The organism is Pseudomonadota bacterium (assembly GCA_026388275.1).
Taxonomy (GTDB): Bacteria; Desulfobacterota; Syntrophorhabdia; order Syntrophorhabdales; family Syntrophorhabdaceae; genus JAPLKB01.
Genome location: JAPLKB010000022.1, coordinates 1 through 52,009 on the forward strand (window position 1 = coordinate 1; position 52,009 = coordinate 52,009).

Genomic DNA, 52,009 nt, shown 5'->3' on the forward strand with positions numbered 1-52,009 from the left:
TGGACTTAATGATTCCGGGGTCAGGACGTTGGCGCTGTCTCCTGTGGCCATACCGGCGTAACCGAAATGCCACGGCATTCCTACCTGTTCAATGGGTTTTCCGTCAACAACGAAGGGTTTAAGACGGGAAGTAACCAGTGCATATGCCTCAATAGAACCTCTTTCAGTGCTTACACGAACACGGTCGCCGTTTTTGACCCCCTTTGTCTGGGCCAGCGATTTACTTATCTCTACAAACATGTCCGGAACCAATTCTACAAGCCATGGCAGACTGCGTGTCATGCCGCCGGTTTGCCAGTGCTCGGTCATTCGGTAAGTAGTGCCGATAAAAGGATATTTGTTTATATCGCAAGTATCGTTGTTAGATAACACCACACAGGGATTGTTCTGTACTTTTGAGAGAAGATTCCTGGCCGGACTTTCTATCGGTTCATAGTGTTCAGGAAAAGGTCCGTCTTTCATAGTAATAGCATAGATGCGACCAACACCTTCGGGAACCATGATAAAAGGATTGGCTCCTTTTTCATCGTCCACAGGCGGGGCGCCTCCATCGGGCACATCCCCTTGCCATTTTTTTTCTGCCTCATTCCAGGCTATAACGGCACGTTTTGGATTAAAAGGACTGCCGGCCTTATTGACCGAAGCGCGGTTGTAAAGGATACGCCGGTTTACGGGCCAGGACCATGCCCACTTCGGATACATCCCAAGATTGTTGGGAAGATCTGTGGAGTCTCGTCTGGCCATCATGTTCCCGTCTTTTGTGTATGACCCGCAATATATCCAGCAGCCTGACACTGTTGACCCGTCGTCCTGGAGCTGGGCAAAGGCAGGCACCTGATCTCCGGTTTTAAACTCCAGGGTTTTGTCTTTATCTTTAATGGTTGTATCGCGTGTAAAATATCCGTTGATTTCTTTTGCTACCCGGTGCACGTCAGGCTCATGACCGTCGCCATAGTTCCAGGCCATTTTTACAATCGGATATGGAAAGACCCCACCATCTTTTTTGTAAAGGGCTTTTATCTTTTTGTGGAACTGGTCAAGGATCCAGAGGTCACTTTTAGCTTCACCGGGCGGTTCTATTGCTGCATAACGCCACTGAGCCCATCGTCCTGAGTTGCTTATACTTCCCTCTTTTTCCACAGACGAAGCTGCAGGCAGCATAAAAACTTCCGTCTTTATGTCTTTAGGATTTACTCCGGGACGTTTCCAGAAAATGGATGTTTCAGTCTCCCAGAGATCGGCAGTGACGAGCCATTTAAGCTTCCCAAGCCCTTCACGGGCTTTGAGGGAGTTCGGTCCGCCTACGGCAGGGTTCATCCCCATACAAACCAGGCCTTCAATCTCTCCTTTAAAAATTTTACGCATGGCCTGGACATAAGAATAGTTGCCGCTTCGTTTTGGCATATAATCATAACAGAAACCGTTTTCAGGAGTTGCATTCTCGCCCCACCATGCTTTGAGGAGGCTTGTAATATATTTGCCGCCGTTCTGCCACCAGTTTGTGCTTTTAGGTTCATTAGATTTTGGAAAATATCTTGTAATATATGATTCGAGAGAGGTATCGCTGAAGTCCGGCGATGCTATGTAACCCGGCAGAACATGGAAGAGAAGGCCATAGTCCGTAGAGCCCTGAACATTCGATTCGCCGCGCATTGCGTTTACACCGCCACCGGCGATGCCTACATTGCCGAGTAGCAATTGGAGCAGGGCAGTGGCGCGCACATTCTGAACCCCGTGGGTGGACTGGGTGATTCCCATAGCATAAAGTATGGTGCCAGCCTTGTCAGGTCTTCCTGTACCGCAGAAAGCCTGAGCAACTTTGAGGTAGTCTTCTTTTTTTGAGCCGGTAACTGAGCAAACCATATCGACAGTGTAGCGTGAGTAATGTTTCTTTAAGAGTTGAAAAACGCAGCGAGGGTCTGACAACGTCGGGTCGCGACGCGTCTTGCCCGATCCGTCAAGGGCATAGGCCCAGGACTTCATATCATAAGCCTTTTCACGGTCATCCCAATTTGCAAACATCCCCTCCTTAAAACCATATCCTTCGGTAACGATGAATGAGGCATTTGTGTACTCTTTCACATACTCTTTATGGATAAGGTTGTTCTGCAAAGCATAATTGATAAGTCCCCCGAGAAATGCAATATCGGTTCCAGGTCTGGTGCGGGCATAAATATCAGCCTTTGAGGAAGTCCTGGTATAGCGTGGGTCTACAGAGATGAGCGTTGCCCCTTTCTCCATGGCCGCCTCGATCCATTTAAAAGAGATCGGGTGATTTGCGGCAGGGTTACAGCCTATGGCCATAATGCAATCGCTGTTTTTCAAGTCGTTCCAATGATTTGTCATTGCGCCCCGTCCAAAAGAAGCCGCCAGACCGGCGACTGTAGACGAGTGTCAGAGGCGAGCCTGATGTTCTAAGTAAACCACGCCCATAGAACGGGCAAACTTGCTTTCAAGGTAGCATTCCTCGTTATCGAGGCCTGCGCCGCCAAAGATAGCTATGCCCTCTGTACGGTTGATTTTGTATTCTTTTCCGTCTTTTTTATTGGTTTCTTTCTGTTTGAATGTCCTGTCACGAGTTTCTTTCATCAACTTTGCGATCCTGTCAAGAGCCCAATCCCATGACTTTTCTTCCCATTTTTCAGAACCTGGTGCACGGTACATTACCTTTTTAAGGCGCCTTTCGTTGTTTGCAATCTGGAACATGGCGCCGCCCTTTGAACAAAGCGATCCCTGATTGATGGGGCTTGCATCATCTCCTTCAATGTTGACGATTTTACCGTCTTTTGCATGCACGATCATGCTGCATCCTACTGCACAAAAAGGGCAGATGGTAGTAGTTGTTTTAAGACCTTTTGTCCTGAGTTCCGGTGAGTCAAAACTGCTCGCATCGGCAGATTTTCCCGGAATAGCGAGTCCGGCTGCTGCAATGCCGCTGCCAATGAGGAACTTTCTTCTCGAAATGTCCATACCTCTCCTCCTTCATATGGTCTTTGATTATCCGGTTACGGCTGGCTGCGTGTGCCGTTATGATATAAATTTTTGAATGCTGCCGTTACCGGCACTCTTTTACGCAATCCTGATTATTTAGTTACAGGAGATTTGCATAAGTATTTTATAGAGTACATGGTAAATATTATTTGTGATTTATTGCACATAATTTTTTTAATAGTTGTATAATATTATTTATTGTTGATTTTATCAATAATATTATTAAATAAAAAATCAACAATAAAAGTCAGATATTAATTAGTTATTAACTTTTATAAAATTACTAAATATTAAATATCTTGATTTTTAGCAGGTTGGTTTTTTTGTGAATCGATTGTGGTTCTTCCTCATGCTTGTGATTGAAAACGACTTACCATCTTTTTTGGCCGATATTGTTCAATTTTTATTGAAAACATGGAAAACGTGAAAACAGGTTGGTCGATATAAGAAAATTGATAAATATCTACATTGGAATTTCATTTGATTATACATAATATTGTTATTGTGTTAAGCAGGTATATTAAAAGATGCTGTTACAAATTATATTTAAATTCTATTTTGAACGACCAAAATGAATAGATTTGTGGAGTTTGGAAAATATCGGGTCTGAAAGAGGAGACTTTTTATGAAAAAACTTGTACTTGTACGGCATGGAGAGAGTGTCTGGAACATGGAGAATCGTTTCACTGGTTGGACTGACGTGCCGCTCTCAGAGAAAGGCACAGAGGAAGCAATGCAGGCCGGACGCATACTTAAACAAGAGGGATATGTTTTTGATGTGGCATTTACATCCGTGCTGAAACGGGCAATAAAGACCCTCTGGATCATCCTTGAAGAGATGGATCTTATGTGGATTCCTGTTTTTAATAGCTGGCGGATCAACGAACGCCATTACGGTGCGCTGCAAGGTCTTAATAAAGCTGAAATGGTCGAACAATACGGGATGGAGCAGACCCTTCTTTGGCGCCGCAGTTACGATATCCGCCCTCCTGCAATTACGCCTGATGATCCGCGCTATAACGGCAAGAGTTCCATCTATACCGGCCTGAAACCCGAGGAAATACCTTTCACAGAATGTTTGAAGGATGCTGTTGAACGTTTTATCCCTTTTTGGGATGCTGTTTTAGCGCCGGTTATCTCAGAGGGCAGGCATGTGATTGTCTGTGCCCACGGAAATAGTCTCCGTGCCCTTGTAAAGTATCTGGATGATGTGCCTGATGATGAAATTACCTCGCTCAATATCCCTACCGGAATGCCTCTTGTATACGAACTTACGGATGATCTTGCGCCGATCAGAAGTTATTACCTGGGTGATCAGGAGGCGGTAAAACGTGCGATGCAGTCTGTTGAATACCAGTTGAAGAAGTGAATTATTCCGCGGCAAACCGCGGAATATCAAAGACTAAACAAAAATATGAAATCATTCTTAAGCAAACCTCGAGGCATGAGCTTGTAGGGCAATAAAAAAAGAATAAAATAAAGTTGATTTTGCAATTTTCCTGTGCGATATTATTAACTGAAGTTTCGGAAGCACCTGTTGTTTTGGCCGCAAATTGCCTTTGATTTTTTGTAGTCACCCACAACACAGTTCCGTATTCTTCAATATTATTCAAGGAGGGTTTGATCCTATGGTAAAAGGAACTGTTAAATGGTTTAACGAGTCAAAAGGTTTTGGTTTTATAACAGGTGAAGATGGAAATGATGTTTTTGTGCATTATTCAGCCATCCAGGACAGTGGTTTTAAATCGCTTTCTGAAGGCCAGGAAGTAACATTTGAAGTTGTCAGCGGGCCTAAAGGTCCGGCAGCGGCAAACGTAGTAAAACTCTAAGCCAGCCAGGCAGGCCCGGATGCCTCCGGGCCTGCTCAATCATATCCGCTTATATCCTCTGCAAGGTTTGAATCCCGAGTAAGGTGTTTTGTAAATCCAACACTACCTTGTTATCCCCCTGACAGAAAAATAAGGATAGATGTGATATTTTCCTCAACATCTATCTTGTCCTCAATGCCGTTATTCAGGGTAGATTATTTGCCTGTTGTAGCTTGTATATTCTTTTCCGCTCATTACAGTTTCTTTGTTTCCCATGCCCATCCTTTCACTTTAAAGTGAGTTATTTTAACCCTGTGTAAATGTTGTTTCAATATTCATTTTGTTGACTATGCTGACTTTTGGTCAGGGCTGTTTACTCCAGCACTAAAATCTGATACATTGTTAGGTTGTGGATAAGATATCTATCAAAGGTGCACGGCAGCATAATCTCAAAAATATCGAAGTGGAACTTCCGCGGAATAAGATAGTTGTAATTACGGGACCGAGCGGTTCCGGCAAGTCAAGCCTTGCCTTTGATACTATATATGCGGAAGGTCAGAGGAGATATGTAGAATCGCTTTCATCATATGCCCGGCAGTTTCTTGAACTGATGGACAAGCCCGATGTGGATTATATTGAAGGATTGTCTCCTGCGATAAGCATCGAGCAGAAGACATTGAGCAAGAACCCCCGCAGTACAGTCGGCACTGTGACAGAGATTTATGACTATTTACGACTTCTCTTCGCGCGCATCGGCCATGTGTTTTGCTATAGCTGTGGTAAGGAAATAAAGAGTCAGCATGTTCCCCAGATTGTGGACAGTGTCCTCTGTCTTGGTATTGGAACAAAAATCAACATCCTTGCACCAATTGTAAGGGGTAGAAAAGGTGAGTACAGGAAAGAAATAGACGAGTTAAGGAAACAGGGTTTCACTAAAATAAAGCTCAATGGTAAGATTGTAGATCTGTCAGAGGAAATTGCTCTCAACAAAAATAAAAAGCATGAAATAGATGTTGTTGTAGACAGAATTGTATTGCGTGATGGTATTGAGCGAAGACTCTATGAGGGGGTTGAACTTGCCCTCCATAAGGCAGGGGGGATTGTAAAAATAGAGACGGATAAGGGCATACAGATATTCAGTGAAAAATTTGCCTGCCCGGACTGTGGAATAAGCTATCCGGAAATTGCCCCCCGGATGTTCTCTTTCAATAATCCTTATGGTGCATGTCCAACATGTTCCGGCCTTGGCGTAAAGGAGTATTTTGATCCTGTTCTGATTATTCCTAATCACGACCTCTCATTACGGGAGGGCGCTGTTATCCCCTGGGGCGAAAAGAACCCGGTCCATTTTTTGCCCTTTCTCGAAGCTCTGGTGAATCATTATAAAATTGATGTAAATGCGCCCTTTAAAGAACTCCCTCAACATGTCCAGGATGTAATCCTTTATGGTTCAGACCGGGAGGAAATAGAGTTTTTTTATGACAGAGGCACCAGAAGGGATTTTGTCAAAAGGCCCTATGAAGGTGTTATTAATGAATTGCAACGTGAGTGGGAAAAGGCAGACTTCTGGGGCAAGGAAAAGCTTGAGAGGTTTATCAATCTGATCCCCTGTCCGTCCTGTAATGGTGCACGACTGAAAAAAGAAATGCTCTGGGTAAAGATAAATGATAAGAACATTGATGATATTGCAAGGATGACAATTGCCGGAAGTCTCACGTTTTTCAGTTCATTGGTTCCCAGGAAGCAATTTCCTGCAAAAGTTGCGTCTATCTCACACAGTGAGCGAGAAGGGGAGGCTCCGACAGCTTTGCTGGTGGAGGGGGCGACGCAAGCCGATGCACAAGACGTCAAAGGGCTAAGCAGCTCACACAGTGAGCGAGAAGGGGAGGCTCCGACAAAGACGTCAAAGGGCTAAGCAGCTCACACAGTGAGCGAGAAGGGGAGGCTCCGACAGCTTTGCTGGTGGAGGGGGCGACGCAAGCCGATGCACAAGACGTCAAAGGGCTAAGCAGCTCACACAGTGAGCGAGAAGGGGAGGCTCCGACAGCTTTGCTGGTGGAGGGGGCGACGCAAGCCCCTGTAATTGCACCAAAAGAGCAGGAAATAGCAAAAACAATACTCAAAGAAATCCTTTCCCGTTTGAAATTCCTTATTGATGTGGGGCTTGATTACATTACCCTTAGCAGAAATTCCGCTACGCTTTCATCCGGTGAATCACAGAGAATACGCCTTGCAACACAGATCGGGTCAGGGCTGACGGGAGTGCTGTATGTTCTCGATGAACCCAGCATCGGGCTTCACCAGAGGGATAACGAAAGACTCCTTGCAACGCTTAAAAGACTCCGTGACCTTGATAATACAGTGATTGTGGTAGAACATGACCAAGATACAATCATGTCATCTGACTATGTGATAGACCTGGGTCCAGGTGCCGGTGAAAACGGAGGATATCTTGTATTTCAAGGTATACCGAAAGATCTGATAAATCACAGCGAGTCAATAACAGGCATGTACATATCGGACAGGATGAGAATAGAGGAACCGGAAAAGAGGCGTATACCGAAGGCCTTTATTAATATCAAAGGTGCAAGGACGAATAACCTGAAAAACATCGACGTGGATATACCGCTCGGTGTATTGACCTGTATTACTGGTGTTTCAGGATCAGGGAAAAGCAGTCTTCTTGTAGATACACTCTATCCCCTTCTCAAACAAAAACTATATAAATCCAAAGACAGGGCAGGGGAAGTGGACATGATTTCAGGCTATGAAGCAATAGACCGTGTCATAGACATTGATCAGTCTCCTATCGGAAGAACACCAAGGTCCAATCCTGCCACATATACCGGTATTTTCACTCATGTCAGGGAATTGTTTGCCAAGCTGCCTGAGTCACGGATGAGAGGATACAAAGAAGGCAGGTTCAGTTTCAATGTAAAGGGTGGCAGGTGTGAAACCTGCACGGGTGAAGGTTTTGTAAAAATTGAGATGCAGTTTCTGCCCGATGTCTATATTGTCTGCGATGTTTGTAAAGGCAAACGATACAACATGGACACGCTGGAAGTTAAATATAAAGGCAAGAGCATTGCCGATGTTCTTGAAATGACCGTTACCCAGGCTACAGAGTTTTTCGATGCCTATCCTCACATAAAAAGCAAACTCAAGGTTCTCAATGATGTAGGCCTGGGTTACATCAGACTTGGTCAGGCAGCAACCACGTTGTCCGGAGGAGAAGCGCAGCGGATCAAACTTTCAAGGGAACTTTCAAAAAGGGATACAGGAAGCACCCTTTATATACTCGATGAACCGACCACGGGTTTGCATTTTGCAGATATCGAAAAACTGCTCCATGTGCTTTCCGAACTGGTGGAAAGGGGCAACACGATAGTAGTTATAGAGCATAACATGGATGTAATAAAATGCGCCGACTACATTATAGATATGGGGCCTGAAGGCGGAGAAAAAGGCGGCCGTGTTATAGTAAGGGGCACTCCTGAAAAAATAATCCTGACGGATGAGAGCTATACAGGGATGTTTTTAAAGAAATATTGGGAAGAACAGGAAGTAAAAAGGTCACAAAAAAACAAGGTAAATAAGTGAAAGAGCATTCATTATGAAAAAAGTTATTGTGATTCCCGCAAGATATGCCTCAACAAGACTTCCCGGTAAAGCACTCAGGGAGATTTCCGGTAAGCCTATTATTCAATGGGTATATGAAAGAGCTTTAAAATCGGCATTAAAAGACAGTATTTTTATAGCTACTGACGACGAGAGGATAAAGGATGCAGCAGTATCTTTTGATGCAGATGTAATAATGACAAGCCCTGAATGCAAAAGTGGCACAGACAGGATTTATCAGGCTATCAAAGACAGGGAAGCGGATATCATTATAAATCTTCAGGGTGATGAGCCTTTCATAAGGGCAGATATTATTGATTCTTTGTTTTATGCAATGGAAAAGGAAAATCTTACTATGGCAACGCTCTGTAGTCCCATTGATAATGAGGCGGACTATATGAATCCCAATGTCGTTAAGGTTGTCCTTGACAGATTTGGTTTTGCTCTTTACTTTTCAAGATCTCCCGTACCGTTTTTTAGAAACGCCATGTCTTCCTCCAGGATTGAAATTAAAGATCCGCAATTTAGAGCCCGCAACTCAGGGTGTATCTATAAACACATCGGCATCTATGGCTTTTCGCGTTATTTTCTCAAGCAGTATGTTGAAATGGAAGAGAGCATACTTGAGGCGGCGGAATCACTGGAGCAGCTCAGAGTTCTGGAAAACGGCTATGATATTAAGGTATTAATAACCAATTACGACGGTGCCGGTATTGATACGGAAGAAGACCTGGAGCAGGCCCGTAGAATGTCTCATTTTTTGGCAGTCTGATAAATTTTTTCTTTGTTAGCCTTTGAGGTGTGTCTTGAATGCATGGAAATATATAACAGGAAGAAAAAAAACAAAATTGGGGGATGGGGTTGAGAAAGTATTATTACAAGGCTGAGGAAGGCTTAGGTCACGTAGTGGAACACATTTTCTTACAGCAGGACAGGGGATATTCATCCTCAAATTCAAATAATTCAAACCCTATTCCTCCAGGGCCTACAAAGTAAATTAAACGGAGCAAACCCAATTCGGTATGTGTAAAACCAGTTTCGGGAAATTGCTCCGAAACTTTATATCCGTGTACTTGAAGCCTCTGACGACAAGCCGGCACATCCGTTACCCTGAAACATACATGAGGGACGCCAACCACGTGGCCTATTGGGTGAACGGGGAAATCTGGACGCGGCAGGACATTCGGTTCCGTCAGCAGTTCCAGCACCTGCTGGTCACCGGCATAGATAAGAGCTCGTTCCCCCGGTCCGATACTGCCTCGCGGACCGCGCGTCAACAAACTAAAACCCATTATATCAGTGAAAAAAAAGATTGCTTCATCAATGTTATCGACCCACATGCCCAAATGATGGATATTGATACATTTCATTTCAACTCCTTTCAACGAATGTATGAGTGGGGGACATCTTAAGTAAGTAAACAAACTCTCCCGCTAAGGTTTTCCTTATACCCCATCTTTTTCTCCATTTTCCTACAATTTCAAATATTTTGCAAGGAGGGCCTACCAATTGTCAGTTGAAGTCTTCAATGCTTTGGAGGACATTGATTCCGTGGATAGCAGGAAGGACAGATTGACTTAGCGAGCATAAAACATTTGTTTTTTACTTACTCTTTTTGCTATCATAAAAATAGATGATTTTATTGGTTTTTAAAAACCCATTTTTGAGGGGGTTTTACTCACCTGTTTCATGGACATAAAAACTGTTACCATATATAAAACATATAGCAAAAGGGGGTAAATTATGAAAGCAGCCAGGGCTAAAGAATTAATCGAAATAGAAAAGTCAGGTGGAGAGGAATATTTGGAAACTAAAAAAAATCATCTTCTCTTTCTTAACGCGTTTTTAATGAATATTTTAAAAGAATACGATGCCGCCGGGTCATCCGAAGAGCGAAAAAAGATATTTGAAAAATATGTCAAAATTAATATTGATGTAATCGAACAAGATCAAAAAGATATTTTGAGAGCAGGGATTGAAAATGAAAGAGATAGGTTTAAAAAAATGTCACTATGCGAACAAGGAGAATATCTTCAAAACGACCTGCTGAAATACAAGAGAATATTTATTTTTGAGGTGGAAAAGGAGAACCAATATGTTCCTCTTGATAAAATCCTGCTTTCTAAATATATGATGAATTGATTTTTTCAGAAAACAAAAAAAAGAGGAATGAGCCCACAGGATTCGTCCTACAGAACATATTGGGAACGGTGAGGGACATCCTATTCTAACTCTTTCTGAATTGAATTATCGAAGGGTGTCCCTCACCGTTCATTCACCCTTAAAAAGATATTCCGAGCTTCGAGCAGACGCTATGTGCGAAGTCGCGCACGTTTTCGTTGGGATCAAAGAGTCCGAGCTTTATCGGTGCTTCATATTTTTTGCTGTAACTGTTCATCATCGCGGTCAGCGCGTTCAGTTTCCATTTCCAGAGGTTTTCAGGTCTTATGTACCAATATTTGGGGGCCAGTGTGCGCCCAATCTCATCGTAGCTCATCTCCATAATATTTTCCGGACGCATTGATGGAGCTAGCGCGTCAAGCCCCGGAAACTACTCGCTGCCTGTCCATCTGCCCTGGTTGAAGGGGCATATGTCCTGGCACGCATCGCAGCCATAGAGCCTGCCGCCTATCTGCTTCGTCATCTCGGGAGAAGGCACACCCATTCCCATATTCGTCGACAGATTAGTCTGAAAGCTGACGCACCCAATCATCGACATGGTATACGGCGCTGCAAGTGTATGGGTGTGCCTGTCCCCACGCAGAGAGGGTCGTTTCTTCCTTGTTGCATTGATTGTCCACCAACTTACCACGAAGTTAATTATTAAAAATCTAAATTTTTTCTTGAAAAGATCATTTGAAATGATGTATCAATTTATACACATAATTTAAAAAGCAGCATTGGACAGGGCAGCAAAATTAAATCACATCTTAGTTAAATCATAATATCTATTTTAACGGCAATCCTATGTTGAATGGGCATCAAGATCGGTGTTCGGTTTAATCCCGCTTAATGCGGGACATAGTGAATAGCGGTTAAGGCAGTAGATATGTTACGACTGTTCACTGACGACTATGTCCCGCGTAAAGCGGGATTAAACCGTACACTGAATTTCAAAAGAGGGGGTATTATGGCAACGAAGAAGACTGGTGTAAGTGCGGAGTTTTTGTATGTTCCTACAAGCAACATTACAGTGCTGGAACAGGTGAGATCGAATGTAAATATCGAATCAGAATCATTCAAATCTCTCATGCAATCAATAAATGACAGGGGCATCATAGAACCACTTATTGTAACGGCTCAGGAGGACGGTAAATATACTCTGATTTGCGGGGGAAGACGGTATCAGGCAGCCAAACAACTGAAACTTGAAACCGTGCCGGTGCGGGTAATAGAAACAGGTAAGGAATCAGGAGAAGCCATAGCCTATCAACTTACCGAGAACCTCCAGCGGGAAGATTTAAATCCCATTGACCAGGCAAAGGAGATATTTGCATATATTCAGATAAAACATCCTGATAAGGGATACAATTTGGACGGGGTGATGGGTGTGCTTGTGAGCTATAACAGGAAGCCGGAAAGCCTGCCGAAGGAAGTTGCTACGACAGTCGTAGCAATTGCAAAAATCACTGTAAAGTCAATAACTACGCTGTATAGCTCGTTATCACTTCTAAAACTGGTTCCAAAAATTCAGGACGTAATTGCTGCCGGAACGCTGCCTGTTTCCCAGGGATATTTATTCGCTGCAAACCTTGGAAGCCCTGACTTTTTTACCATCTTTGATGAAATAATGGAAAAGTCTGTAACTAATGCAAAATTAGAGAAAATGCTTACTGCATATAAGAAGGCCAGACCTAAACCAGCATACCAGAAACCTATGCCTATGAAAAAGAAGGTTGCCGTCTTACAGAATGCAAAATCATACTTTGATAAAAAGACCGGTATGTATGCAAAATCCGACCTCCGGACATTCCTTGATGAACTTAAGGTTTTAACCTCTTTCATTGAAAAACAGATTGAAACAGCACCGGAGACTGTAATAATAAATAAACCCGGCAATAAACCGATGCCGCAGGTGTAAGGGTGCGCGCCTTCGGTGACTGCATTTGCAAGCCCTTGAGGATATAGAAGCCGGCTTGATATGAGTATCTGACGAAGATCAGGTGCTCTCGTTTGTTAATTTAAGCCTCAAAGTCATTTCTTTAAGAATGGCAAGAACAACCTCCGGGCTTTCCTTCAGGATAGTTTCAAAGTTCTCCTGTGAAATGACAACAATCCTTGTGTTGTCTTCCAATACCTTTACGGTTGCTGTTCTCGGAGCATTGAGAAGCATGGACATCTCGCCGAAATAGTCGCCCCTTTTCATGGTTCTGATGATCTGACTTTTTCTGTTTATGCTGACGGTCCCCGTTACGACAAAGAACATGACATCGCCATGTTCTCCCTCAGCAAAGACAATATCATCGCTGTTATATACCCTTGTGTATCTGTTGATGAATTTTTCCGGGATCTTTTCAATGTTTTCTACGCCGAGAAAAAGTTTTTTCAATATAAGGACATCCCTTTTTCCGATATTTACCGTTATTTCAGCACCAAAGAGGATTACCAGGAAGCTGTAATATACCCAGATGATCATAATAAAGAGCGTTTTCAGAGAACCGAAAGCTACGCCGTAATCAGGATTGTAACTCAGGAAATGGGTAAAGAGGTTTTTCATTGTAACAAGGAGAACAGCTGTAATAACGGATACTATTAAAATACGATAAGCATTCAATCTTATAGGTGAGAATACTGTGTAAACTGTAACCATACATACACTTGTTACTATTAATGATGCTATGACATTTCCGTTCACGTTCAGGAAAGGTATGTTGTCAATAAAATGGCGTACATAGGATATGTATGCCATTTCCCCCGCTACAAGTGCAGCAAAAAGAGAGAGCATAAGGAGCGTTGATGCTATATTAATAAGTTGCACCCGGATAAAGGATATTTCCCGTGTAATATTAAAAATCTTAAGAAATGCTGTCCGCAGTGAATCGCTCACAGACATAAGAGATACGAAAATAAATGAGAGGCTGATGAAACCCCAGGTAATTCTGTAACTAATTGATAAATAGAATTTTTTTATCGTGAACATGTTGAAATTAGGCAATATATGCAAAACGAGGTTTTCAATCCCTTTAAAAACGTGTTGAGAAATGTCGCCGTAACCGCCGAAAATACAAGACACAAAAAAGAGTAGGGGAATAATTGAAAAGAATCCATACGATGCGAGAGCAACAGACATCTCGAAATTGTTGTGATTTAGAAAAGATATAATGGATTCCTTAATGATAATAAAAAAAATCCCGGTAGACTGATTGTTTCCTTCATGCTTCATATAGTTTAAATATCCATTATTTTTTGTAAAATCAGAAGCGATCTTAATCAAGTATGCTGTATATATAACAGAAATTGGAAGAATACTTAAGTTTTAATTTATATTCTCTCGGTTTCACCGGGGTTTCCCGGTTTTTCCGACAACAGACTGATTGTAATGTCCCGCCGAAGAATAGGCTTAGCGGTTTTTTAAAGGCAAGGATTACATGAAGAAATGCTTGTCCCAGGCCATTTCAGGATGATTCTTCTTTCATCTACAAAGGTGCACACTTCGTGGTTTCTCAGAAGCAAGGACGGGTTGAAATGTGCCTCTTCCGTCCTTACCGGGGGAATTCTTCTTTCACCCACAACTATTGCATATGGCCAGTTCGCTTTGATCATGGATTGCGGGAAGAAAGGTTTTATTTCAGGTGAAAACCGTGAAGCATGACTTTCAGGGAAAAGTGTTGTATCTAAGACAAAAACAACGCAGTGTGCATCTAAGGCAAAAACCGCATAGCTTAAATTTTAAGCAATAACCCTCGCAGTCTGACTTTCTGTCAGTTTTATTTAAAAGATAACCTGTGCCGAACTTCATCTGTTTTTCCACATGTGCGGGAGCCTTCCGGGCATTTTCCTTTAAGACAAGGAGGCCCACCATAGCGAAAAACAGCAGGGGCAAGGGGTCTCGCTAGTTTTAACATGAGATATGCCATTTCACGGATCTCCCACTGTGCGCGGTTGCAAAGCCGCATACTGAAAAAATAGAGAAGTTCCCGTGCGTTCATGGTCATAATGATCTTCGTTTCCGTTGCATTTGGCAGGACGAAACGTGCATCTTCCCGTGCGGACTCGACAGCGCACCCTTTTTCTTCGAGCTTTTCAACGATATATATGTATGAACTGCTAGTCTCCTCCATGAGTCGTTCAAAATGAGCACGGAGTTCATTATCTTCCTTTATAGCCGGAGGAATGATATAGGAGAACCCGTCCTCCTCTCCAACATATCGCTGGGACTGTTGACTATATGATGCAAGACGGTGGCGGACGAGCTGATGCGAGCATGCGCGTGATATCCCCTCGACAGCGAAGGTGAAGGAGGCATGTTCAACAGGGCTCAAATGTCCCACTGCTATAAGTTTTTCAAGAAAGGCAGATTGATCATCTTTCCCGGTGTCGGAGAGAATCTGCTCAACATCTGCCGGACTGTAACAGAGTCTTGCCGCTGCGCTGATTGCCTTTTCAGGATCAGGCGTATGACTTATGAGTATTACCTTTAAATGTGTTTCCATGAATGCTCCTGTTATTCTTTGCATGCTTTATTCTTTGCACGCTTTGGTCATCGGACCGCAATGCATTATTTGTATTATAAAACGCAGACATTTGCAACATACCGGAGGTATTATTGCCATCCTTTTTATTGAAATGGTATTGTCAAAGGTTTATCACTGTATTTTTCTTGTTATTGAGCATTATTTGCCTCTGGTTCTTTCTCATTTGATAATGAGTAACCAGGTTTTTGCTGAAGTCCAGTTTGCCGGTCATAAGATAGATGATGGTGGTGATTTTGGCGGGAACTCAAAAAAATGGCTGTTAATAAATCAACCATATACATTCATCAGATATACTACATGATAATTTGTAACCTATTGATATAACACGTATATAAGTCTTTAAAGTTGGTTCTTCTAATCTGTAGACTCCGCATTCGAGTCGCGGCAGGCGTGTATAAAACAAGGGTTTACAAGAATATCAGGTCATTTCTTTTATAATTCACCACTCCTTTCAGGTGTGCTGTCTTTTCGCCCGGATGCCATAAATATGCAGGAACATTCTGTTGTAATGAGGGCAAAAAATTACTATAATCATCTGGTCAAACTATAAGGAGGCTTCCCGTCATGGAAATTATGGAAGGACACATTTATAAGGCATTCGATATGGAACTCAGGGAATTGAAGGAGAAGATTCTCCTTGAAGGCGGCCTGGTGGAAAGAGCAATACAGGATGCTATTAACGCTCTTCTTGAGAGACGTTCAGAGATTGCAGATAAGGTTATTGAGAACGATGATGTGGTGAATGCAAGGGAAGTAGAAATTGACGAGTTCTGTCTTAAACTGCTTGCCCTCCGGCAGCCGGCAGCAAGGGATTTAAGGTTTATCACCACAGCAATTAAAATCAACTATGACCTTGAAAGAATCGGCGATCTTGCTGTAAATATATGCGAGAGAGTTCTTGAGCTTAACAAAGAACCACAGTTAAAACCTTATATTGATATCCCTACCATGGCGAATATTGTACAACTCATGCTCAAGGAAAGTCTCGATGCCTTTGTGAAGGAAGATGTTGATCTGGCATTGAAGGTATCAAGAGATGATGAGCGGGTTGACCAGCTTCTCGACCAGGTTTTCAGAGAACTTCTTACATATATGATGCAGGATATGAGGACAATTTCAAGGGCAACACGGGTAATGTTCATTTCAAAGTCTCTGGAAAGAATAGCTGACCATGCTGTAAATATCGCCGAACTTGTCATATTTATGGCCGAAGGGAAGATCATAAGACACATCAAAAACCCTTCTGAGGATTAATTCCCCTATGTCTAATTCCAAGATACTCAGCTTAATACTGTTTTTGTCTGTGATAATGCTTTCATCATGCAATGATAACTCTACCAGTGGTGCGCATGGCAAAAAACATACTATTACAATAGCCGGATCAACATCTGTAATGCCGTTTATAGAAAAACTTTCAGATCATTTTATGGTTGACCGGCCCGGGTTTAGAGTAAATGTCCAGGGAGGCGGTTCAACTGCCGGTATTCAGGCATGTTTAAATAAAACTATTGAAATCGGTATGTCATCAAGGCAACTGAAACAGGAAGAAAAGGTATTAAATGATATTGTAATCTGTTATGACGGTATTTCAGTAGTTGTGCACCCTAAGAATCCAATCCGGGAACTGACTTTAAAACAGATAAGGGGTATATTCAGCGGACAAATAAAAAATTGGAAAGATCTGGGCTGGATTGACCGGAAAATAGATGCCATAACAAGGGAGGAAGGTTCGGGAACACGCGGCTCTTTTGAGGATCTTATTATGAAAGGCGAAGAGATATATGACGGGATCATGGTCCAGGATTCCAATGGATCAGTAAAGGAAATCGTTGCCACAGACCCCTATGCAATAGCATATATATCGCTCGGGCTTGTCGACAACAGGGTCATGGCTTTGTCAATTGACGGAATTACTGCAAGTCTTGAAAACATAAAGGCAAAGAAATATAAGATTGTAAGACCATTTATTTTTATCACAAACGGTAAGCCGAACGAGATTGTACAGACGTTTATTGACTATGTTCTTTCCATAGACGGCCAGAATATTCTTAAGAAAGAGGGGCTTATAGGCATAAAATGACAAGAATAAATTTTACAAAGGAACGTTTCGTAAAATATGTACTTACAATCTTTGCGCTCTCATCGCTTCTATTCCTTTTTTTGATTTTTATCTTTATTTTATATGAAGGTCTGCCTCTCTTTCATAAAATAGGATTGAAAAACATTATACTCGGTTTTAAATGGGCTCCGACAAAAGGCTCCTTCGGAATATTTCCCATGATCGTATCCTCTTTTCTTGTAACCTTCGGTGCCCTTGTTGTCGGTGCACCCATGGGACTTTCCTGTGCGATTTACCTCTCGGAATATTCAGGCAAAAAAATGAAGATGTTTTTAAAGCCTGCCCTTGAGCTTCTTGCCGGCATCCCTTCAGTGGTATACGGTTTTTTAGGGGTTGTTTATATAGTCCCTGTAGTAAGAAATTATTTTGGCGGCGCCGGATTTTCTCTCCTATCTACGTCTATTATCCTTGGGGTGATGATTTTGCCCACTGTAATAAGCATATCTTTTGATGCTATCACGAGCGTGCCGAGAACCTATCGGGAAGGTTCCTTTGCCATGGGGGCTACAAAATGGCAAACGATTTACAAAGTAGTCATTCCCTCTGCCAAATCGGGCATTCTGGCGAGCTTTATCCTCGGGATGGGAAGGGCTATAGGAGAGACAATGGCAGTTATCATGACTGCTGGTAATGCCCTGAAGATACCGACAAGCATCCTTGATCCGCTAAGGACTCTGACTGGTAATATTGCACTGGAACTTTCATATGCTACAGGAGACCACCGGCAGGGTCTTTTTTCAACTGGCGTTGTCCTTCTTGTGATTATTATGATTCTTAATTATATAGCTAATTTTGGAATAAAGAAAAAGGTGATAAGGTGAGGATTAAACCAAGACTGGTAGATAAAATAGTGCGAATATGCTTCAATTTTCAGGCATTTTTTACCGTGGGAATACTTGTAGTAATTGTGGCTGTCATTTGTTTTAAAGGTGCTCCGCATATAAGCCTCGGATTTATCTTTTCTTCTCCTGAGGATATGGGCAGGCATGGAGGCATATTCTCGACGATTATCGGGACCGTGCTTCTTGTGTTGCTGTCAATATTTCTTGCTACCCCTCTTGGAGTCGGGACAGCAATCTTTCTAACAGAATACACAAAGGAATCAGTGTTTACCAAGATCATACGTTTCGGTGTAGAATCGCTTGCAGGGATCCCTTCTATTCTCTATGGACTTTTTGGTTTTATATTTTTTGTTATAAAGCTGAAAATGGGCTGGTCAGTCCTGTCAGGTGTGTTAACCATAACGATAATGATCCTCCCAACAATAATAAGAACAAGCGAAGAGGCAATAAAGGCTGTTCCAAGGAATTTAAGGATTGTAAGCTACTCGCTAAGCGCAACAAGATGGGAAACCGTCAAAAAAGTAGTAATACCTTCAGCAGTCCCGGGGATATTGACAGGAATTATGTTAAGCGTAGGAAGAGCAGTCGGCGAAACAGCGGCAACATTGTTTACCACGGGAAGTTCTTTAAAACTCCCCACATCATTAATGGATTCAAGCAGAACAATGGCCGTCCATTTTTATATCCTTGCACGTGAAGGCATTTCCATGGAAAAAGCCTATGCTACCGCTCTTGTGCTTGTTTTGAGTATTCTTCTGATTAATATTATTGCCTATTATCTTATGAACAAGATGGTTTCAAAATATTCGTGAGTGATATATGGATATTAAAATAAAGGTAGAAAAATTAAGTGTATCTTTCGGGAAAAATAAGGTTTTGAAAGATATTGATGTTGATGTGCACAGGCATATGGTTACAGGGTTTATGGGGCCTGCCGGAAGCGGTAAATCTACATTAATATCAATTCTGAACAGGATGATAGAGTTTGAAGACAATGTCAGTATCGAGGGCAAAGTCATTATTAATGGTATTGACATTATCAATGGTAATATAAATTCTGTGGAATTGAGAAGGCAGATCGGGACTGTATTTGCTGTTCCCATACCATTGCCCCGTTCAGTTTATGAAAATATTGCCTATGGTCCGAGACTGAAGGGTATAAAAGACAAGGAAGAGATTTACGCAATTGTAAAAGAAAGCCTTAAAAAGGCATTTTTATGGGATGAAATGAAAGACAGGCTTCAGATATCGGCATTAAAGTTGTCCGGCGGACAGCAGCAAAGGCTTTGTCTTGCGCGGACCCTTGCGTTGATGCCTGAGATAATATTACTTGATGAGCCGTGCTCAGGACTGGACCCTATATCTACCGCAAAAATAGAAGATGCTTTGAGCGAACTCAAGAAAGAATATACCATTATACTTGTTTCTAACAATACCAAACAAATTGCACGCATTACAGACTATTCGGCCTTTTTCTATCTTGGAGATCTTGTTGAGTACGGGCCGACTGAAAGGGTGTTTACCTACCCGTCAGAAAAAAAGACTGAAGACTACATCTCAGGGAAGTTCGGATGATGAATAACATTGCCCTTTCAACAGAAAAACTTAATATGTATTACGGTGATTTCTATGCGTTGAAGAATGTGGACTTTAACGTTTATAAAAAATCAATTACAGCTCTCATAGGGCCTTCGGGCTGCGGCAAATCAACGTTGCTGCGTTGTTTCAACAGGATGAATGACCTTATTGATGATGTAAAAATCACAGGCGATATTTTTGTAAATCAGCAGCATATAGAGGAGATAGACATAATTGAACTGCGGAAAAAGGTGGGAATGGTCTTTCAAAGACCCAATCCGTTTCCTTTTACAGTCTATGAGAATATGGTATACGGCTTAAAGATACATGGCCTGACCAACAGAAGAAAAGATCACGAAATTGTGGAGCGATGCCTAATGGCTGTCGGGTTATGGGATGATTTGAAAGATAAATTGCATATGCCTGCGCTCAGCCTTTCTGAAGAGATGAAACAGAGGCTTTGTGTGGCAAGACTTCTTACTGTTGAACCTAAAATTATTCTCCTTGATGAACCCTGCTCGGCTCTTGACCCTATCGCAACTTTGAGAATAGAAGAGCTTATGTTGGAACTTAAAAAAGGCTATACGATCCTTATTGTTACCCACAATATGCAGCAGGCGGCAAGAGTTTCCGATTACACTGGTTTTATGCTTCTCGGTGATCTCGTGGAATTTGGAAAGACATCTCAGATATTTACATCTCCTAATGATGGAAGGACTGAAGGATATATAACCGGCAGATTCGGTTAACTCTTGATTTTTAAGAAAAAGCCATGTAAAATTCACTAAATTTTATTCTATTTTTATTCTCATAAAAGGAGTCTAAATGAAAAAGTATGAGCCTGATTCTATTAGAAATGTTGGAATTTTTTCGCATGGGGGGGAAGGTAAAACATCAATTGTTGAGGCCATGCTTTTTCTTTCGGGAGAAAACACCAGACTTGGAAAGGTTGATGATGGTACATCCTTAATGGACTATGAGCCCGAAGAGGTTGAAAGAAAAATAACCATATCGTCTTCTCTTGCCTGTTTTGAATGGGATAAGCACAAAATAAATTTTATCGATACTCCAGGTGATGACAATTTTGTAGCTGATGCCAAATCATGCATGCGGGTTGTTGACGGAGCTGTGATTGTAGTAAGCGCTGTGTCAGGAGTTCAGGTACAGACAGAAAAGGTATGGCAGTATGCCAACGAATTTTCCATCCCGGTTTGTTTATTTGTAAATAAAATGGATCGTGAGAGGGCTGATTTTGAACGCACCATTGAGGATATTCGGAAAAATTTTTCAGATAAATCAATTCTTGCCATCCAACTACCCATTGGCAAAGAGGAAAATTTCAAAGGTATTATAGACCTCCTTACCATGAAGGCATTTGTTTATAAAGGGGATACCTCCGGAGAATATGATGTTGCAGCAATCCCACCGGAATTGGTTGATGAAGCGAATAAGTACAGAGAAAAGCTTATCGAGACTTCAGTTGAGATAGATGATGAGGTCATGGAACGATATCTCAACGGTGATGATATAAACAATGAAGAGATTGAAAAATGCTTGAGAGAAGGTATATTAAGTAGAAAGATTGTCCCTGTGATGTGTGGTTCTGCAGTGAAAAATATAGGTGCCAATATATTGCTTGACACTATAGTGAAATATTTTCCTTCCCCTGCATATAAAAAAGAAGCGGAAGGGATAGACCCTAAGACAGGAAATGTAATAAAAAGGGAATTTTCTTCAGATAAAAATTTCAGCGCTTTTGTATTTAAGACCATTACCGATCCCTTTGCAGGAAAATTAACTCTCTTCAGGGTATATTCCGGGGAGATCCACCCTGATATGACTGTTATCAATGCTACAAATGAGGAGAAGGAGCGAATCGGACAGATATTCTATCTCGTTGGCAAGAAACAGAAACCTGCCGGCTCAGCATCTGCAGGTGATATCGGAATTGTAGCGAAACTGAAAACAGTTGCCACCGGGGACACTCTCTGTGACGAAAAAGCGCCGATCAAGTATGAAGGGGTTGTAAGCACCCCGCCGCTCATATCTTTCTCTTTGCAGCCAAAATCCAAAGGAGATGAAGACAAGCTTAATACTTCACTTGCCAGGCTAATGGAAGAAGACCAGACAGTCAAATACACGAGGGACGAGCAGACAAAGGAATTCATTTTGTCCGGCATGGGACAGGTCCACATAGAAGTAATTGTTGAAAGGATGAAGAGAAAATTTGGTGTTGATGTTGAGCTGAAAGAGCCGAAAGTACCATATAAGGAAACCATAAAAGGAACTACAAAAGTACAGGGTAAATACAAAAAACAGTCAGGCGGTAAGGGACAATATGGTGATACGTGGCTTGAACTCGCACCTCTCCCGCGGAATGCAGGGTTTGAATTTGTAGATAAGATAGTAGGAGGGGCAATCCCAAGACAATATATACCTGCCGTTGAAAAGGGTATAGTTGAGGCTATGAACCAGGGTATACTTGCCGGGTATCCTGTAATTGATTTTAAAGTTATACTCTATGACGGATCGTACCATGATGTGGACTCCTCTGAAATGGCTTTTAAAATTGCCGGATCCATGGGATTCAAGAAAGGTCTGGAGATGTGTCAGCCGACACTCCTTGAACCGATCTCAAAGATAGAGGTTACAGTACCTGACGAATACATGGGTGATGTTATGGGTGATTTGAATTCAAGAAGAGGTAAGATCATCGGTGTTGAATCAAAGGGTAAAAACCAGGTAGTAAAAGCAACTGTGCCCATGGCAGAGATTCTAAAATATGCTCCGGACCTCAAGTCAATGACCGGCGGCAGAGGTGTATTTACCATAGAATTTTCTCATTATGAAGAGCTTCCTGCACACTTGGCTCCAAAGGTTATCGAACAGGCCAAAAAGGACAAAGAACAGGAAAAATAGTACAATTTTTAATTTTGGATTGTTGATTTTTGCTTTAGAATCAGCAATCCAAAAAAACTAAAAATAAATTTTATGAGAGCCGTTGTACAACGTGTAAAAAAGGCATCCGTAGAGGTTGAGGGCAGGATTGTCGGTCAGATAGGAAGGGGGGCTCTTGTGCTCCTTGGTATTGGCAAAGGCGATAGTGCCCTTGACATACAATGGATGCTTGATAAAATTGTAAACCTGCGGATATTTGAAAATGAGGATGGGAAGCTTAATGAATCCCTCATCGATATCAACGGCGAACTTCTTGTAGTTTCACAGTTTACACTTTACGGGGATTGTTCTAAAGGGAGAAGGCCTTCATTTACCGATGCTATGGAAGCAAAAGAGGCGAAAAGTCTTTTTGAATTGTTCGTTGCGAAGGCAAGAGAGCAGGTAAGAAAAGTTGAGAGTGGTATTTTTCAGGCTTCCATGGATGTGTCATTGATAAACGAAGGTCCTGTAACATTAATAATAGACAATAAAAACAACAGCAAGCGCTAATCAATCAGAGCCATTCTACGTTTTTCAGTCCCCTTTTTATGCCTCTTTGATATTTATATTTCGGATAACCTACTATTATTGAGGCGACTACATTACAATTATCCGGTATCGAAAATAACTTTCTTAACTCAGCTTTTCTTTCGATTGCCGGTGGAATGATATCCATTACAGATCCGCCCAAACCCAGAGAATGGGCAGCCAGGAAACCATATGTGGCAGCGATATAGATATCAGCCATGATATCCTCATCATTACTGTCAGCAAGAAATAATATCATTGCCGGGGCATGTCGTGTAATTGCGTCTTCAGTTCCCGACTTCATCTCAGGCAATTTTGCTTTCAATAAAGGTAATAAATGGTTTTTCATTGTTTTAAATTTTTGTTTTCCAACCTCTTTTTTAATGAAGAACCTCATTACAGGATTGCCCATTGCTTTCACAAAATAGTCGTAAAACTCCACCATATGCGGCAATGCCTTCATAATTAGATTTGAATCCTGTACGACTATGATCCTGGTTTTTAATGGCGGGAAACTTGGAGGAGCAAAGGATATTGCTTGAATTATTTTTTCCAGTAAATCTTTAGGCACTGGTTTATCTTGAAAATTACGGATTGCCCTGCGTGTATAGAGCATGTTAAAAAACGTATTTTCGTATGAATCTTCTTCAGGTAAATCAAAAAAGTCTTTTTTATATGATAGTCCCTTTATGTTTATCGATTTTACAGGGCAAATTGACATGCATTGTCCGCATTGAAAACAAAGATGGCCCCTATCTGGCCGTAATGTCATTATTCCACGGTTATTATCCTTTAATATTATCTTATTGGGGCAAACCTCGGCGCATAAACCACATTTTTTGCAGATGTCTGTGTTAAAGGTGATGTTGTCTTCCATAGTTTACCAGCAATCAGATTGCAATCTTGTTGCTTATTTTGTGCCCGGCAAGGGTTGACGCAGATCAAAGATTGGGACTTCTTTGCCCGCTCCAGGACCTAATAATCCCAATATGCTTTGCTTTTGCTCGGGTAATGCAGGTATTTTTTGCGTATCTGCAGATTTTTGTTTTTCCTGAACATTTTTTGTTAATTGCTCAGCCGGTAAAGAAGCCGGCAAATTTTCTACCTGACCTGAAGAAAATTCATTCGGAAATTCCCATAAAGTTACTGTATTTTTTGAGGGATATTTTACAAGCATATAATTTTTAGGTAACTGATATTTCTTCAGATCAGACCCGTTTAGGACGTATATTTTTGGTGATATGCTTACGAGAGGCGAAAGTGTATATACTGTTTGATTATTGCCTGTGCTCTGAGTGAATCCGGTATAAGGAAGTATGATAAGTAAAAGAGAAATAAAGGATATTTTTTTCATCACTAATCCTGAAAAATGAAAATATACTTTCGATTGGATAATGTCAAGGAAGAAATTACTGGAGTTTTCTTACTATTTCAATGGATGTAAATATAAAGATGTTTTGCTTCCTGCCAGCGCACCAACCCGTAGGGTGGGTTGTCTGCGGAGTTGATACGATAATCATTGTATCACAAAATAAAAAAAGGCAGAGCATTATAAGCTCTGCCTTTAATTGATCCATGGATTATTTTATTATCCCAAGTATTTTTTTCTGAATCCTACGAGACTAAGAAGTCCGGGACCAAGCAGCCACGCAGCGCCGGAGATGGGAACGGGTGTGTTAACAGGTGTGTAGAGTGTGTCTTTAATCTCACACGAATTTATACCTTGTATCTTATTTCCTATAGTTGCATTAGCACCACCAGTGTTTTGAAAGTTGAAGTCTTCTGCAACGAGGCCGGTTTTAGTTATGTTGTATTTTGTAATGTCGGTGCCATCAAAACGGTTCACCCCATTACCAGTCTGAAATGTAAGCAGGATATCGAAACCTTTCGTCAAATTTCCGCCACCGTTCAATTTTTGCTTATCTTGACTTGTTTTAAGAATGCTGGTAGCCATTGGACCGGAAAGATACGTAAAGGTCAGATCGCTCGGTTCAATTTTCGGGTTGACGTTGCTGACGTTGAGGGCTACTTCAGAGATGAACTCTAAAGCATTACTGAGATTAGAGGTTAATGCCAATTGTACCTTGCCGATTGATACTGTTGTGAAATCAACCGTGAGCCATGGATGGCTAAGATCAAGAGCACTTTTTGGCGTATAAGATCCAGGAATCACTGTGCTCAAGTAATAAGTGTAAGAAGCTTTCGCATGATTAACAGCAAAAGCGACAATAAATAGAATTGCCAATGTCAGTATAATGCATTTTTTCATCTGAGATTCTCCTTTTAAACCTGATAAAAACATACTCAAATCATATTCCTTTGACTTTCCACTCCTACCTTCATAGGAAACATAGTCATATCAGAATGTTTTAACAATGTATAACAAATAAATTATATTGTCTGTAGGATATCTTTGACAATGCATGTAGGATAAGTGCGACAAATTTAAAAGCAGAAAAGAACATTTTCATTTCTTTCACTTATCAGGATCATAATAATTTTGCATAAAAATACAAATTATAAAATTCAACACGTAATCCTTGCTTCCGGGAACCATGAAGCATAAAAAATGAAAAAGCTTACCCAACCCTTACAAAACTCCCCGTGTAAAAAATATTAAAGGTAAATTGCTGCTAAATACAAATAGTTATCTCCAGAATGCGGTCAATCCTGAAAGTACGTTCATTTCTGCGGAGACAGCAATAGGCCCTGAGACCCTCAAACATCTTCCCCCTGTATTCCATGTCCTCAATTGAAATGGGGCGTATTGTACGAAGCGACTTTGTGTCATCAGGTTTCAGATAAAGAATTTCGAGGTTTATTCCCCGTTTTATTGCGTCATCAATTATCCTGTGCCTCTCTTTGTAGTTTACCTTCTCATCAGCCTTTCTGTATTGGAACCGTGTGAGGAACTGAACTACACGCCAATCCATGCGGATATGGGATTTTGTAATCTTTTTTGTTAGGATAATTCCGGCAAAGCTTGTACAGCGGCTCAATGCCACATAGACCTGACCGTGTGCAAATGTGCCTCGGCCGATGTCTATAACGACCTTGTCAAAGGTCTTTCCCTGGCTCTTGTGGATTGTAACGGCCCAGGCAAGACGGATGGGGTACTGGGTAAATGCAGCTGTTTTTCTGGTTAAAATCCGTTTTGTTGCTCTATCATACTGATATTCGAAGAGTTCCCATGTGTGTGGTGTTACTTCAACAGTTTCACCGTTCTGTAGTTTCACTAGAACACAATCATTTTCATTGTCATCTTTTCCCATGCCTGAAACCATACCCAGGCTCCCGTTTACCCAACGGCCATATTTATCATTATTAACGAGCATAACCTGTGCCCCCTGCTTCAGTTTCAAGGTTTCTTCAGCAGGAAGCGAAGAGCGGTCGAATGCTCCGTTGAGAACGCCATCATAGTGCACCGCAAATCCTGGAAGTGCGTCAAGTTTTTCCAGATTTCTTACTGTTGCAAGTTCATTGGTGCTTGTAAGCGTGATATAGAATCCGTAATCTGGCGGTACAAAATCGGGGTGATGATTTTGGTTTAATCTTTCCATATCCTCATCTGTGCAGGATCTGTTGCGTATGGAATTAAGGAGCGCAATAAAATCGGCTTCAGTCTGACGGTAAACCTTTTCCAGTTCGATAAACTCCATGTCAAAAGTTTGTTCCTTGAATACCTGTGCTGAAAAGAAGTAGGGTGTCTCGTAACGATGAGTGAAGATTTCCTTTTCGGCCGTAGTTACAACAGGCGGAAGCTGATAAAGATCGCCGATAAAGACCATCTGAATGCCGCCGAACCATTGCTTCCGGTACGGTCCGTTTAGGCGCAGAAATTTCTCTATGCAATCGAGGATATCCGCCCGGACCATTGAGACCTCGTCAATGATAATTGTATCAAATGCTTTGTAAATACCTGCCGCCTGCCCTGCTAGTTTTTTTATCTTTTCGGGTGTTATGCCCGGTTTGAAACCGAAGAATGAGTGGATGGTCTGACCCTGGATATTTAATGCCGCAACGCCGGTTGGAGCAAGAACAGCTATTTCTTTATTGGTGGTTTGCCGGAAATAGTCAAGAAGTGTTGATTTTCCTGTGCCAGCTTTACCTGTGATGAACACATGGCAGCTTGAATTTTCCATGATATCAAGGGCTTTGCGAAACTCGGGGTTAATGTCTATGGGCTGTTTTTTCATTTCCTATTCCGGAGTTATAGCAGTATGAGTGCAGGTTAACCCCTTGCTTGATGTGCCTGTAAAACCTGTATGCCAGTGTGATGCACCACATGTTTATGGCTTTTTAAAGATATATTTTATTATTTCTTCCGTGTAAAATCATCAGGAGATGAAGGCATATTCCCAATCACAAGAACTTTTAACTTTTTAATGATCTCATGATCCTCGCCTAAATGAGGTAAAAGTGATTGTATTGCACGGCCGACCGTACCATCGCACAGATCCTGAAATTCCTGTCTTACTTCAGGCGGTATGTCATTATAATCTCTTATTGCATGATCTACCCATGGAGTTAAAGGTCCGATATCGTCCTTATTTCTTGCGTAGACATAACCTTCCAAGGATCCTGCTTTTGCCGCAAAGTCATATACTTTTCTATATAATCCCATAAAACCTCCTTATTATGAATTGTAAGTAACCCCAATCAGTATATTTGACAAAGCTATGAAAAGTCAAATATCAGGGTGACTATAGGCAATCTTTATTGCTGAAAATATTTTATATCCATGCAACCCTTTCTGTTGGTCGGATTAAATGCTTCCAAAAAAAATATTACAGGGTGAAGCATGTAGAAAACCTGTGGATACTTTTATTGGCAACTGAGACTAAATTATGTGTGAGTATTCTTCCATTTGTTTAAGTTTCAACAACATAGTGGCGATAATTAAATTAAATGAAAACCCAGGGGGTAATATGGGAACAAACATGTCAAACATTCTGCTTGAATCTGGTACAAATGAAGTAGAAGTACTGGAACTATTTATCGACGAAGAAAATGATTACCGTGGTTTTTACGGGGTTAATGTAGCAAAAGTGCTTGAAATCATACCAATACCTAAAAATATTATAAAGCCGCCGAATCTTTCAAGCACCTGTGCTGTGGGCATGTTTAACCACCGGGATAAAATTGTTATTCTTATTGACCTTGCTATGTGGCTTGGCAGAAAAAGAACAGAAAACAGACCGGCTAATGTACTGATTACAGAATTCAACAATATTGTTACGGCTTTTCTTGTTTCAGGTGTGACCAGAATTCATCGTTTAACCTGGGCTGACATAAAACCATTAGACTCTTATCTTGAGGGATTGAGCGATTCAATTACCGGGGTAATCCATCTGGAAGACAGAATAGTTTTCCTTCTTGATCTTGAAAAGACGATTGCTGATTTGAATCCTGAATTGGCCATAAAAGAATCATCCTCAGAAGCAGATGAAGTGCTCCTTGATGCTCCGGATCAGCCGATAAAGATTTTGCATGCAGATGATTCCAGCGTTATTCGCACTACTGTTAAAAAGCGTCTGGAAGAGGTCGGACAGTTTACTGTTCAATCTGCGATAAACGGAGATAAAGCATGGGCATTCCTCGCAGATATAAAAAAACTCTCACGTGAAAAGGATTGCAGCCTTACGGACTTTATTGAAGTAGTGCTGACTGATATTGAGATGCCCGGTATGGACGGGTATCATTTATGCAAAAAGATTAAAGAAGATCCTGATCTGAAATCAATACCGGTTGTGCTTTTTTCTTCACTGATAACTGATAAACTTATTCATAAAGGAGAGTCTGTAGGGGCTGACGGCCAATTTTCCAAACCGGACCTCACTCTGATGGGACATATAAAAAAGCTGGTCAATGAAAGAAGGGCAGCGGCGTAGAAGGTTTATCTTTTTAAGATAAATTTTGCCCCAGATAATCACATTTTCCATTATCGTGAACTCCTATAATATTGCATGCAGTTTCAAGATATTCTTCAATCCCTTCAAGAAAGGCGGTTAGCGTAGGCCATATGAGATATGATGCAATATTGAGTTTTTTTCGCAATGCGATTGTGCACCTTTCTTCTCAATGGTTATAACCCTTAGAAATCATTAAAATACAAGAATCAACATGACAAAACTTGCTATCAGAAAGACGCAAATTATCATTAAACTTACAAAGGATATTTTCGATATGCCGGCAAGCTTTTCCATGAAATCCATCAGGTGTGATATGTCAAGCCCCGATGTTGTGGCTATCATTTTAATTGGTATGCTCAGGCGTATTACTGTTGTACTTACATAGATCACAAGGAATGAGATAAAAACCCATAACCCGTAATCAACAAATGAAAGCAAAAGATGCCTGTTATCGCTTATTGCCAGAAGAGGTTTGGGATCAAAAAAGGAAAAAACAATGTAAAAAATAAGAATAACACCGGCAGTAAGTAATGAAATCCCGCATCGGAAAAGCTCCTTTGACAATCGCAAAAAAAGCCCGTTTTCTTCCTCGTTGAACTCATATTCCCTGGTGCACTGTGTCATTTTTCTTCACCTCTTTTTTTTATGTTCTTAAGGATTAAACAAATGAGGCACGAATCTGCTCAAATTATTTGTTATCGGTGTTTTATCCTCGCGGATCCCTATACCGGCAGATTCGTTTCCTACAATCCATGATCCAACTACAGGGTAATTCCCTGAATAGTCGGGCAGTTCCTGATATGCCTGGTATATAACCTGTGGTTTGCCGCGGGAGAAATGATCTCTTACATGGATATCTTCCCCCTCACGCGAAAAAAACGGTTTTTCCACATAAACAACTGATGAGTTTTGTGGTTCGAAATATGCCGGTAGGAGATTTTTGTGTCCGGGATACATCTCCCAGAGAATAGGCAGAATAGCTTTATTACTTAGTATCATTTTCCAGGCTGGCTCTAAGAGAGTTATATTTGTTGTGGCAAGATATTGCGAGAAATCCTCTTTGATGATCCATTCCCAAGGGTATAGCTTAAAAAGAAAACGTATCGGATTATTATTAAGATCTACAAATCTGAAATTTTCAGAATCATACCCAATATCATCAATATAGACTTGCTCAGTTTTTATGCCGGCTTGTATCGCCGTATCTCTGATGTATTCAGTTGTTGTATAATCTTCCAGGTTTCTTTTTACAGAAGAGGCATAGAACGTTTCAAAACCGACAAATCTTTTTATTTCCCCTTCCATAATATCAAGGAGTTTTTCATGGATAGAGTTAAATTGGTCCTTTTTGGGATATAATTCCTGCAGCCAGTAATACTGAACAACACTTGCCTCAAAGAGTGCTGTTGGTGTGTCTGCGTTAAACTCAAGAAGTTTTGGATCCGATTTCCCGTCATACCAGAAATCGAACCGACCGTAAATGGAAGGCTCTCTGTCCCGCCATGATTTTTTAGCATATTGGAAATATTTTTCCGGAATGTCCAATTTTTCATTAAGGTTATTCCATAACACATAATCAACAAGCTTAAGACACATTTCGTAAAGCTCATTGGTAACAGACTCGATGTGGTCAATCTGGTCCGACTCTAATTCGTAGTGAACAGATTCATCCCAATAGGGCAAACCGTCAATTTCGTAAAAATAAAAACCAACGTTCTGCACCTTTTCCTGCCAGTTATGTCTGATCTTCTCGCCTGTTATTCTTTTCATAAAGTCTACGAGGAAATAGATCTCATTGCTGTGCTTCCCCAACCTGCCCTTGTAATGCCCATTGCTTTTCTGGTCCCCAGGGAAGGATTGCGTGTTGGATCGTTCATTTGTGAAGGCCGGTACCAGGGTCCATAGTAATGGCTTCTGTAGCCGGTTGGTGTTTTTTCCTTCTCTTCCTGACATTTTTTAGGGTCATTGAAATCCTGCACGCAGTCATCCCAGCTTGCATATTGGTTTCGAATATCCCTTTCGCACCCTAAAAAAATGGTACTGGTAAGTAAAACTAATGTAATGGCCTTTGACTTTTTCATGGCTTAAGAACTCTTTGATGCGATAAAGCTATCATTTTTATCATCATATTGGTCAATTATATAATATAAACCCCATTGCTTCGAAACATTTTTTACAAAATATTTCTAACCAATGAGGAATCGGGGGCTTTATTATAAGACTGCCAACATCATTGAAGGCCGGGGCTTTGGAAATGATTATTTAATTGCTCAAATCACCAATCGCCAGATTGGCCTGTAAAATCTGTACTGCTAAAGCTTGAACTCACCCACAATTTCCTGTAAATAGCCTGACAGTGTTAATAATGATGCAGCTACCTGTGTTGTTGCATTCGCGCTTGTTGACGTCTGTTTCGATACCACGACTATAATTCGATGTCCTGGTTTATCTCTTCTGAGGCGGTTGCCATCCCTTGTATAGCAGAGGTAATCTTGTTGTAGCATCAAATAGTGATTGAAGTGTCTTCTTTATAAAACTTGACTGAGCGACTGAATATTTCTTTATCCGGCAAAAGAACGTTGCCGGAATAATTAAACCATGATATAAATGAATAAATATTCTGCATTTCGACACTGCAATGGGGGTATACATGGAAACCGACAATACCATATTTCTGGAAGTTCTTGAATGGTTTGATGATACAGGTAAAGAGATCGTGCACAGAGTGCCTGAAAAGGGTTCCGGAGAGATCAAATACGGTGCCCAGCTTACAGTAAGAGAAAGCCAGGCAGCGGTCTTCTTTTATCAGGGAAGAGCGCTTGATGCATTCGGTGCAGGTAGACATATGCTTTCAACGGCCAATATACCGATCATTATAAAAATACTAAGTATTCCCTGGGGGATGAGAAGCCCGCTTCGAGCTGAGGTTTATTTTGTAAATATGAAGGAATTCCCTAATTTGAAATGGGGGACAAGAGATCCGGTAGCATTCAGGGACAGCGAACTTGGTCTTATCCGTCTGCGTGCCTTCGGAGTTTTTAAGATCAGAGTACTCCAGCCCGTGCTTTTCATAAACACACTTACGGGCACACAAGGGATATATACAATGGAAGAAATCGAAGAATATCTGGGCAGCGTTATTGTATCGCGTTTCAATGATTATCTTGGTGAACACCTTGATACAGTCTTCAATCTTCCCGGAAAATACGAAGTCATAGCCCAGGGGCTTATCAAAGAACTTAAGAATGATTTTGACCATTTTGGACTTGGGCTTTCAGGACTTTACATAAACTCTATTACCCCGCCGCAGGAAGTGCAGAAAGCAATTGATGATAAAAGCAAGCTTGGTATTTTTGACGATTTGAATCGTCTGCTTCAAATGAAAGCTGCCATGGCACTTGAAAAATCCTCGGAGACACAAGGCGAAGCTGCTTCAGTTATGGGGATGGGATTTGGCCTAATGATGCCCGCCATGTTTGCAAATACCTTTAAGGGAAATCAGGGTGCCGATCAATACACTCTGCATTGCCCGGATTGTAAACAGACCATTCCAGAGGACGCAAAATTTTGTCACCATTGCGGCCACCAGATCCTTATTTTTAATCAATGCAGTAAATGCGGAAAGAACCTTCCTCCCAATGCCAGGTTTTGTCCGATATGTGGAACCCCTGCTTCAGAAAAACCACAACCTGTGAAATGTTCTCATTGCGCAACCGACAATCTCCCGAAATCAATATTCTGTAATCAGTGCGGTGGAAAACTCTCTTAACAAAAACTGGAGTATCCGGTGCCAGTGTCCTCAATGTAGCGCCCCTGTGACGCTTAATGAAACAGACCGTATTCTTTCCTGCCCCTTTTGCAGAGTAAGGCTCTTTTTTTCACCGGGTGACTATGCGCGATACTGCCTACCAATAAATGAAAAATTCTCTGATGAACCGTATTTTGTCCCTTACTGGCGTTTTAAAGGAATGTTTTTTTCATGCGAAGGAAATGAAATAAAAAAGGTGATTATTGATACAACTGCCCTTGCTTTCAAGAAGCTGCCTCTGGCTGCTTCATTGGGCTTACGCCCGCAGGCCATGGAACTTAAATTTGTGACCCCGGATATAAAAGGTAAATTTCTGGCCTGCGACGTATTGTCAGATAGTATAATGCAAAGAACGGAAGACCGGAGCAGACCTTTGAATACAGTATATGCGCAACCCACCGTATTCCACAAGGCCTGTATCGGTGAGATTTTAAGCATGATCTACATGCCGGTATTTATAGAGAAGAGCACTGTTTTTGACGGTATTCTTGCACAACCTCTTGCTGCTTTAAGCCTGAACGATATGAAGGCATTCTCTGCTTGCGATGAGGCCATTTATAGTGAAATGCAGTTCATCTCTGCTTTATGCCCGAACTGTGGATGGAGCCTCGAAGGCGAAAGAGACAGTATTATATTGGGTTGCGGTAATTGCAGCTCCGTCTGGCATATATCAGGCTCAGGACTTAAGCGCACAGATTTTGCTGTTATTCCAGGAAAAGGCGAGGGGATATCATACTTGCCCTTCTGGCGCATCAAAGCTCAAGTAAAAGGTCTTGAGCTAAATTCGTATGCAGATCTAATAAGATTGGCCAATCTGCCGAAGGTGATACAGAAAGAATGGTATGATGCTGATCTCTTCTTCTGGGTGCCTGCCTTTAAGGTGCACCCAGATCTGCTGCTTAGAATCGGACGATTTGTTACTATTGCCCAACTGCAGGAGGACTTAACCGGCTATCTACCAAAGGAATCTGTGCATCCTGTTACGCTTCCCCTTACTGAAGCGGAGGAATGCCTGAAAATTATTCTTGCCGATATCGCGATAGCAAAGAAGAAGATCTTTCCCTCGTTGAAGGATGTCGAGATAAAATCGACAGAGACCCTACTTGTATATTTGCCTTTTACTAATGATAGGGATGATCTTTTCTGTCCGCAGGCTAGACTTATCATACCAAAAAATGCTCTAAAGTATGGCCGGAACCTCTAAACTATTCTGTGAGCTTAACACGCCCATCATGAGACCTGTTTATGTAAATCATAAATCAGTACTTCACCACGGGTATTGAATCGGACAGGAATACCTGAAGCTCCAACCCCGGCATTAGTTATGCCTTGCATTTCAAGATATTTCCAATATCCCTGGAAATATTTCCGACCCCGATTCAAGTGAGTTATAAGCGGCTTTCCACCTGGCAAGCATATCTGACCTGCATGGGTATGGCCGCAGAGGTACAAACAAACTCCCATTTCAGCGGCAACATCATAGAGCTCAGGTGAATGGACCAGGGCGATGGAAAACTCGTTATCGGCATATTCCAGTGCATGCAATGCCTGATCAGTATAGTAATAGTGTACGTCGTCTGTGCCGATTATTCTGATTTTTTCATTACCCTGATGAATAAAACAGGATGAATTGACCAGCATGGTAATGCCGATTTGTTCCATGGGATTGAGCATGTGACATCCATCATGATTACCGAGAACTCCAACGAATCCATGTTTGCTATTGATATGCCCAACCAGATATTCAAGGCTATTGATAATATGCTTGTGGAGTCCGTGTAGTTTTGTGCGGTAATCTCCTGTTAGCAAACATAAATCTACAGTTCTATTTTCCAGAATACGCAAAATATTATCTTCAATCCCTTCCATGCTGTCAAGGTGTAGGTCAGAGAGATGGAGAATTGTAAATCCCTCAAATGCTTGCGGTAAATTGGAAAAGTATAGAGGCATCTCTCTTAATAAAATACTTTCTGCGTTATGCACCCCTTTTTGATACAGGTTTATAAGATGCAATACGAATCCGAGAGTTTTCATCATGAAAAGCAACTGATACCAGTGATGGCGTCCCCTGTTTCCGTATCGTCTGGTTTTTAAATTATCCATTTCCATTCGAAAACGATTGTTAGCCCATATTTGTCTCCGGTTGATTAATCTTTGTTCGGGAAACAAAGGTTCAGGTTTTGAGAACTCATCCAAAACGATTGTGCCGGAAGGTGAATGTGATGATAGGGTATCCATACTCTATCCTCCTCAAATTTGCTACCTCTATTAGAATTATAAAAGGCCGGATAATTATCAAGCATAAAACGTTTCCGGAGTTTTTTAAGTACTATTTAAATACAATCTGGTTCTAACTCAATATATTTGGTTATTTTGCAGGCTGTGATATACTATACGTTGAAATATTATTATGGAAGGGAGTGCAACGATGCGAAACAAAGGATATACTGTACGTAAAAAAACAGGGCTCAAAAAGGTTGAAAACAACAAGACTGCTGATGAAATCCTGAATGAAATAAGAAAGGGCATTACCCCGCCCAAAAATGACTACAGAGAACAGTCACTGAGAATTCACGGTCTTATCTGCGCAAAGTGTGCAAGAGAGTTTAGCGATAAGGACAGGCATCTCCTGACTGTGCATCATAGGGATGGTAATTCCAGAAATAATCCTCCGGATGGCTCAAACTGGGAAAATCTCTGCGTTTATTGCCATGACGATGAACACAGCAGAGGCTTGCTTGGTGATTATTTCAGTGAAAACAAATAGAACTGAGTTTAACTTTTTTGCTTTTGTGAAATCTGCAAGGGATTATCTTTCATGGAGAGAGAAATGCGTTTTCGTCCGATGTCCACATCAATAACAGTGACTGTTACCTTCTGGTGAACCTTTACTGCATCATTAGGATTTTTAATAAAGCGATTTGAAAGCTGACTGATGTGCACAAGACCGTCCTGGTGCACACCTATGTCTACAAAAGCACCGAAAGCTGTGACATTGGTGACAATCCCGGGGAGTTTCATACCAGGTTTTACATCTTCAATCTTTTCAACTTCTTCTGTGAAGGCAAACATCTCAAACTGGTCACGCGGATCTCGTCCGGGTTTTGCAAGCTCTCCCAGAATATCGTTAAGTGTTGGAAATCCCACTGTGTCGGTCAGATAATTTTTTACATCAATTTTTTTTCTGAGCTTTTCGTCTTTTATCAGATCCAGGACAGTGTAGTTAACGTCCCGTGCCATTGTCTCGACAATGTGGTAGCTTTCCGGATGAACAGCACTTGTATCCAGGGGGTTTTTTGCGCTGCTGATCCTTAAGAATCCTGCGGCCTGTTCGAAAGCCTTTGGCCCCAGTCGCGGTACTTTTTTTAATTCTTCTCTTGACTCGAAGGGACCATGTTCATTCCGATATCCTATAATGGCCTTTGCGAGTCCCGGCCCTAAGCCGGAAACATAAGTAAGGAGCTGTTTGCTTGAAGTATTGACCTCAACCCCAACGGCATTTACGCAACTTATAACCACATCATCAAGACTTTTTTTAAGAGCATGCTGATCTACGTCATGTTGATATTGTCCGACCCCGATTGATTTGGGGTCTATTTTTACCAACTCGGCAAGAGGGTCCATTAGTCGCCTGCCGATTGAGACAGCACCTCTTACCGTGATATCGTAATCGGGAAATTCCTCTCGTGCTGTTTCTGATGCAGAATAAACGGAGGCGCCGCTTTCGTTTACTATTATCACAGGAATTCCTCCGGGCAGGTCAAGTTTTTTCAAAAAAGCATCTGTTTCTCTTCCTGCAGTTCCGTTCCCTACGGCAATTGCTTCTATACTGAATTTTCGGCAAAGTTCAATCACTGTTTCGCCGGCCTTGTTAGCTCCTTTCTCTGATTGATGGGGAAAGATCGTGTCGGTATGAAGCAATTTCCCTTGTCGGTCGAGGCATACGACTTTGCAGCCTGTTCGGAACCCTGGGTCTATGGCAAAAACATTCTTCCTTCCCAGTGGTGGAGCGAGAAGAAGGTGCCGAAGATTTTCTGCAAAGACCCGGATTGCTTCGTCATCTGCACGGTCTTTTGTGACAACCCGGACCTCGGTTTCTATAGAGGGAAAGAGGAGACGTCTGCAACTATCTTCAAGTGATTGTTTTACCTGATTTGATCCGGGATCATCTCTTTTAATAAGCAGGTTTTCAATGATTGCAACTGTTTCCTGCTCAGGGGGAAGAACTCGAAGTGTAAGCAAACCTTCCTTCTCCCCCCTTCTCATGGCGAGTATCCTATGAGAGGGAGCGGAATTTACAGGTTCCTCCCAGTCGTAATAATCCCTGTACTTGACCCCTTCCTCCTTTTTATCAGGTAGAACTTTTGACTTGAATACAGCTTTCTGGAGAAAAAACGTTCTTATCCGGGTGCGGGCTTCAGCATTTTCGCTGATCCACTCTGCCATAATATCACGTGCCCCTGAAAGTGCATCATCTGCGGAATGTATTTCTTTTTCAGGGTCTATGAAGGCTTTTGCCTCTTCAAAAGGGTCGTTATTTACAGGATCGATGCCATCCTGTGCAAAAAGACGTTGTGCTAAAGGTTCGAGCCCTTTTTCTCTTGCAATGGTGGCACGTGTTCTGCGTTTCGGACGGAAGGGGAGATAAATATCTTCGAGAATAGCCATGATTTCGCATTTATTAAGTTTTTCTTTCAATTCATCAGTCAAGAGCCCTCTCTCTTCAAGAGAACGAAAAATAGCTTCTCTGCGGTTGTCCAGTTCTGCCATCTGTTCGAGACGATCCCGGATTGAAGTGATAGCCACTTCATCCAGAGAGCTTGTGGCTTCTTTCCGGTATCGGGCAATAAACGGTATTGTTGCTCCTTCTTCAAGAAGAAGAGATACTGCTTTTACCTGCACAGGCGCCAGTTGAAGTTCAAGTGCTATTCGCTCAACATATTTTTCATTCATTGTTACCTCGATAAATAAAAAAAGAGCCGGCAAAATATACCGGCTCTTTTAGTTTCATGAATTGTTTTTCTATGCTTTTTCTGATGCCAGAATGGCAGCACCAAGAGCACCGACTATTTGAGGCTCAACGTGAATTTTCAAACTTGCGCCTAAAACACTTTCTAGTGCTTTAACAACGCCGATGTTTTTTGCAACGCCTCCCGTCATGATAACCTCTTCTTCAATGCCGCCCAACCTGTTGATTAAGCCCAATGTCCTGTCGGCTATTGCTTTGTGAATACCGTAGAGTATGTCATCTATCGCTTCCCCTTCACTTACAAGGGAAATAACCTCTGATTCTGCGAACACAGTGCATATACTGCTGATTGCTAATTCCTTTTTGTGTTGCAGCGATATTTCACCTATTTTATCCAGATCAACATCTAATGCCTTTGCCATTACCTCGACAAACCTTCCTGTGCCTGCGGCACATTTATCATTCATCTCAAACTCTACAACGCGTCCGGTTTTGTCTACTCTTATTGCCTTTGTATCCTGTCCGCCAATGTCAATAATTGTCCTTGCATTCGGGAAAAGATAATTTACTCCTTTTGCAATGCAGGTTATTTCTGTAATGGACTTTTGTGCAAACAAGGCCCTTTTTCTGCCGCAGCCCGTAGCAACAACAAATGAAATGTCAGAAGCCTGTTTTGATGGATAGGCAAGCACTTTTTTAAGCGCATTCTCTGCAGATTTTTTAGAATCAGCCCCGGTCTGTGCTATCTCATAGCCAAGAATGCCCTTATCCTTATCAAAAAGGAGTGCTTCTGTTGTGATCGAACCTATATCAATCCCAGCAAATAACATGTATTAATGTTTCCTTTTACTCAATAATTGCAAGAACAGCATCTGCATCGACATCCTGACCAGCAGTAACTTTAATTTCTTTTATCACGCCACCTACCGGTGCTACAATAGGCATTTCCATCTTCATTGCTTCAAGGGTTGCAATCTGATCGTCTTCAGCGACTTTATCTCCAACATTCACAATAACATTAACAATTTTACCAACCATAGGAACAGTTACTTCTGTAGCCATCTTATCCTCCTTAAAATATGTTTTTAAGCCTTTCTGTATCCCAGAGCAAACTGGGCAATTATCATCTTCTGTACATTTGATGTGCCTTCAACAATCTGATAGGACTTTGCATCTCTTAAATATCTCTCAACGGGATATTCCGAAGAGAAGCCATAGGAACCGAATATTTTTACTGCTTCAGAAGCGCAGAAATTTGCAGATTCAGCGCAATAATATTTTGCCATAGAAGTCTCAAGCGTATTATTTATTCCCTGATCCTTCTGCCACGCTGCTCTGTAAAGAAGGAGTTTTGCTGCATCATGCTCGACCGACATTCTTCCGATCTGCTCCTGAATCATCTGGAACTGGCCTATTGCCTGGCCAAACTGCTCTCTCTCATTAGCATATTTACAGGCTTCTTCGATACATGCCTGTGATACGCCGACTGCTCTGGCTGCTGAACTTAAACGTGTAAAGTTAAGCATGGTCATGCAAATGTTAAAACCCTGACCAGGTTTTCCTACAAGGGCGCTTTTCGGTATCTTTGCTTCTTCAAAGAAAATTTCTCCGGTAGGTGCGCAGTGGAGGCCGAGCTTTGTTGTAATAGCTCTCTGAGTAATGCCGGGGGCATTAAAATCAATAAAGAATGCTGACATACCTTTGTGTTTTGCTGCTGTGTCTGTCATGGCATAAACAATACCGCAACCGCAGTAAGGTACGCCGGATATCCATGTTTTTGTACCGTTCAGAATATATCCGTCATCAACTTCTTTGGCAGTTGTCTTCATGCTTGCCACGTCAGAACCTGAATTTGGCTCTGTTATTGCAAAACAGCCGCCGCTTGTTCCTGCGATCAACCCAGGTAAAAACTGTTCTTTTAATTCCTCGCTTCCAAATTTGAGAAGTGCGTTCTGAGGACCGTTCATCTGAAGGTTAAAGGGAAGTCCCCATGAAGGGCTTACTCTTGCGAATTCCATTGCCATAAGGGTTGCTGCCGTATGGCCTTCCTCAAGTCCAAGTCCACCGTACTGTTCCGGAGCAATACAACCGAACATGCCCTGATCACCCATTTTTTTCAGAATCTCAGGACGATATTTAGATTCTTTCTCGTCTTCTTCCATAGTAGGTTTAATATTTTTTACAGCAAAATCATAGGCCATTTTACGCATTGATTCAAGTTCGTCAGAAAATTTGAATTCCATTATTTTCCTCTCCTTTCAATAAGAATGTGAAACAATTAACAAACTATATTAGCAAAGCATATTTTTCATGTCAAGCTTATTTTTTTAAAATGAGCAGGTGTTTACGGTTAATATTAAAAGGTTAACTATGAGAAGACAACGACAGATTGTGAATATAGTTTGAATTAAAAAAGGCAGGGATATAAAATTAACTGCTGCTGTTATGAAGGATTTTTTTATAATATTATGAAAATTCGAAAATGATTGCGAAGGCGGACAGGCTTTATATATAATTTATTGTAGTCAGTAATTAAACGATTCAGGGAGAAGTTTTGATTTTTAATAAAACGGGTTTGGTTAAGGATGATTTATATGTAACAGGTTTTCCATGGTCGCCGGTTTATCTTTTAGCTTCTGAACACCCGGTTATTTTCGAAGCAGGATTTTGCTGTATGGGCAGACATTATGAAAAAGATATAGTAAAACTATTGTATGAAAAAAAACCAGAGATGCTTTTTATAACACATGTTCACTATGATCATTGCGGAGCTGCGACATATCTGAAAAATGTATTTGAAGGCTTGAAAATAGGTGCGTCCAGAAGAGCTTCAGAGATAATACAAAGACCTAACGCGCAGGCATTAATGGTTAACTTAAGCGAAAATGTAATTAAATTAATTGAAAATATGGACAGTGTAAACAATGAAATGCTTGTTAGAGATCAATTTGAACCTTTTTATGTTGATACGATTCTTGAAGACGGACAGATAATTGATTTTAAGAACGGTTTATCCGTCCATGTTATAGCGAGTCCGGGGCATACAAGAGATATGTTGAGTTATTATATACCTGAGAAGAAATTTCTAATAGCAACAGAAACTGCTGGCTGCATGAGCCATACCGGCTCTATAATTACCGAATTTCTTGTTGATTACAATGATTACATAACATCCTTAAAGAGGCTTGCCAACCTGGAAGTAGATGTTTTATGTCAGGGACATCATTTTGTTTTTACCGGCAGTGACGTAAAGGAGCATTTTGAACGCTCTATTATTTCAGCAGAAAAGTTCAAAGAGACTGTCGAAGGACTTCTGAAATCAGAAGACAACTCAATTGAACAGGTAGTATCAATGATTAAAGCTCAGGAATATGATCCTAATCCTGGACCTAAGCAGCCCGAGAAGGCGTATTTGCTTAACCTGAGAAAAAGGGTAGGGCATCTGGCTGAAAAAATTGGGGCAAAAAAACATGACGACAATTAGTAATATGTTGTGAATAACCATCATTATTATATAATTATAAGGTAAAATGCCATGACAATTGTAGTAGCCCCCAATTAAGACCATATGGTAGGCTCTACTTAAAAATGTTACAACGATGCCTGGATAACAAAACTGCCTTACGAGTATCTTTTGTGGTTTTTGTCGGATCTTGTTATAGAAGAACCCTGAGGTGGACTGTGCAAGAGTAGACAATGGATTTGGGGGGTTGCTCAACCATTGCGTTCCATTCATTGCATTTATTCGGGGACATGTGGTAAGATGGAAATCATGAAGATTTGTTTCAGGATATGGCTTGACAATGACGGGAGAGCGTTTGGCGAAGGATCTTATCGCCTCTTGAAAGCCATTCAGAGGACGGGGTCGCTCAATCATGCGAGTACGGAAATGGGAATGTCCTATCGGAAAGCATGGGACGTTCTCAACGTAACCGAAAAAAGACTCGGGTTTGAGCTCGTAGAAAGAAAAACTGGTGGTAAGTCGGGGGGAGGTACAGCTCTGACTTCTGAAGGCCGTGCTTTTGTAAACCAATACGAGCAACTCCGGCAGGAGGCAAGCGAAGCATTGGATAGCCTGTACCATAAGTACTTTCCAGAGCCGGAGACCGATGCAACGGGGGCGTCAAAAAAAGACCCTGATGAAGTAACCACATTTGCCGAATAATGCTTGTCCAGGAATTTGTTGACGGATCATTAAAAACATTGCTGTGGACACCAGAGCAGATGCTTTTCGCAATCGGCTAATTGGCTGGATTACTTATTGCCCTCATCAGTTTTAGCATACGAGGGGCTTGAAAGATGAGGCTCCTCTTAAGGTTATTCGGTAATAACAGGCCTCTGTCATGATTGAGAATGGCCGAGGTTATGCCGGTCCATGAATCGTCGCTAATGATCTGTGCTCCAATTAATTGCATATCTTTTGTCAGTAAACGAATATATCCTTTTGAGGATTTTATTTCGGTAGCCGTACAATCCGCCATGGATTGCGAAGTGGGCCCAAAAGAAAAGACAAAAGTATTGAACATGTTGACAACAATAAAAGAGAAGCTGCCATGATAAAGTTTTTTTCCTCCGACAGCATTAATTCCGGCAACTGAGCCTTGCGCAACAGCGTTGGGCCAGAGCATATTGAGCACAGGCAGCCCTGTAACAAGGTCGCGTGATTCTATACAGTCGCCACAGGCCCAGATACTTGGATCACTGGTCTTGAGTGAGATATCGGTGGCAATGCCCCCCGTCTTCCCGATCTTAACTCCAGCCTTCTCCGCAATATCTATGGAAGGACTAACACCGACAGCGAATACTACCATATCTGCCGGAATTCTGCTCTTGGTTGTTAATACGGCCTCTACCCGATCCTTTCCTGCCAGACTCTGCACCCGCTCTCCCACCATGACTTCTATTCCGGCTTCAGTAAGCATACTCTGAACAATGCTTGCCGGGTAATCATCAAGAATGGCAGGTAACAGTCGGTTTGCCAACTCTATGAGGCAGACCTTCATCCCCCGCATGTTAAGGGCAACGGCTGCCTCTACCCCGATTGGCCCTGACCCCACTACAACAACTCTTTTACCCGGCCACTTCATCAGACTATCTACGTCATTTAATGTCTTAAACTGGAACACTCCCGGGAGATGGATTCCCGTGAATGGCGGGGTAAGTCCATGGCCGCCAAGGGCCAAAATGAGGCGGTCGTAAGAGAAAGTGCCTTGATTGAGAATCAATAATTTCCTTGGTGGGTCTATCTCAACGATCTTTGTGTCCGTCATAAACGAGACATGTTCCATTGCCGGACTGTAATCCCCTCGGATGAAAAGGCGGTCTCGTGAAATTTCTCCGGCTACATAGTAAGGAAGAAGACAAGGCGAGTACAGGGGAAGCGGATCCTTCGAGATCACGATGATTTCAATATTATGCGAGATTTCCAATGCATAGCGACAGGCAGCATGACTGGCTATACCGCTTCCAATAACGACAAGCCTCAAGAATTAAGCTCCCATTTTCTTATTGATCCACAATTCACAGTCGTAATGACTTCCAGGCGGTTCCTCAATGTGATACATCATAAAACGACAGTCTTTTATTGTTCTTCACAATTTTAAATCCCGGGAGAGATCCTCGATCCCGAGTTCTTTCAGTTTTTCCTTAGTGGGTAGACCGCGATCGGACCATCCTCTCAAGCTATAATATTCATTCAGCGTCTGTTCCCATGGAACCATCTTCCCTCGCCATATACCGCGCTTCGCGGCCTCATATACCCTTTCGTCGGACCATCGGTCCTGATTTCTGTCCCATCCTTTTAGCCGATAATTAAAAAGTCGCTGGGCGTTAAAAATACGCTCTCCGGTGCGCATTACTTCATCATAGTCTGTGTTCCACCCTGTGATGTGATTGAGTATTTCAGAATAGAATGTCGGACCGATACCTATCAGGAGATATTGACCTGTTGCGCCAAACATACAGGTGACCAGCGAGTTGAAGAGGCCGACGAGATTCTCCGACCAAATTGCGCTAAGCGCTTTCCCTTCGGTGCCCCCAATCCAATCTATGTCGGCTTTGGGAGGGTTTCCAAAGAGTTTTTCTTTTAGTGCTGGCGGTAAGTCCACCCGATCGACAAGGATATCATAGACTTCCTGACATGTCTTTCCCACAAAATTGGGATATGTATCTCGGTTTTTGGGCAAGAACGACAGCTCCCATATACCATGACATCGAAGCCAATCGCCGCCTCTCGGACTTGTCAGAAAGCCGAGTGCCCAGGTCAGAGCTTGAAGGTTAGGATCACGTAAGAGATAGGGCTTTCCCTTCACGCAAGGTGCAATTTTTTCAGAACCCCTTCCGATCCTTTGGCTGGCTTGGGCTACTCCATCGGCTAAAAGATTGCCAAGGTCTCCTTCCCGATACGCCACCTTCCGTATTATATCCCAAATAAGATCCTCGTCTCCAAAACGGAGAACCACTCCGTCTGTTTCCTTTTCAGTAAGAATCCCTCGCTCAAAACATTCAACGGCCCAACTAAAAGCCTGGCTGAAAGACGCAGGATCAAGCCCGAGCTCTTGAATAATTCTTTCATAATAGATAATTGCATTCAAATCCTTGAGTTTCAGATTCTCCAGAGACGAAAAAAAGAATGTCATATGTCCACCGAGTTGTCTCAAGCCCGCATACCGGCCTTCTTTTACCTGGAGCCAGTGATAGCATCTTCCAGGGCAGTTGAGACAACCTACGTTTTTCAGGTGGGGGAAATCCGCGGACAAGGCATTCTCCCTTACCATTTTCCCGTTAACCGGTGCCCCGACAGTTGTCAATAGATATGTCGTGGCCCCATATTCCTCCCAGAGCTTAATGAGGGGATCAGATGTATAAGCCTTGATTGCACGGTAGGAGGCGTCCAAAAGACTTTTGGGGTCATGAAGCGAGATTTCTCCTGTCCCGCGCACAGCCAGGGCCTTAAGCTTCTTTGCTCCCATGACAGCCCCGCCGCCTGTCCTTCCCGGACATGAAGTCCCATCAGCACAGGGGGGCGAATAAGGCACGAGGTGCTCACCCGCCACGGATGCTGTTAATACACGGATTTCACCTTCGTAATTCTCTTCCAGTTCCTCGCGAATAGCCTTGACGGTTTCTCCTGTCTGCTTGCCCCAAATATGAGATGCATCCCTGAAAGTTATGGTTGCATCATCGATGAAGACATATTTAGGGGTTTTTGCCTGCCCTCTCACAATAACTACATCGAAGCCTGCATATTTCAATGCTGCCGGATACATCCAACCGAAAGACCCTGAGCCGAAAGCCCCTGTTTCAGGGCTAATACAACCTAACATAGCGCGTCCACCCCAGGGAGCTACAGTAGCTGTCCAGGGTCCGGTGGCTATGATCAATTCATTGTCTGGACCCAAAGGATCAATGGGCTCGGGAAAATCTTTCCACAGGATTTTTGTTATGAGACCATCGCCTCCCAACCACAACCTTGGGTCGATTTCATATTTGTTAAAAAAATCTTCGGTTGGTAGAATCAATGCTTTCTCTTCCGTAAGGTCAATAATAGCGACATTCCCGGCGTATCCCTTCGGGAGGCTCATTGTATTCCTCCTGTTAAAATCATGGTTCGCTCCGTTCTAACATGCCTTTCATCATTTTTCTTGCAGTCTTCATCCTCTTATCCAAGGAGGCTTGTTCGACCGGAACAAATTTCAAGGCTCCTGGCTGACAGAACCTTACACATTGCGGATCTCCCCCGCAAAGCTCGCATTTGAATACTGTTTTTTCTCCCTGATTGAAAGAGATTGCGCCGAAGTAACAGGCCATAAGGCACGTTCGACACCCGACGCACATTGTCCGATCAATGGTCATCGCGCCTGTTGTATTATCTCTTCCGATTGCTGCAACAGGGCATACAATGGAACAGATCGGCTCTTCACACTGCTGACAGCCGACGAGTGCGAAAATAAGTTCATCCTCCTCATCCATTCTGGTGAGAGCGTGTCCTTCATGCCGGATGATCTGAAGGCGGGCCCTTGATAAGCTTGTTCGCCCTTCATTGTGAGTGGCACAGGTTGTCATGCAGTGCATACATCCTGTGCACAAGTAGGGATCGAAAACGAGGACCTTCTTTTCCATCATTCAACTCCTTCACTTAAGAAGTTTCATACATCCTGTTTTATATCGCAGAGTATCCAATAATTTGAACACTGCTGTCAATAGTAGACACCAAAATATTCACGGCAATTTATTCTCAATATTAGTGGAGAAACTAACTTTAGGGATGGGACAATAATGTGGGGCAGGTCATATTTTTTGACACGACCAGCACCTGTTATCGGTATGTGATAATAATCACTTGCCACCTCTCACGAAGAAGGACGGTAACGGACATGCTCACCTCGATAACCGAGGAAATCTTTGTCTTTGTTTCTTCCATAGGGTCCTGCTCGATTGCTGGTACATCGAAGAAATCATTATCTCCGAGAAGCATATCAAACTTGCAGGACAGGCACCCCTTCTCGATCTTGTCAAGTGTGTGCTTTTCCTCTCCGAGAAGCTTTTTCTGGTGCTCAATATTGCAGAAGCATGTGCAATTGTACAAATAAAAAAACAAATATAAATTGTTGACAATACGATATTATGAATGATATAAAATCCTTACACATTATGGCGGAAAAAAAACATTATGCTTTATTAGACATAACGAGTTTGGTAAGGCCATTATATTTTTTTAGGCAAATAAAGATTCAAAACACGAAGGTGTATCATGAGTAAGACAATTGTTATTTTCTTCACAAATAAATCCTTGATATATCGATATAGACGTCAAGATATAACGATGATATGAGTAGGCAGGGACAAGGTTAGTATGCTTTCCCGGAATGAACATACTAGCGAGGCGATTATGTTTTTGGCGAATGCAGGAGCATGCATGATTATGGTAGTGGTAAAAAAAATAGTGCGGGAGGTCTAATGACAAGGATTCCCGGCATAATAGTTGTTGAGCCGTCGGCCGAGCAGAGCAAATATCGGGCCGCCGAGGTGTTTGCCAGGAAACAGCCCAAACAGCTCAAACTCAGTAACGACATTGAATCGGTTAAAGAACACCTCAGGGAGGTTAGACACGAGGCGAGAGATGATAACGCAAAACTTTTGGAGCGTCTGAAGAATACACTTGCAGGTTTCGGCGTAAACGTGAGGATTGCCGCGGACGGCAAAGAGGCAGCATCAGCTATTCGGCAAATTGCAGGAGATACCAGGCTTGCTTCTATCAACAAGTCGAATATAGTTGTCAATGAAATTCGCCCCGACCTTAAGTCTCAGGGCTTTGAAACATATATAAGGTATTTCACAGAGTTCAGTAAGAACTTCGAGCCGGAAGTATTTAAGAAAGAACTTGAAGATTACTGGTCGTTAGCAGGAATGCATGACCGGGGTTTGATGGAGTCTTTTGCCGTCAGGAAGAAATTCAGCTCCCTGCCTAAGGGGGATATACGTGACTATGTTGTAATACTTGGCGTAAACGCGATCTCTGCGGAGAACGGCGATGTCTTTTTCCTCCAGCATATGTCCAACATCTCCCACGATTTGGAACAGGCCAGGAAAGTCATTCTTGTGGTTGGTATAGAGAAAGTAGCGAAAGATAGCGATACAGCCCTATTTCACACACGATCAATGGGCATCTTCGGTCTGGAAAGTATTCTCCTCGACCTCAAACCAAACGATCTTGAAAGATTTGATTTCGATGGACTGCCCGTCCTTGCTGACCAACCGGAACGTTCTATCGACGTCATTATCCTCGATAACGGGAGAAGTAAGCTTCTCAATGGAATTTACGAAGATCTTTTTCTCTGCATCGACTGTCGCAACTGCGCCCGTCAGTGCCCTATAGGTCTTCATGTCTTCTTCGAAAGAGGCCTGGTCTACAGCCCAAAGAACTATCTACTTGGCTTCCTGCAGGGTTTTCTGCCGCCAGTAGATGCCTGTCTGCATTGCGGTCGATGCCACGTAGAGTGCCCAGTTGAGATAGACATACCAACCTTGATCTGGAAGGCCCAACTGGAACATTACGAACACCATAAGAGGAGCTTGAAAAAGAGGATGCTCGACGATCCTGAAATGCTGGCCAAGATGGGTACATTGACTGCCCCGCTCTCTAACTGGATGGTACATATTCCCATAGTGCAATATATGACCGAGCTTTTTACCGGTGTTCATCGAAACTCCCATTTGCCCACATTCCATCGAGAGACATTCAGGGACTGGTTCAAAGGAGGTAAACGTGGCTGATAAGATCGTTTACTACCACGGCTGCTTTGCAAACTACTACAATCCTGACATGGGCAAGTCGCTGGTCGAGGTGATGGAGAAGAACGGTTTCGAGGTGATTGTTCCTGATCAGAAGTGCTGCGGCATGCCGCAGATGGCCAATAGTGCCGTGGAGGGCGCAAGGAAGAATTATGACTTCAACATGAATTCTCTCGCAAATGCTGCAGCCCCGGGGTACGACATCATAACGACCTGCCCCAGTTGCAACATGATGATAAAGAGAGAGGGCTTACCGTTCTTTGACAGTGACGCTGCCCGGTTTGTGGGAGAGCGTGTTTATGATGCCTCGCAGTACCTAGTTAAGTTGTACGCTCAGGGCAGATTGGATACACGTTTCGGAGAAATAAAACTGAAAGTTTTTTATCACAATCCCTGCCACTTAAAAGTGCAAAATTTAAGAGATTCAATAACGATTCTCAAGATGATACCCGGTATAGAGATCGTTAGCGTCAATACGAACTGTTGCGGCATGGGCGGTTCTTACGGCATGAAGAAGCAGAATTATGCCCGGTCTACGGAGATCGCCAGCAAGATCTGGACTGAGGCCAAGAACTCTGGGGCAGATCTGGCTGCTACCGAGTGTGGAGGGTGCGGGCTTCAGATCGAGGCCGGCACCGGTATGAAGGTGACACACCCAATCATACTTGTAAATCAAGCTTACAAGGCGTTCAAGGAACAGGATGCTGCCTGACCGCTTTGAAGGACGAACACGCGGACCCGCGGATGTAAAAGGTTCGCTATTCGACAAATATATTTAAAGAATGGAGGATGACCATGGCAGACGACAAATCAACTGCAGAAAGCCTACGAAGCACACGCACGTATGGTCAGGTTCGATGCATGAACCCGAGCTGCGAGGCAAGAATTACCCCGGCCCCTGGGCAGACCAAGGCAACATGTCCTAAATGCGGCTCCGAGTGGCGAATTTTCTGGATCAAGGCGGGATTTCCGAGGGTGAAAGGCCCTGTATGGGAAACCAGCCAGAGACTGGCCAATGAGAGATTGGCCCAGATGGCCGCCGCACCGGCTGCAAAGCCCGCACCGGCTGCAAAGGCTGAAAAGAAGGAGGGAAAGTAATATGGCTTTAGATAGAAAAATAGCTATTGTAAACCTTACTACCGGCCAGATAGATATAAAACCTATCACGCTGGAGATGAGGAAGCAGTTTCTTGGTGGGAGAGGTATGGCTGCATATCTGCTCTACAAGAATTCAAAACCGGGTTGTGATCCCTTAAGCCCTGATAACGCGGTCATATTCAGCGCCGGAATCCTTAGCGGTATGCCCGCTTCCGCGACGTCCAGGACCGATGTTATGACAAAAAACCCCCTTACCGGACTATTGGGAAGCGGTAACTTTGGCGGCTTCTTTGCTGCTGAGCTCCATTATGCAGGGTTTGAGAATATCTGCGTGGTGGGCAAGGCCTCAAAACCGGTCTATCTTTTTGTGAATGATGGCGAAGTAAAGATAATGGATGCAAAGAACCTCTGGGGAAAATCGGTTACAGAAGCCCAGTGGGCAGTAAGAGAGGAGCTGGGGGACCGTGACGTGATGTGTGCTGTGAGCGGCCCGGCTGGCGAAAAATTGGTACGATATGCCAATACCATGACCGGTATCAAGAATGCTAACGGAAGAGGCGGTGGTGGATGCACGATGGGCTCGAAGAACCTGAAGATGGTTGCGGCCCGTGGCACCATGGATATAAAGATAGCGCATCCCAGGGAGGCCCTGGAATTCGACAAGAGATTTATCGAACAGATCACAAGCGCGAAAGTCAATCAGACCATGGGCACGCTGGGAACACCCTTTATATGGGGCGCAACAAACTCATGGGGTGGTATCAGGACGAACAACTTCCAGTATAACCAGCTCCTGTACTGTGACGAGATCGAACCTGAAAACATAGATGAATGGTCAAAGGAAAGTATGGGCAGCGAATATAATATGGCCGCCTGCTTCGGTTGCCAGGTTCACTGTCGGGCAAAATATAAGATTCCAGACACGCCGCTGGCGCGGAAATGGGGTCTGGTCGGCAAATACGATGAAGGCCCAGAATATACGTCTCAGGGCGCTTTCTGCGGTGAGCCGGGATGTACTCATCTCGATACACTGCTCATGGGTAATCACCTTGTTGATCAGTATGGAGTTGACAACCTGGAAATCGGCAGCCTTATCTCCTGGGCAATGGAGCTTTACGAGGCAGGCATACTTACAAGCAAAGACACTGATGGTCTTGATCTGCGGTTCGGAAACGATGACGCCGTGATTGCAATGATACACCACGTCTGCAAGAGAGACACATGGCTGGGCAATGTACTGGCTGAGGGTGGTATCAGGGCATCAGAGACGATCGGCAAAGACTCATTTAAGTACTTAATTCACATGAAGGGCATGAGTAACCTTCACTCAGACGAAAGAGCAACACCGGCTCTTGCGCTGAATCTTGCGCTTGCATCAAGAGGTTCCGACCACCTGAGAAGCCGTCCGGCTATCGACCTTTACCACTTGCCGGTCGATGTCATGAGAAGAATATACAGCAGTCCTGTTCCATACGAAGGACCGTTGAGCTCTGACCACACTGAATACATAGGCAAACCATGGCAGGTTGTATGGCATGAGAACTGCTACATGGCCGTTGACTGCCTGGGAATATGTAAGTACCATACAACATTCCTCGGTGCTACACTACCTAACTTCGAAGACTGGGCCAAGGTGCTCTATTTCAATACGGGACTTGAGATGTCGCCAAAAGACATCTGGGATGTGTCGGAAAGGGCCAACATGGTGGAGAGACTCTTTAATCTGAGGGAAGGCATGAAGAAGGACGATCCATACAAAGGTGAAGTCCTAGCGGAACGTTACTTTGAAGAGCCTTGCCGACGCGGAGCACCGGATGTTATCGGCAAGAAAATCGACAGAGAGAAGTTCGTAGAGATGAGAGGACTCTTCTACAAGTACAAAGGCTTGGATGAGAATGGCGTGCCTACAGCCGAGTCTCTGAAGAAGTATGGACTCGAGAACCTCGACAAAGAACCGTCCCGCGTATAAGGCGAGAGAACATAAAGGAGGATTATAATGCAACAACCGAAAGTTCTTATGATAAATCACGAAAAATGCACGGGCTGCAGGAGATGCGAGCTCGTTTGTTCTATCTTTCATGAGGGTGTAGCAAACCCTTCCAAGGCCCGTATAAAGGTTGAGAAATGGGAATGGGAGGGTCTCTACATTCCTATGTCCTGTCGTCAGTGCGTGGATGCGCCATGCATGAATGTGTGTCCTGTTAAGGCAATTAGCCGTGATGAGGCCGACGCGCGCGTTAGCGTGGATCAGGATCTCTGCATAGGCTGCCGCTCATGTGTGGCTGTATGTCCCTTTGGCGCCATGAACTTCAACAAGACGGAGCGGAAGGTCTATAAGTGTGACCTTTGCGATGGCGATCCCCAGTGCGTCAGGTTCTGCGACATGAAGGCAGTTGACTTTGTTGATCCGACCAAAGAGGCATTGAGCAAGAAGCGGGATGCGGCCCAGAAAATAGCGGATGCCAAGAAAGTGGCAACCGAGTTGTTAGCGAGCCAGCTGTAGACCAATAAGTATTTGAAATCAGGTAGGAGAAGCGGGGTTACCCCCGCTCCTCCTACCACACCATCCAGCATACGGTTTCATACCAAAACGGTTCCTGTAATGCCACTTTCTTTTTAACTTCTTGTTTGTCTTTCCTGTATACGCAGCCCATCCGTATCTTATAATTCTCGGCTTAATACGATTTTTTAGGGCTTTTTTATCTCCATAAAACCTCTTCAATGATCTTGCTCTTGAGACTTTTATTTGATCCCCGGTGAACTCTCACCAACTCCTTGAGGTACGCAAAGCAACCGTCTAGTGAGTTTGTGGT

General features: G+C 42.7%; 50 protein-coding genes and 1 pseudogene. 28 read left to right on the top strand and 23 right to left on the bottom strand.

Features of this window, described 5'->3' with window-relative positions; genetic code table 11:
- The coding region (fdnG, locus tag NT010_06300) for a formate dehydrogenase-N subunit alpha (protein MCX5805665.1) at positions 1–2,970 on the bottom strand (2,970 nt) is incomplete at its 3' end.
- 646 nt (positions 2,971–3,616) lie between these two features.
- Here fdnG and gpmA point away from each other — a divergent pair.
- The 5 genes and pseudogenes from gpmA (at position 3,617) to kdsB (ending at position 9,189) form a co-directional block, all read left to right on the top strand.
- Complete coding sequence (gpmA, locus tag NT010_06305) at positions 3,617–4,360, top strand: 2,3-diphosphoglycerate-dependent phosphoglycerate mutase (protein ID MCX5805666.1); 744 nt, start codon at positions 3,617–3,619, stop codon at positions 4,358–4,360.
- A 259-nt stretch (positions 4,361–4,619) separates the two neighbouring features.
- Complete coding sequence (locus NT010_06310) at positions 4,620–4,820, top strand: cold-shock protein (protein MCX5805667.1); 201 nt, start codon at positions 4,620–4,622, stop codon at positions 4,818–4,820.
- Between the two features lie 388 nt (positions 4,821–5,208).
- Positions 5,209–6,714, top strand: coding sequence for a hypothetical protein (locus tag NT010_06315; protein ID MCX5805668.1), 1,506 nt, complete (start codon positions 5,209–5,211; stop codon positions 6,712–6,714).
- Positions 6,715–6,890: 176 nt separating this feature from the next.
- Positions 6,891–8,399 (top strand): annotated as a pseudogene (uvrA, locus tag NT010_06320) (excinuclease ABC subunit UvrA).
- A gap of 13 nt (positions 8,400–8,412) precedes the next feature.
- Positions 8,413–9,189 (top strand): 3-deoxy-manno-octulosonate cytidylyltransferase, encoded by a 777-nt coding sequence (kdsB, locus tag NT010_06325; GenBank protein ID MCX5805669.1) that lies wholly within the window; start codon positions 8,413–8,415, stop codon positions 9,187–9,189.
- 127 nt (positions 9,190–9,316) lie between these two features.
- Here kdsB and NT010_06330 read toward each other — a convergent pair whose 3' ends face one another.
- On the bottom strand, positions 9,317–9,787 hold the full coding sequence (locus tag NT010_06330) for a VOC family protein (protein MCX5805670.1): 471 nt from the start codon (positions 9,785–9,787) through the stop codon (positions 9,317–9,319).
- A gap of 373 nt (positions 9,788–10,160) precedes the next feature.
- Here NT010_06330 and NT010_06335 point away from each other — a divergent pair, with 373 nt between their 5' ends.
- Entirely contained in the window at positions 10,161–10,559 is a 399-nt protein-coding gene (locus NT010_06335; GenBank protein ID MCX5805671.1) for a hypothetical protein, read from the top strand.
- Between the two features lie 139 nt (positions 10,560–10,698).
- Here NT010_06335 and NT010_06340 read toward each other — a convergent pair whose 3' ends face one another.
- Together NT010_06340 and NT010_06345 are read right to left on the bottom strand one after the other, a co-directional pair.
- Positions 10,699–10,920, bottom strand: coding sequence for a hypothetical protein (locus tag NT010_06340; GenBank protein ID MCX5805672.1), 222 nt, complete (start codon positions 10,918–10,920; stop codon positions 10,699–10,701).
- Between the two features lie 48 nt (positions 10,921–10,968).
- Positions 10,969–11,229 carry a hypothetical protein gene (locus NT010_06345; protein ID MCX5805673.1) on the bottom strand — a complete coding sequence of 87 codons (261 nt, stop codon included), beginning with the start codon at positions 11,227–11,229 and terminating at the stop codon, positions 10,969–10,971.
- A gap of 318 nt (positions 11,230–11,547) precedes the next feature.
- Between NT010_06345 and NT010_06350 the strand changes: the two genes are divergently transcribed.
- Entirely contained in the window at positions 11,548–12,498 is a 951-nt protein-coding gene (locus tag NT010_06350; GenBank protein MCX5805674.1) for a ParB/RepB/Spo0J family partition protein, read from the top strand.
- 78 nt (positions 12,499–12,576) lie between these two features.
- Here the strand turns inward: NT010_06350 and NT010_06355 are convergent, their stop codons facing one another.
- The gene (locus tag NT010_06355; GenBank protein MCX5805675.1) at positions 12,577–13,800 is read right to left on the bottom strand and encodes a YihY/virulence factor BrkB family protein; all 1,224 of its coding nucleotides are present in this window, start codon (positions 13,798–13,800) and stop codon (positions 12,577–12,579) included.
- Positions 13,801–14,013: 213 nt separating this feature from the next.
- On the opposite strand from NT010_06355, the gene NT010_06360 reads away from it, so the two are divergent.
- Positions 14,014–14,229, top strand: a complete 216-nt coding sequence (locus tag NT010_06360; GenBank protein ID MCX5805676.1) for a hypothetical protein — start codon at positions 14,014–14,016, stop codon at positions 14,227–14,229.
- 115 nt (positions 14,230–14,344) lie between these two features.
- Here NT010_06360 and thyX read toward each other — a convergent pair whose 3' ends face one another.
- Complete coding sequence (thyX, locus tag NT010_06365; protein ID MCX5805677.1) at positions 14,345–15,070, bottom strand: FAD-dependent thymidylate synthase; 726 nt, start codon at positions 15,068–15,070, stop codon at positions 14,345–14,347.
- A 91-nt stretch (positions 15,071–15,161) separates the two neighbouring features.
- Here thyX and NT010_06370 point away from each other — a divergent pair, with 91 nt between their 5' ends.
- From NT010_06370 to dtd, 9 genes are all read left to right on the top strand, one after another.
- Positions 15,162–15,413, top strand: a complete 252-nt coding sequence (locus tag NT010_06370; protein MCX5805678.1) for a hypothetical protein — start codon at positions 15,162–15,164, stop codon at positions 15,411–15,413.
- Positions 15,414–15,676: 263 nt separating this feature from the next.
- On the top strand, positions 15,677–16,366 hold the full coding sequence (gene phoU, locus NT010_06375) for a phosphate signaling complex protein PhoU (protein MCX5805679.1): 690 nt from the start codon (positions 15,677–15,679) through the stop codon (positions 16,364–16,366).
- A gap of 7 nt (positions 16,367–16,373) precedes the next feature.
- Complete coding sequence (locus tag NT010_06380) at positions 16,374–17,192, top strand: phosphate ABC transporter substrate-binding protein (GenBank protein ID MCX5805680.1); 819 nt, start codon at positions 16,374–16,376, stop codon at positions 17,190–17,192.
- Positions 17,189–18,052 carry a phosphate ABC transporter permease subunit PstC gene (gene pstC, locus NT010_06385; GenBank protein ID MCX5805681.1) on the top strand — a complete coding sequence of 288 codons (864 nt, stop codon included), beginning with the start codon at positions 17,189–17,191 and terminating at the stop codon, positions 18,050–18,052. The genes NT010_06380 and pstC overlap by 4 nt, the downstream gene beginning before the upstream one ends.
- Complete coding sequence (gene pstA / locus NT010_06390) at positions 18,049–18,885, top strand: phosphate ABC transporter permease PstA (protein ID MCX5805682.1); 837 nt, start codon at positions 18,049–18,051, stop codon at positions 18,883–18,885. The genes pstC and pstA overlap by 4 nt, the downstream gene beginning before the upstream one ends.
- A 7-nt stretch (positions 18,886–18,892) precedes the next feature.
- Positions 18,893–19,648, top strand: a complete 756-nt coding sequence (locus NT010_06395) for a phosphate ABC transporter ATP-binding protein (protein ID MCX5805683.1) — start codon at positions 18,893–18,895, stop codon at positions 19,646–19,648.
- Complete coding sequence (gene pstB / locus NT010_06400) at positions 19,645–20,400, top strand: phosphate ABC transporter ATP-binding protein PstB (protein MCX5805684.1); 756 nt, start codon at positions 19,645–19,647, stop codon at positions 20,398–20,400. The genes NT010_06395 and pstB overlap by 4 nt, the downstream gene beginning before the upstream one ends.
- 76 nt (positions 20,401–20,476) lie before the next feature.
- A complete protein-coding gene (fusA, locus tag NT010_06405) occupies positions 20,477–22,570 on the top strand; it encodes an elongation factor G (protein ID MCX5805685.1) in 2,094 nt (697 codons plus the stop codon).
- A 72-nt stretch (positions 22,571–22,642) separates the two neighbouring features.
- A complete protein-coding gene (gene dtd, locus NT010_06410; protein ID MCX5805686.1) occupies positions 22,643–23,098 on the top strand; it encodes a D-aminoacyl-tRNA deacylase in 456 nt (151 codons plus the stop codon).
- A gap of 4 nt (positions 23,099–23,102) precedes the next feature.
- Here the strand turns inward: dtd and NT010_06415 are convergent, their stop codons facing one another.
- From NT010_06415 to NT010_06435, 5 genes are all read right to left on the bottom strand, one after another.
- A complete protein-coding gene (locus tag NT010_06415; protein ID MCX5805687.1) occupies positions 23,103–23,993 on the bottom strand; it encodes a nitroreductase family protein in 891 nt (296 codons plus the stop codon).
- A gap of 33 nt (positions 23,994–24,026) precedes the next feature.
- On the bottom strand, positions 24,027–24,470 hold the full coding sequence (locus NT010_06420; protein ID MCX5805688.1) for a hypothetical protein: 444 nt from the start codon (positions 24,468–24,470) through the stop codon (positions 24,027–24,029).
- A 234-nt stretch (positions 24,471–24,704) separates the two neighbouring features.
- The gene (locus NT010_06425) at positions 24,705–25,385 is read right to left on the bottom strand and encodes a hypothetical protein (protein MCX5805689.1); all 681 of its coding nucleotides are present in this window, start codon (positions 25,383–25,385) and stop codon (positions 24,705–24,707) included.
- 364 nt (positions 25,386–25,749) lie between these two features.
- A complete protein-coding gene (locus NT010_06430) occupies positions 25,750–27,312 on the bottom strand; it encodes an AAA family ATPase (GenBank protein ID MCX5805690.1) in 1,563 nt (520 codons plus the stop codon).
- 119 nt (positions 27,313–27,431) lie between these two features.
- Positions 27,432–27,740: a hypothetical protein gene (locus NT010_06435; protein MCX5805691.1), complete on the bottom strand. Its 309-nt coding sequence runs from the start codon at positions 27,738–27,740 to the stop codon at positions 27,432–27,434.
- A gap of 304 nt (positions 27,741–28,044) precedes the next feature.
- On the opposite strand from NT010_06435, the gene NT010_06440 reads away from it, so the two are divergent.
- Positions 28,045–29,007 carry a chemotaxis protein gene (locus tag NT010_06440; GenBank protein ID MCX5805692.1) on the top strand — a complete coding sequence of 321 codons (963 nt, stop codon included), beginning with the start codon at positions 28,045–28,047 and terminating at the stop codon, positions 29,005–29,007.
- 213 nt (positions 29,008–29,220) lie between these two features.
- Here the strand turns inward: NT010_06440 and NT010_06445 are convergent, their stop codons facing one another.
- The 3 genes from NT010_06445 to NT010_06455 are packed head-to-tail and all read right to left on the bottom strand — an operon-like array spanning position 29,221 to position 31,109.
- Positions 29,221–29,652, bottom strand: coding sequence for a hypothetical protein (locus tag NT010_06445; GenBank protein ID MCX5805693.1), 432 nt, complete (start codon positions 29,650–29,652; stop codon positions 29,221–29,223).
- Positions 29,653–29,679: 27 nt separating this feature from the next.
- Entirely contained in the window at positions 29,680–30,798 is a 1,119-nt protein-coding gene (locus NT010_06450; protein ID MCX5805694.1) for a glutathionylspermidine synthase family protein, read from the bottom strand.
- A 5-nt stretch (positions 30,799–30,803) separates the two neighbouring features.
- On the bottom strand, positions 30,804–31,109 hold the full coding sequence (locus tag NT010_06455) for a hypothetical protein (protein MCX5805695.1): 306 nt from the start codon (positions 31,107–31,109) through the stop codon (positions 30,804–30,806).
- Between the two features lie 569 nt (positions 31,110–31,678).
- On the opposite strand from NT010_06455, the gene NT010_06460 reads away from it, so the two are divergent.
- A complete protein-coding gene (locus NT010_06460) occupies positions 31,679–32,797 on the top strand; it encodes an SPFH domain-containing protein (protein MCX5805696.1) in 1,119 nt (372 codons plus the stop codon).
- A gap of 46 nt (positions 32,798–32,843) precedes the next feature.
- Positions 32,844–34,040, top strand: coding sequence for a hypothetical protein (locus NT010_06465; GenBank protein MCX5805697.1), 1,197 nt, complete (start codon positions 32,844–32,846; stop codon positions 34,038–34,040).
- A 26-nt stretch (positions 34,041–34,066) separates the two neighbouring features.
- Here the strand turns inward: NT010_06465 and NT010_06470 are convergent, their stop codons facing one another.
- Positions 34,067–35,074, bottom strand: a complete 1,008-nt coding sequence (locus tag NT010_06470) for a metallophosphoesterase (GenBank protein MCX5805698.1) — start codon at positions 35,072–35,074, stop codon at positions 34,067–34,069.
- A 190-nt stretch (positions 35,075–35,264) separates the two neighbouring features.
- On the opposite strand from NT010_06470, the gene NT010_06475 reads away from it, so the two are divergent.
- A complete protein-coding gene (locus NT010_06475) occupies positions 35,265–35,603 on the top strand; it encodes a YajD family HNH nuclease (GenBank protein MCX5805699.1) in 339 nt (112 codons plus the stop codon).
- 8 nt (positions 35,604–35,611) lie between these two features.
- On the opposite strand, the gene NT010_06480 is transcribed toward NT010_06475, so the two are convergent.
- From NT010_06480 to NT010_06495, 4 genes are all read right to left on the bottom strand, one after another.
- Positions 35,612–37,789: a Tex family protein gene (locus NT010_06480; protein ID MCX5805700.1), complete on the bottom strand. Its 2,178-nt coding sequence runs from the start codon at positions 37,787–37,789 to the stop codon at positions 35,612–35,614.
- 69 nt (positions 37,790–37,858) lie between these two features.
- Complete coding sequence (locus tag NT010_06485) at positions 37,859–38,635, bottom strand: acyl-CoA dehydratase activase (GenBank protein ID MCX5805701.1); 777 nt, start codon at positions 38,633–38,635, stop codon at positions 37,859–37,861.
- A gap of 16 nt (positions 38,636–38,651) precedes the next feature.
- Complete coding sequence (locus tag NT010_06490; GenBank protein ID MCX5805702.1) at positions 38,652–38,867, bottom strand: acetyl-CoA carboxylase biotin carboxyl carrier protein subunit; 216 nt, start codon at positions 38,865–38,867, stop codon at positions 38,652–38,654.
- A 23-nt stretch (positions 38,868–38,890) separates the two neighbouring features.
- Positions 38,891–40,048, bottom strand: coding sequence for an acyl-CoA dehydrogenase family protein (locus NT010_06495; GenBank protein MCX5805703.1), 1,158 nt, complete (start codon positions 40,046–40,048; stop codon positions 38,891–38,893).
- A 311-nt stretch (positions 40,049–40,359) separates the two neighbouring features.
- Between NT010_06495 and NT010_06500 the strand changes: the two genes are divergently transcribed.
- Complete coding sequence (locus NT010_06500; protein ID MCX5805704.1) at positions 40,360–41,289, top strand: MBL fold metallo-hydrolase; 930 nt, start codon at positions 40,360–40,362, stop codon at positions 41,287–41,289.
- Between the two features lie 279 nt (positions 41,290–41,568).
- On the top strand, positions 41,569–41,970 hold the full coding sequence (locus NT010_06505; GenBank protein ID MCX5805705.1) for a LysR family transcriptional regulator: 402 nt from the start codon (positions 41,569–41,571) through the stop codon (positions 41,968–41,970).
- A 76-nt stretch (positions 41,971–42,046) separates the two neighbouring features.
- On the opposite strand, the gene NT010_06510 is transcribed toward NT010_06505, so the two are convergent.
- The 4 genes from NT010_06510 to NT010_06525 form a co-directional block, all read right to left on the bottom strand.
- Positions 42,047–43,291, bottom strand: a complete 1,245-nt coding sequence (locus NT010_06510; protein ID MCX5805706.1) for an FAD-dependent oxidoreductase — start codon at positions 43,289–43,291, stop codon at positions 42,047–42,049.
- A gap of 105 nt (positions 43,292–43,396) precedes the next feature.
- Positions 43,397–45,388, bottom strand: a complete 1,992-nt coding sequence (locus NT010_06515) for a hypothetical protein (GenBank protein ID MCX5805707.1) — start codon at positions 45,386–45,388, stop codon at positions 43,397–43,399.
- A 19-nt stretch (positions 45,389–45,407) separates the two neighbouring features.
- On the bottom strand, positions 45,408–45,929 hold the full coding sequence (locus NT010_06520) for a 4Fe-4S dicluster domain-containing protein (GenBank protein ID MCX5805708.1): 522 nt from the start codon (positions 45,927–45,929) through the stop codon (positions 45,408–45,410).
- A 193-nt stretch (positions 45,930–46,122) separates the two neighbouring features.
- Positions 46,123–46,404 carry a hypothetical protein gene (locus tag NT010_06525; protein ID MCX5805709.1) on the bottom strand — a complete coding sequence of 94 codons (282 nt, stop codon included), beginning with the start codon at positions 46,402–46,404 and terminating at the stop codon, positions 46,123–46,125.
- A 314-nt stretch (positions 46,405–46,718) separates the two neighbouring features.
- Here NT010_06525 and NT010_06530 point away from each other — a divergent pair, with 314 nt between their 5' ends.
- From NT010_06530 to NT010_06550, 5 genes are all read left to right on the top strand, one after another.
- On the top strand, positions 46,719–48,080 hold the full coding sequence (locus NT010_06530; protein MCX5805710.1) for a hypothetical protein: 1,362 nt from the start codon (positions 46,719–46,721) through the stop codon (positions 48,078–48,080).
- Positions 48,073–48,810, top strand: a complete 738-nt coding sequence (locus NT010_06535) for a heterodisulfide reductase-related iron-sulfur binding cluster (protein MCX5805711.1) — start codon at positions 48,073–48,075, stop codon at positions 48,808–48,810. Before NT010_06530 ends, NT010_06535 begins: the two co-directional genes overlap by 8 nt.
- A gap of 83 nt (positions 48,811–48,893) precedes the next feature.
- Positions 48,894–49,196 (top strand): hypothetical protein, encoded by a 303-nt coding sequence (locus NT010_06540; protein ID MCX5805712.1) that lies wholly within the window; start codon positions 48,894–48,896, stop codon positions 49,194–49,196.
- A 1-nt stretch (position 49,197) separates the two neighbouring features.
- A complete protein-coding gene (locus NT010_06545; protein MCX5805713.1) occupies positions 49,198–51,165 on the top strand; it encodes an aldehyde ferredoxin oxidoreductase in 1,968 nt (655 codons plus the stop codon).
- A 27-nt stretch (positions 51,166–51,192) separates the two neighbouring features.
- The gene (locus NT010_06550) at positions 51,193–51,699 is read left to right on the top strand and encodes a 4Fe-4S dicluster domain-containing protein (protein MCX5805714.1); all 507 of its coding nucleotides are present in this window, start codon (positions 51,193–51,195) and stop codon (positions 51,697–51,699) included.
- Positions 51,700–52,009 lie beyond the last annotated feature (310 nt).

What these genes read in the sequence shown, in the direction of transcription:
- gpmA (MCX5805666.1), top strand. Translation starts at nt 3,617, where the DNA reads ATGAAAAAACTTGTACTTGTACGGCATGGAGAGAGTGTCTGGAACATG.
- NT010_06310 (MCX5805667.1), top strand. Translation starts at nt 4,620, where the DNA reads ATGGTAAAAGGAACTGTTAAATGGTTTAACGAGTCAAAAGGTTTTGGT.
- kdsB (MCX5805669.1), top strand. Translation starts at nt 8,413, where the DNA reads ATGAAAAAAGTTATTGTGATTCCCGCAAGATATGCCTCAACAAGACTT.
- NT010_06330 (MCX5805670.1), bottom strand. Translation starts at nt 9,787, where the DNA reads ATGAAATGTATCAATATCCATCATTTGGGCATGTGGGTCGATAACATT.
- NT010_06335 (MCX5805671.1), top strand. Translation starts at nt 10,161, where the DNA reads ATGAAAGCAGCCAGGGCTAAAGAATTAATCGAAATAGAAAAGTCAGGT.
- NT010_06340 (MCX5805672.1), bottom strand. Translation starts at nt 10,920, where the DNA reads ATGGAGATGAGCTACGATGAGATTGGGCGCACACTGGCCCCCAAATAT.
- NT010_06350 (MCX5805674.1), top strand. Translation starts at nt 11,548, where the DNA reads ATGGCAACGAAGAAGACTGGTGTAAGTGCGGAGTTTTTGTATGTTCCT.
- NT010_06355 (MCX5805675.1), bottom strand. Translation starts at nt 13,800, where the DNA reads ATGAAGCATGAAGGAAACAATCAGTCTACCGGGATTTTTTTTATTATC.
- NT010_06360 (MCX5805676.1), top strand. Translation starts at nt 14,014, where the DNA reads ATGCTTGTCCCAGGCCATTTCAGGATGATTCTTCTTTCATCTACAAAG.
- thyX (MCX5805677.1), bottom strand. Translation starts at nt 15,070, where the DNA reads ATGGAAACACATTTAAAGGTAATACTCATAAGTCATACGCCTGATCCT.
- phoU (MCX5805679.1), top strand. Translation starts at nt 15,677, where the DNA reads ATGGAAATTATGGAAGGACACATTTATAAGGCATTCGATATGGAACTC.
- NT010_06380 (MCX5805680.1), top strand. Translation starts at nt 16,374, where the DNA reads ATGTCTAATTCCAAGATACTCAGCTTAATACTGTTTTTGTCTGTGATA.
- pstC (MCX5805681.1), top strand. Translation starts at nt 17,189, where the DNA reads ATGACAAGAATAAATTTTACAAAGGAACGTTTCGTAAAATATGTACTT.
- NT010_06395 (MCX5805683.1), top strand. Translation starts at nt 18,893, where the DNA reads ATGGATATTAAAATAAAGGTAGAAAAATTAAGTGTATCTTTCGGGAAA.
- pstB (MCX5805684.1), top strand. Translation starts at nt 19,645, where the DNA reads ATGATGAATAACATTGCCCTTTCAACAGAAAAACTTAATATGTATTAC.
- fusA (MCX5805685.1), top strand. Translation starts at nt 20,477, where the DNA reads ATGAAAAAGTATGAGCCTGATTCTATTAGAAATGTTGGAATTTTTTCG.
- dtd (MCX5805686.1), top strand. Translation starts at nt 22,643, where the DNA reads ATGAGAGCCGTTGTACAACGTGTAAAAAAGGCATCCGTAGAGGTTGAG.
- NT010_06415 (MCX5805687.1), bottom strand. Translation starts at nt 23,993, where the DNA reads ATGGAAGACAACATCACCTTTAACACAGACATCTGCAAAAAATGTGGT.
- NT010_06420 (MCX5805688.1), bottom strand. Translation starts at nt 24,470, where the DNA reads ATGAAAAAAATATCCTTTATTTCTCTTTTACTTATCATACTTCCTTAT.
- NT010_06425 (MCX5805689.1), bottom strand. Translation starts at nt 25,385, where the DNA reads ATGAAAAAATGCATTATACTGACATTGGCAATTCTATTTATTGTCGCT.
- NT010_06430 (MCX5805690.1), bottom strand. Translation starts at nt 27,312, where the DNA reads ATGAAAAAACAGCCCATAGACATTAACCCCGAGTTTCGCAAAGCCCTT.
- NT010_06435 (MCX5805691.1), bottom strand. Translation starts at nt 27,740, where the DNA reads ATGGGATTATATAGAAAAGTATATGACTTTGCGGCAAAAGCAGGATCC.
- NT010_06440 (MCX5805692.1), top strand. Translation starts at nt 28,045, where the DNA reads ATGGGAACAAACATGTCAAACATTCTGCTTGAATCTGGTACAAATGAA.
- NT010_06445 (MCX5805693.1), bottom strand. Translation starts at nt 29,652, where the DNA reads ATGACACAGTGCACCAGGGAATATGAGTTCAACGAGGAAGAAAACGGG.
- NT010_06450 (MCX5805694.1), bottom strand. Translation starts at nt 30,798, where the DNA reads ATGAAAAGAATAACAGGCGAGAAGATCAGACATAACTGGCAGGAAAAG.
- NT010_06455 (MCX5805695.1), bottom strand. Translation starts at nt 31,109, where the DNA reads ATGAAAAAGTCAAAGGCCATTACATTAGTTTTACTTACCAGTACCATT.
- NT010_06460 (MCX5805696.1), top strand. Translation starts at nt 31,679, where the DNA reads ATGGAAACCGACAATACCATATTTCTGGAAGTTCTTGAATGGTTTGAT.
- NT010_06470 (MCX5805698.1), bottom strand. Translation starts at nt 35,074, where the DNA reads ATGGATACCCTATCATCACATTCACCTTCCGGCACAATCGTTTTGGAT.
- NT010_06475 (MCX5805699.1), top strand. Translation starts at nt 35,265, where the DNA reads ATGCGAAACAAAGGATATACTGTACGTAAAAAAACAGGGCTCAAAAAG.
- NT010_06480 (MCX5805700.1), bottom strand. Translation starts at nt 37,789, where the DNA reads ATGAATGAAAAATATGTTGAGCGAATAGCACTTGAACTTCAACTGGCG.
- NT010_06485 (MCX5805701.1), bottom strand. Translation starts at nt 38,635, where the DNA reads ATGTTATTTGCTGGGATTGATATAGGTTCGATCACAACAGAAGCACTC.
- NT010_06490 (MCX5805702.1), bottom strand. Translation starts at nt 38,867, where the DNA reads ATGGCTACAGAAGTAACTGTTCCTATGGTTGGTAAAATTGTTAATGTT.
- NT010_06495 (MCX5805703.1), bottom strand. Translation starts at nt 40,048, where the DNA reads ATGGAATTCAAATTTTCTGACGAACTTGAATCAATGCGTAAAATGGCC.
- NT010_06505 (MCX5805705.1), top strand. Translation starts at nt 41,569, where the DNA reads ATGGAAATCATGAAGATTTGTTTCAGGATATGGCTTGACAATGACGGG.
- NT010_06515 (MCX5805707.1), bottom strand. Translation starts at nt 45,388, where the DNA reads ATGAGCCTCCCGAAGGGATACGCCGGGAATGTCGCTATTATTGACCTT.
- NT010_06520 (MCX5805708.1), bottom strand. Translation starts at nt 45,929, where the DNA reads ATGATGGAAAAGAAGGTCCTCGTTTTCGATCCCTACTTGTGCACAGGA.
- NT010_06530 (MCX5805710.1), top strand. Translation starts at nt 46,719, where the DNA reads ATGCATGATTATGGTAGTGGTAAAAAAAATAGTGCGGGAGGTCTAATG.
- NT010_06540 (MCX5805712.1), top strand. Translation starts at nt 48,894, where the DNA reads ATGGCAGACGACAAATCAACTGCAGAAAGCCTACGAAGCACACGCACG.
- NT010_06545 (MCX5805713.1), top strand. Translation starts at nt 49,198, where the DNA reads ATGGCTTTAGATAGAAAAATAGCTATTGTAAACCTTACTACCGGCCAG.
- NT010_06550 (MCX5805714.1), top strand. Translation starts at nt 51,193, where the DNA reads ATGCAACAACCGAAAGTTCTTATGATAAATCACGAAAAATGCACGGGC.